The sequence below is a fragment of the Leptospira yanagawae serovar Saopaulo str. Sao Paulo = ATCC 700523 genome, assembly GCF_000332475.2.
GTDB classification, from domain to species: domain Bacteria; phylum Spirochaetota; class Leptospiria; order Leptospirales; family Leptospiraceae; genus Leptospira_A; species Leptospira_A yanagawae.
Genome location: NZ_AOGX02000024.1, coordinates 285,442 through 343,112 on the forward strand (window position 1 = coordinate 285,442; position 57,671 = coordinate 343,112).

Consider the following 57,671-nt stretch of genomic DNA (forward strand, 5'->3'; position numbering starts at 1 on the left):
CTACTTGAGCCCCAACACCTTCGAGTTTTTTCTTAATATCAGCAGCTTCGTCTTTAGAAACCCCTTCTTTCACTGATTTTCCACCAGCTTCTACAAGAGTTTTCGCATCTGCCAATCCAAGACCAGTGATTTCGCGAACGAGTTTAATAACGTCGATCTTTTTGTCACCGTGTGCTTTCAAGATAACATTGAAAGTTGCTGGTTCTTCAGCAGCAGCAGCGCCACCACCTGCACCCGCAACAGCCGCTACCGCAACCGGTGCAGCAGCAGAAATCCCGAATTTCTCCTCCATCTTTTTCACTAGGTCAGCAGCCTGAACTAATGTAAGACTTCCAATTTGTTCTAATAGCGCGTCAACAGACATCTATATTCTCCTTATCCTACTAATCACTATGATTACTATTTGCCGTTTTTCTCGGCTACAGCATTGATGGCGCGTGCCAATGATGCCATGATTTGATTGATTCCAGAAGCAATTTGCGTTGCAGGAGCATTGATCCCACGAGCCACTTGCGCAAGAAGTTCTTGTTTGGACGGAAGTCCAGCAATCGCTTCTACTCCAGACTTACCCAAAACCTCACCGTCCATATAGCCAGTTTTGATTTCGAGTTCCTTCTTATCTTTTGCAAAGTCCTTACATACTTTTGCTACTGCTGGAAGTGCATCCAGAGAGAAAATCGCTGCAAGTGGTCCTTTGTAAACATCTCCAAAGTCAATGGAGTTGTTTTTATGTTCAGAAGACTCTTTTAATGCACGGAGGAAAAGGTTGTTTTTGATTACCTTCATCTCCGATCCTTCCTTGCGAAGTTTCGCACGAAGGTTGGACATATCTTCAACAGTTAAACCGCTGTAAGATGCTAAAATAAAGTTAGGTCGTTTTTCCAAACGACTCTTTAGTTCAGATACTGCTTCAATTTTAGATGGATTTGCCATGTTTCTTACTCGTTATATGTTCGCGTTTACTAGTTCTTTTACATCGACTTTGACGCCGATTCCCATAGTCGCTGCTACTGAGAAAGACTTGAGGTAATCACCTTTCGCATCGGAAGGTTTGTCTTTCATAAGAGCCGCAACAACAGCATTGATGTTGTCAGAAAGTTTGTCGTCAGAGAAGGAACATTTCCCTACTCCTAAATGAACCACTCCCCCTTTGTCAGGGCGGTATTCAATTCGACCAGCTTTCAATTCTTTCACTGCTTTTGATACATCAGTAGTCACTGTTCCCGCTTTTGGTTTTGGCATAAGGCCTTTACGACCAAGAACTGGTCCAAGTTTACCCACTTCCTTCATCATATCAGGTGTCGCCACACAAGCATCAAAATCAGTCCAACCACCAGATACTTTCTCGATTAAGTCCATATCACCGACGAAATCAGCACCAGCCTCTCTCGCTTCGTTTTGTTTGTCTCCTTTGCAGAAAACCAAAACTTTGATGGTTTTTCCTGTTCCGTGTGGAAGAGAAATTGTCCCTCTTACGTTTTGAAGAGATTTATAATTGATTTTTGTCGAGATCTCTAAAGTTCCGTCGAACTTTGAGTAACTGGTCGCTTTCGCTAAACCGACTGCCTCACCAAGGGTATAAACCTTTGTGCGATCGACTTTTTCTTTGAGTTGGATGTACTTTTTGCCGCGTTTCATGACTTCGGTTCCCGTTTCTTTATGATTACTCGACGTTAACACCCATGGAACGGCATGTTCCAGCAATGATCTTCACTGCTGCATCCATATCGTTTGCATTGAGGTCTTCCATCTTCGTTTTTGCAATTTCTTCTAGTTGTGCGCGTTTGATTGTACCCACTTTCACAGTATGTGGAGTGGCAGACCCACCTTGGAGTCCAAGTGCCTTCATGACAAGAAGTGCAGCAGGAGGAGATTTTGTGACGAATGTAAAACTTCTATCAGAATAAACAGTGATCACCACCGGGAGTTTGAGTCCCATTTGGTTTTTAGATCTCTCGTTGAACTGTTTACAAAATTCCATAATATTGAGTCCGGCCTGACCAAGTGCAGGTCCTACCGGAGGAGCCGGGTTTGCTTTCCCTGCTTCTACTTGGAGTTTAATTTGTTTTACTACTTTCTTTGCAGCCATCTCGTTTCAAGTTCCTTACTAAAAGTCAATCTATCAGTTCTATTGTTCCGATTTTACTTGGAGGTAATCCAACTCCACTGGAGTGGATCTTCCGAAAATTTCGACTCGGACACGAAGCCTTCCCTTATCAGGAAAGATTTCATCTACGAGGCCTGTGAAATTAGCAAACGGACCATCTATAATTTTTAATGTCTCACCCACTTTGAAAAGGAAACGTGGTCTCGAAACTTCTTCCGATTCAACATTTCCAACATCACTGAAGAGATTTTTAATCTCATCAAGAGAAAGTGGTTCCGGACCTTTTCCTTTTCCACCTACAAACGTAGACACGGAAGGTAAGTTCTGGATTTTAAACCGAAGGTCATCGGTCATATTCATCTCAACAAGAACATAACCCGGCATGAGTTTTTTCTTTGTGACCTTTTTTTTGCCGTTTTTCATTTCGGCAACTTCCATTGAAGGAATTTTCACTGAAAAGATTTGGTCTTCCAGTTTTTGTTGTTGGACCATCTTCTCAATGTTTGTCTTCACCTTATTCTCGTGACCGGAATAAGTCTGAAGCACATACCATTTTTTATCTAAAGAATCGCCCACTTCCCTACCTATGTTCCTAATGCCCAGAACCACTTTAACAGTTTCAAGAATACAAAATCCGAAGCTGATAAAAATAGGGAAAAGATAAATACTGTAACTAGGACTACAACGGTAGAACTCACCACTTCTTGGCGCGTTGGCCAATGTACTTTTTCAAGTTCTGCTTTACATTCCTGAATGAAACTCGTAGCTTTCATTGATCCTTGTCCTGTTCTCTAATTCTATATTCCGTAGTTTGGCAGGGCTGGAGAGAATCGAACTCCCACCAAGGACTTTGGAGATCCTAGTTCTACCATTAAACTACAGCCCTAAACAAGCCCTCTACCAGGCTTGAACTGGCGACCCCTTCCTTACCATGGAAGTGCTCTACCACTGAGCTAAGAGGGCAAACGTTTCCCACCCAAGCGCGGGTTTCCAAGCGAGGCTAGGTTTTTTACACTATTTTAAATGAGGCTCATTGGTCAATGGAAAATGAGTTTATTTCCTGGAATTGATGAAAAAACAGGAAAAATGGTGAATTTCCCTTGTGATTTTAGTTGTGGATTTCCCGGTTCGATAATAGAACCATGTGGGAAACACCCACCGCATAAGGAATGATTCGTGGCGAAACCGTTTATAGAATTAGAAGCACAAATTCCCGATTTAGTAAAGGCAAAATCTAAAATTGTCGTCCGCTCTTCTCGGATGAATCGCCAACTCGAACAGTATGTGCTGGGACTCATCACGAACATTTTACTCGAAGTGGGCCAGTCCCAATTTGTGGAGATGCTGTATACGATCTCCAAAGAACTTACGATCAACGGAATCAAAGCCAACCAAAAACGAGTTTTCTTTGAAGACGAAGGTCTTGATATCACAGACGAAACTGACTATTTCAAAGGGATCAAAGAGTATTCCAAAAAGTTTTCGGAAAAAATGGCAGATGAATATGGAAAACGATGCCTTGCCCGTGGAGTGTATGTGCAAATCAAATTCCATTACGGTTTGGATGGCCTCCTTGTGGAAGTGACAAACAACACCCCCGTGATCAAAACCGAAGAAGTTCGGATGCGAGAAAAAATGAAAAAGTCCATGGGTTATAATGACATCGCTGAATTTTATATGGACAATATGGACAATACGGAGGGTGCAGGACTTGGAATTGCCCTCATCATGATCCTACTCAAAAACGAAGGAGTAGATCCCAATTTATTTCGAATCATCACCCACGAAGATAGAACTGTTGCAAGAGTTGAAATCCCATTTAACGACAATTATGTGTCGTTTCGTAGTGCGGAACTTGCAGAGATTTAATTCGTTTTTCACCCTCCCCTAATGATTTAGTTTTGTATCGACCTAGGTTCCACTGTTTTTGAAACTGGTGGACATGGAACTAAAAGGTGCAAACATTCTTGTCACTGGCTCTGCTGGTGGACTCGGAAAGGCAATGGCTTACCGATTGGGTAAGTCAGGTGCCAATATCATTCTCTCAGACATCCAAAAAGATTTATTGGACGAAACCGTCTCCCTCTTTCAAAAAGAAGGGATCAAAACCAAAGGCATTGTTGCCAATGTGGCCAAAGAAGAAGACTGTATCCGACTTATGGACGAAGCAGCCGCTTTCCAAGGAAGCCTAGATGTTGCCATTTTGAACGCTGGGATTTTACGTGATGGGCTCCTTGTCCGAGTCGACAAAGAAACTGGCAAAGTGAAAGGAAAGATGGGCATCGACCAGTGGCAATCTGTCATCGATGTCAACTTAACGGGAGTCTTCTTAACAGGTAGAGAAGCTGCTGCCAAAATGGTGGAACAAAAAAAGGGTGTCATCATCCCCATTGCATCCATTGCCATGCACGGGAATTCAGGACAAACCAATTATAGTGCCGCAAAAGCGGGTGTTGCCGCGATGACTGTCACTTGGTCCAAAGAACTTGCCAAGTATGGAATCCGCGTGGCGGGAATTGCTCCAGGGTTTATCGGAACCGAGATGGTTTTAAAAGACATGAACCCAGAAGCACTCGCAAAATGGAAATCCATCATCCCAGTGGGAAGACTTGGAGAACCAGATGAAATTGCTTCCACTGCAGAATTCATCATCATGAATGATTTAGTCACGGGAGTGGTATTAGAAATTTCAGGTGGAGTACGAATCTAACTTCGATTAAATCTTTTTTGCCTCTTTTTATAGCAGAGGAGGCAAAAAATTTTTTGATATATTGCTCAGTCAATTGATCATTTTTTTGATCCCAAGTAAATTTTTCGTATGTAATTTGAGGATGCTTTCGTCATAAGGATATAACGGAAATCCTTACCGATGAAAATAAAAACAGAACTTTCGAAACAACAATTGGAACAAGCGATTAAAGGTATTCAAGGCATTGCCCACCCAATTCGTTTGCTCATCCTTTACACTTTGGCCAAAGAAGAAAAAACCGTTGGCGAACTTGTTGAACTATTAGGAACCAGCCAATCAGCTGCCTCACAACACTTAAGCAAAATGAAAAACAATGGTATCTTGGAATCGAGAAAATCTTCGAACCAAGTGTTCTATCGTTTGAAAGATGCCAAGTTTAAGGACCTCATCCAAACCATTGTAAAAGTGTATAAAAAGTAAGCATTATTTCGCTTCGAGTTCTAAGAGGCGAACATATTCCTGAATAGCATCCTGGAGGTTTGTAAAACCAAAGGGATAACCTACTTTGGTTAATTTGTCCATGTCTGCGCAGGTATAGTATTGGTATTTGCCTTTAAGAGAATCTGGCATATCCACATACTCAATGTTTACTTGTGTTTTCATGGCTTGGAAGAGTGCGGAAGCCAAATCATTCCACGTTTCCGCCATTCCCCTGCCCACATTGTACAATCCGTACTTCCGTTCACTGAGTAAATAAATGCTAATCTTACTTGCATCTTTTACATAGAGGAAATCACGTTTTTGTTCCCCATCTTTGTATTCTGGTTTGTATGATTTAAAAAGTTTGAGTTTTCCTGTATCTCGGATTTGTTCATATCCTTTGAGAACTAAACTTCTCATCTCTCCCTTATGAGCTTCTCCATATCCGAACACATTAAAGTATTTTAGGCCAACGAGTTTGTCTGCAATCTTTGTTTTTTTGGCATACAAATCAAAAAGATGTTTGGAATACCCGTACATATTGAGTGGTTTTAAATTTTCGATGGGAGCTTTGTCGTCATAACCAAATTCCCCTTCTCCATAGGTAGCTGCACTTGATGCATATAAAAAAGGAATGTTCCTTCCGACGGCAAATTCTGCCAGTTTTCTCGTATAATGGAAGTTATTTTCCATTAAATAAGAGGCATCTTTTTCTGTGGTAGCAGAACAAGCACCTAGGTGGTAGATCTCTGAAATTTCTGAAAGGATGGGATGACCCGAATCCAAAAAAGATGCAAACTGGTTTTTTTCATAATAGTCTGAAAAAAAATTCCTCTGGAGGTTTTTCCATTTTTCGGATGTTCCCAAATGGTCTACGACTAAGATGTCCGTATTTCCATTATGATTTAGATCTTCAATGATTTGTGAGCCGATAAGACCCGCACCGCCAGTGACTAAGGTGAGTTTTTTTGCCATTTCTCTGATGATACTTTTTTTTTAAGAGATTCTATCTATCAACTTTTCTCTTCGATTTTGGAAAAGATTTATCTATGCAAGGGAACTTCATTCCTTTCAGACAAAACCAAAAAGGTGATCGCATTTCCGTGCATACGAAAAAACGAAAAAGAATCCCCCAAAAACCGTTCATAAAGAATCTATCCATTTTCCAAATCGTTCGTCCACCAACTTCACAGTTTCAGGAAGTGGATTTAAAACTTCAGGGATCCATGGTTTCATACGGCAGTCAAAAACGATGGGAACTTGGTAGGAGATATGATTCCGAATGGTCTCTGTCCTAGCATACACATCAGAAGCAGGTTCCATTCTGGTGAACATCGTCCAAATGAAATCAGAATCTGTTTTTACAGCATCTTCCGAATCATCTACTAAAAATACGTAAGAAAAATTTCCTAAGTCTTCAGAAAGTAAAACTTCCGCCAAACGATCATTTGGTTGAAATTCCGACCCTTTCACAACAAGAACACCAGGTAAAAATACTTTCGGATTTTCGAATCGTTTGTCATTCAACCTGCCATTGAATTCTTTGGGAAGGTTTGCATTGGTTATGGGTTTATTTGGATCCGTGATCCCCATCCACAAAAGTTTACTCCCCTTGTTCACGGTGCCGCTAGTATAGTCGAGTGTGTCTTGGCTGATATTGCTAAAAATAAAAAAATCAGTGCGCGGATCTGATCTTTCTGTGATCACGCGAAATGTTTCTGAAAAGTTTTTTAAGTTCACTTGTTCGTTCGTCACAAGCAAACACTTTGTCAGGGAAAGTTGCCCTTCTCCTAAAATCCGAAGGGCTCCCATAAACGCTTCGCGGAAGTAACGTTCCTTAACAATGGCAGCAGCAAGAGAATGGACACCTGATTCTTCATAAGCCCAAACCCCAAGCACTTGTGGCATCACCAGAGGAAACATAGGGGATAATAAATCTTGTAAGAACTCGGCAATGTAATGGTCTTCTTGTGGTGGCCTTCCCACAACAGTTGCCGCCCATATGGCATCCTTTCTGTGTAGGATGTGTGAAAGTTCTAAATAAGGATACTCATGTTGTAAGGAATAATAACCGTAATGGTCACCAAATGGTCCTTCTGGCCTACGTAATTTGGGTGGGATGGAACCAATCAATGCAAAATCCGCATCAGCCACAATGGGATACGGTGAGACCATTTTGTCATTTTTTATCCTGAGTTTTTCACCCATGAGAAACGAAGCAAATACAAGTTCTGGAATTTCTTCCGGTAAGGGTGCAACCGCAGCAATGGTCAAGGCAGGTGGCCCTCCAATGTACACATGGGCAGGCAGGGATCGATTCTCTTTTTCTGCTTCGTAATAGTGGAATCCACCTCCCCTATGGATTTGGATGTGCATCCCCACTGTTTTTTCACCAAACAGTTGCACACGATACATCCCTAAATTCCCTGTCCCAGACTTAGGATGCTCTGTATACACAAGAGGTAGGGTAACAAAGGGACCGCCATCTTTTGGCCAAGAGACAAGCTTTGGAAGCTCACCGACACTTCCAAGGCTCCCTTGGAGGATGGGTGCTCTCCTCACTTGTTTCAGTCCTACCTGGAAAGGCAAAAGGCCAAGTGAACGTTCTTTCCAAAGTTTGGAAAATTTAGGGGGAAAAATTTCTTTTGCAAGTTTGGCAAGCCTTGCGATGGTTTGGACCGGTTTTTCGCCGAATGCCAAATGGATTCGTTTTTCCGAACCATATAGGTTTGTTGCCACAGGGAATTTTGTCCCTTTGACATTGGTAAAAAGCAGTGCGGGTCCTTTTTTAGCGACAACTCGCCTTTGGATTTCTGCTAATTCTAAATTGGGATCAACCAAGTCGGAAATAACACGAAGCTCTCCCTCCTTTTGCAAAAGTTGGACAAAATCGTTCGTAGATCGTAGTGATGGCATAAAAAGGAATAGACGGCTCCTCGTTTTCTTAGACGCTTAAGGGCATAAATTCTATGTCCCAAGAACCAAATACTTCACAACCCATCATTACCGATATCAAAAGAATCGCTGTCTGCGGTGGCTCTCTCGGCAGAGAACGTAGGTCCTATGTACGTGGGCAGGTCGTTGATGTAGGGATCACGGATCTCATGAAGGCTGATGGACTTTGGGATCTCATGACAGGTTTATTCAAAGGGGATGAAACGAAAATCACTCCTTTTCTCGATTTTTCTCTGGCACCTGTCAGAAAACCAGTTTTGAAATTAGAGGTTTCAGACAATTCAGGGAAACTCATTTACACATCAGGAAAAATAAAAGCAGATGAGGACGGCTTTTTTTCCTGTGAGATCCGAGACAAACTCCCCGTTGGCTTTCATGATTTCCAAGTGATCTTAGAAGGCCTTGATAGTTTCCGCCAATATTCGAAAGACCTCGCCCATTTGAATGCAACGGAAGATTCTATCCTTGGAAAAACCACGATTGTTGGAAAAGGGAAACTCCGAATTTTACCAGAAGAATACCAAGGCATTGTTGTCACATCGGACATTGACCAAACCTATTTAGCCACAGACATCCATTCTGGAAAAGGAAAGTTCTCTGCTCTATTTGAAACACCTAACCAAAAACAAGCGCTTCCTGGAATGCCGGAATTGTACAGAGAACTAAGGATTGCGACAAACAATTCTCCATTAGCGTTTATATCCGCGAGTCCTCATTTTTTTAGAAGGACAATGCTTGCAACCATTGCCAAAGACAATATCCAAATTGAATCCTTACATTTAAAATACTTGGAAGGTACGATTAAGGGAGTTTTTGATAAAGTCATTGATACCATTTTCAATCCAATTGAGTTTCTGCAAAATGGGTTTAAACCTGCTTGGTCTCGCACAAAAAAATTCCTTGGTGCCTCCTACCAAAGTTTATTTGACCAAATGTCTTACAAACTTTCGATCCTTTTGTACGATCGTATTTACTTACCAACACAAACAAAAGAAATCCTTCTTGGTGATAACACAGAATCTGATTATATGATTTTTACACTTTACCAATTGATTTGTATGGGGAAAATTTCAGGTGACGAGTTAGAAGAATACCTCTACAAATTGAATTTTTTAGGAAGGGATGCGATCACAAGAGATGCAGCAAAAAAAATCCGATTGTATGCAGAAGAAATACAAAGGATCCATGGGCCAAAAAATCCAGTTGCCTTAACCATCATCAATCGAACAAGCCACGGTCCAAGTGAAAGCGATATGATCCAAAAAGTAAAAGAAGCTTTGCCTGAAGGAATGTATGAAGCAGAATTCGGCAAGAAACAAGCGTTTTACGGAACGGAAGGTGCAATGGGCATGGCCCTACTTTTGGAATCTTTTGGATTTCTAGATACCAACCAAATTTTATCAGTCATTGCAGGAATGATTGGGAAGGTATGGGAAGGAAAACTAGTAGATGAAACCTTTTTACTTGGTAAAATCGACGAGTTAACGTTACCAAAAGAAGTGGAAACAACAAGACAAAAGATCAAAGAAAGTTTGTCTTCGGCCTTTACAAGTTAAAGAAAACTCTTAATCAATAAACCTTTCTATTTCAAGAAAGACAAACCAATGCAACGGATAGGATTAAACTTTCTTTTTCTGTTTCGAAGGTGAAGGAATACCCTGTTTTCCTTTGGACAACCCACCTTCCATAAACTCAATCACATAGAGTGGTCTACCCTTCGATTCTTCAAAGATCCTCGCCACATACTCACCTAAAATTCCGATTGATATGAGGATCGAACCTCCGATGAGACAAATTAAAGTTACAATGGTGGCCCAACCAGGATTGTAGACAATTGGCATTTGCAAAATGAAATGTTGAAAGGCACGGTAAAGTGCATAAAGCCCTACACAAAAACCAATTAAGGCAACCAAAATCCCAAGTCCTAAACTGAATCGAAGTGGTAAGGGAGAAAAAGAAACGGCAGCGTTCATCGCTAATTTTAACATTTTTTGCAGCGGATATTTTGTTTCTCCCGCAACACGAGGGTCACGATTGTAATACACAGGGATTTGAGGGAAACCAATCCAAGCATTCATTCCTCTGAGGAAACGATGGTTTTCTCGTAATCGATTCAATGCATCCAAACACCTTCTTGATATCAAACGAAAATCACCTGAATCTAAAGGCAGATCTTTATGAACCAATACCTTCATTAAGCGATAAAAAGCCCAGGCTGTGATTTTTTTAAAAAAAGATTCACCTGACCTCGCAAGCCTTTGGCCATACACGACATCATAACCTTCTTCGTAGCGAGTTAACATCTCCAAAATCACTTCAGGAGGGTCTTGTAAATCTGCATCCATAATCACAACAGCATCCCCAAGTGCATGATCCATGCCTGCAGTAACAGCGATTTGGTGTCCAAAATTACGCGCAAGTGATATGACACGTACATTTTTATCTTCCTTTGCCCAATCCATAAGTCCAAGAATTGTGCGATCATTACTCCCATCATTGACCAAAAGGATTTCGGTATTGACCTTCAATTTCGGCACAACTTCTCTTAGACGTTCTTTCAAATGATCTAAAACTTCTTCCTCATTATAACAAGGAATGATCAGGGATAGGAGGTTTGGTTTTTTTCTAGGGACAAGGTAATAGTGCATAGATTAACGGGTCAGTTCCATACTTCGTATTCAAGAGAGAAAGACAATTGAAATCCAAAAAACAGTGAAAAAATTAGGCATTCAAATTCTAAAAGAAACTTCAAGGTTTCGGTTGGATCAATTTGATGATACTATCTTCAAAATGGATTTCCTGATTGGCCATTTCCAGTTTAGGGAACCGAGAAGGAGCAGTTTCAAATAATAAGAGAGTTGCTTCTTTTGATTCTTTTTCCACACAATGGTAGGATTTTGGCACTAAGAATAACCAAGGTTCTAACAAACAAACTTTTTTACCAATTCTGTTGAGCCTTGATGCAATTCCTAAAACCAAATTTCCTTGGGAAAAGTCTCTTTCATTCATCTCCCAATGCAAAATAAAACGATCATTTTGATCCATGAACAATGCCGAAATTTCTTTGACATGGAGGTTATGTTCTTTAGGGGGAACTTTCCCAAAGGATAACACTAAAAAAACAGTTGAGATCGTACTAAATGCAACCAAACCAAAATTCCATTTTGTAGGAATCTCCTTCCATGGGAAAAAGCGGAAACAAAGAAAGATTTGGAGTGCGATCACTGCGAAAAAATGCCAGAACAAATGAGGAACGATTGGTCCTTTCATTCGAAATAAGGTTAAAAGAGTAATCATTGTATAAATTGATGTGAAATTTCTTAATTTTACTGTAAAGGAATCCATTGGAAATCGTTTCCAATAAGGAAGTAACACAATGATTAAATATAAGAAAACCGCATAAGGAATTGAAACAATTTGCCCAAAGATAATATTCAAAAAATTGATCACTTCGAATGGTTTTTTATTCCCACCACCCTTTACTAAGTAGAGGAGAACATTCGAAATATTCCCAGGGAAATTAACAAAAAAATCTACAAGGACCGGCAACCAAACGATCAATAATACGAGAGAAGATAATCCTAAATGAAAACCCAATTGTTTCTTCTCATTCATTTCTCCATTCCTTTGCCATCGGTAGAAATGATAAACAATGAATAAAAAACCAATGCCAAATGGAACGGCACCCATGATATTCAGTTGGAAAAGGATTGAGCCTAACAAAAAGAAAATCGGTAAAAACATCCATTGTTTCTCAACCACTTTGATGATCGAGATGACATACAATAAAAAAGGACATACCATGACATAGGGAGTCCAGGTCTCAAAGAAAAATTGAAAACCTAAACTTTTGGTGACAAATAAAAAGAAAACAAAGAGTAAAATCCCTGAAAGATACGATTTGTATTGTTTTGCAATGAGGAAAAGGGAAACTCCAACGCAAGTGGCATTGAGTAAAAACGTCACGAATGCATATCGAGCGTATTCCGATTCAAAAAATAAAAAGACTGATTCCGCAAATGCCAAAAGGTAAAAATACATTGGTCCAGGATGATTAAACTGAAACCGTGAATAGGCTCCATAACCTAATTTGCCTCGCAGTATTTCCATAATTTGGAAATCATTGGCTGCCAAATCTGTTAAAAAGTAAAATTCCCCAAAAAAATTTGGTACGTTTAAACCATAAAAAACACATACCGATACGACAAAAAAGAATGAGACCTGTAATTCAGGTCTGTTCATAATCTTGAGAACACTTTGTTTCGTTAGAAAAATCAATTTTTTAGTCCCTTAATGGAGAAATAAACCGCGATGGATCGCGGAATTTTCGCTTTTTTTGTATGAGATTCCTCACCACTACCATTTATAAAAAAAAGGATCCATGTTAAAAAGAATAGCAAAAAACAGGATTGGAGAAGAACGTAGTTTTCAAAAATGTCAGCACCTTCTCGATTCTCAACTCTTACCCTAAGACAGGTTATATTCTTAGGCATCCAATTTCTCACTTTATCATTGATCCTTTTCATAACGCTGTCTTACATTTATACTGGCAATTTCCAAGTACCGACAAAACTAGTCCGCTATGCAAGTGTATTGTATTTATTTTTTGTTCTCTTTCAAAATAGGGAAATACCTCGTTTTCGATTTATTGCTATTTTTCTAGTTTACCTTTCGTTTACAAATCCAGTTCCATCATCCGACTTAATCCCAGCACGATTTATGCCCTTGTGGATGGACCAAACTAAGAATTTTGAATTCAAAGATTTATTGAATCAAATGATTCATAAAGAATATAGTCCTGAAGAATTTACTTCCTTAACCAGAGATTTTACCGATTTACCCCATAACATAGGAGGAAAAATTTTAGTTTTACCTTATTATTTGGTACCAGGCTCAAAGGAGTATTTACCTTCTTATCCTTGGACAGCTGGGAGTATCAATTTTTTGTTTGGAAAACTTTTTTCCATTCCTACTTCCTTATTGCCATTCGATCCAATTCACAAAGAATCTTCTATCTTATTCCTTTTACCAAAACTATACCAACTGGAAAAATTTACAGCAGCAGTTCTATCAACCTTATCTTCCTTTTTTTTGTTCTTAATGTTACAAAAAAAACCATTTTCGAAAACAAATTATGAATCCTTTCTTTATGTTCTTCTTTACTCATTTTGTACTTCCCATTTCTCCAATTCGTCGCAGGCACTCTGGCAACACACAGTAATAGAATTTTTCCTTTCTATATTATTGTATCTACTCTTCCATCAATCTCAAAATACCTTTAAATATATTTTAGTCGGAGTGATATCTGCGGCCTTAATCTACTCACGTCCAAGTTCCATTTTCTTATTATCCTTTCCAGCAATTTACATTTTGCAAAATTTCAGAGAATGGAAATGGAAACTTGTTTTTACCGGAACATTTTTTTGGCTTTCTCTTCTACTATTCGGATTGATTAATTATTATTATTATCATGATGTGATGGGAGGTTATAATCTTCATAAAAAGGCATATGCCTTGGCAGGTTATACTGATTTATTTTCCTATCCAATGATGAAAGGATTCTTAGGCCTAACTTTGAGTCCGGGATTTGGCTATTATATATTTTCACCTTTTTTAATATTCCCATTCCTTTTCTACCGGAAAATCGAAAATAAAACTCTATTGTTTCTATTGATCCTACCAGAACTTTTGATTTTACTTTTTTATTCAAAGTATGTCTTCTGGGAAGGCGGCCATTCTTATGGAAGTAGATTTCTGACAGATATCAATCTATATTCCATCCTAACTTTCTCCCTGTTACCATTAGATGTTTATAAAAAAAGATTAATAAAATATATCTTAATAATACTAATCATTCTTTCAATTGGAATCCAATACTATGGAACCAACCAAAAAGAATTCGTATCTATTTGGAACAGTGACCTGCTCCCCAAAAACTGCACCGATATTTAAGTTAGTTTTCTCCGATATTAAGGAGAGAGCATTATGGCAAGAAAGAAGATAGAAGAAAGCGAGATTTTTCGGATATTAAAGGAAGCAGAAACAGGTATTCCAATCAAGGAACTTTCACGAAAATACGGAATCACTGAACAAACATTTTATCGCTGGCGTAACAAGTATGGAGGAATGGAGCTTAGCGAAATCAAGAAGATGAAGGCACTCGAGCAGGAAAATTCAAATCTCAAAAGATTGGTAGCTGACATGGCTCTCGAAATCCAAGCAATTAAGAATGTTTTGGGAAAAAAGTTTTGAGCAGATCAACGAAGGAGAGAGCAGTTGATCTGCTAGTTGAAGAGGGACTTTCTCTAAACAGAAGCCTAGATGTTGTTCTTCTTCCTAAATCAAGTTATTATTATCAGCCGAAAGCTATTGATGAAGAGACAATGAACGAAATTCGAAGACTTGCTTTTCGATGGAAACGGGAAGGCTATCGACGAATTTACCGAAGGTTAAGAAGGTCGGGTAGGACAATCAATCATAAGAAAGTATATCGACTATATTGCTTAGAAGGGCTTAAAATAAGGACAAAACCGAAGCGAAAGAAAAGAAATGCATCATCACAGCAACTACCATTGCCTAAGAATTCAAACGAAGTTTGGTCAATGGACTTTGTTTTCGAACGGACGATTGATGGAAGAAAGCAAAGAATTTTAACAGGTATTGATCATTTAACAAGAGAGAATACCATACTTCAGGCAGAGTTTACTTTTTCGTCAGAAAAGTTGATCAGATATTTAAACACCCTCGAAAGACTTCCAAGAGCATTTGTTTTGGATAATGGAACAGAATTTACATCCAAAGACTTCCAGAAATGGGCAGAAGATAAGGGGATAGAAATTCACTTTATTGAAAAAGGAAAACCAACACAAAATGCATTTATAGAAAGTTTCAATGGTAAACTTAGAGATGAGTGTTTGAATCTACACTACTTTAAAAATCAAAGAGAGTTAACCGATGCTTTGCGAATTTTCCAAAAGGAATACAACGACGAGCGTCTTCACTCTTCATTGAATTACTTGACTCCTTCAGAGTTTAAGCGATCTTATGGTTGAAATGTTTAGAGAAAACTAACTTATCCATTGGTACTGAAAATGGGGGCAGGTCAACAGTTGCAGATATACATCCAATTTCGAAAAAGCATTCGATTTCAAAAATCTTCCTTTTTTGCCAAATTTAAATGCACCAAATTGCCATTGATTCAGGAATAAAAATGAATAAGAGTGAATCCACTATGCAAAGGATTGTATGCCTAGATTAGTTTATTTGCATGACAAAAAAGAATCCAAATTCATAATACAACCGAAATCTTGATTCAAAACTTATTTCAACACCGCCTAACACATGCAATAAATCTTATTTTAAAATTTTGCTAAAAGCCATTCAATGTAATTTAAAGAAAATTCAATTTTTAGCTCCAAAAGAATCCAGTTCTGAAAAAATTAGAATTGTAAAATTTACAACACAATGCCCGTATTGATGTTATTTGTCTGAAGGCGAGTTTAAAAATGAGATTCGCTGATTAAGCAAATACGGAATTAAGTGATAACATTTAAATTTAAAAATACCATAATCCTAATATTGAATCGAGAATATGAATTCTTGAATTTAAATTAAAAAAAATAGTTACCTTAAAATCCATAAAAGCAGATAGTAGAAAAAATCAAATGAGATATTGATTCTCGTTTTTCTAAACAAATAACGAATTCCAATCCAAAATGAAACATTCGAACGAATCTTATCTTTTACAATACAAACTGTTTAGCAAAATGAAACTTTCTCCATTTTTCATGAAAGTATTGCAATTCTTTTCAATTTTCATCATCGGATACTATTTTCGTTCCTTTACCTTCGAAGTATCTGTCCTCGATTGGGATGAAATCACCTATTTTATAATGGGTAAAGGGATCCTTCTAGGCCAAATTCCCTATGTAGATTTATGGGATATCAAACCAATTGGAATCTATTTGGTACATGCGATTTCACTTATGGTATTACCATATGATCCAGTCACATTAAGGTGGACATCCTTTCTTCATTTGATTGCATTAACGATGGTCGTTGTTTCGTTTCAAAAAGATCAAAATTGGTTTTGGAAACTGTTAAGTGGATTACTCGTTTTATATTTCTTTTCGAGATTAACATCGGGACTTTCTGCCAATTCTGAAATTTATTTTTTGTTTTATGAATGGTTCGGTATTTACCTATTATTAAAGAAAAATTCAATTAAGTTAGCCTTTTTTTTCCTAGGAATCGCATTTCTAATCAAATACATCATTGTCTTTGACGTTATCTTTTTGGGTCTTTATGCTATTTATAAAAAAAAGAAAGACAACTCCTATTTCCAACTCTTTTACCAGCTTTCTTTTTTTCTGATTCCAATTGGAGTTAGTTTTATAATCTATTTTCTATTAGGACACCATCAGGAATATTTCAATGCATTATTTACGGTTTCCTCAAAACACCAAACAAATATTACAGTTGAATTTCCTTATAAAGATTTATTAAAATTATTCTGGCCCGCCATATTCCTTGGTTTTACCTCCATTTTAATAGATTTAAAACTCCCAAAAGAAAAAATAATTTTCCTTATCTTAACAATAACTGCTCTCATCGGAGCAAGTTATACAGGATATTTTTTCCAACATTATTTCCTTGCTTTAGTTCCACCATTGGCCATATTCGTGATTCCAAAAAGAAATAGCTTTATTTTGATTCCAATTACAATCATTTTCCTATTATTCTATTCTTGGTCTAATATATCGAATCGCTTAAAGAAGGATTTACTCTACATTCCGGACCACAGCAAAATCATCGCATCACAAATTGATGATTTAGGTGGAGGAAAGTTATTCGTTGCAAGTGGAGTTCATGCAACTTATATATACTTAAACCAATTAAGTCCAACCGCTTATGTTCAACCGGTGAATTACATCGATCCATTATTTGCTAAAAACTTTAGTGTAGATATTAGTCGGGTATTAAAAGAAATTGAAGGGATACAATTCATCCAATGGTGTAATCCAATTCCATTAGAAAATGCTCATGAAAATGCAGGCCTCAATCAGGAATTCGTAATACCTTTGCAATTAATGGTCAAAAACAAATACCAAAAAAATCAAACAAAACTAGAAGAATGTTCTTTATACCAAAAGGTTTCTTTGAAATAATAAATCTCTAAATTGACCTAACCATTTCTCTATTTAGCAGTCCATACCATTAGTCTAAAACCGGCAATCGTTTCATCCGACTTTACTTTGTAGAATTTTGATTGAATTTCAAATTTTGTATCAATCCATTCCTTATAAAATTCATCTGATGCGTTCAAATCCCTGGGTGGTTTAAAATCATAAAAGAAAACTTGGATTTGTTTTACACCGGATTGAATCAATTTCGACTCGAGAACGTTAAATTCATTCAAATTTTTTGTAATATAATGTGGTTTTTTTAAAAAAGAATCAGATACCAAAAGTAAATCAAATGTACTCAAATGAATTACTGGTGCATTTGCATATTCATCTAACTTAGATTGGAAAATTTCATGATACTTTTTTACATAATCTATGGTTTTAAAGTTTCGCCTAACATGAAATATACCAAGAAGCAATTGCAAAAACAATAATCCAATCAGTAAATAGGACCATCCATTTTGCCTCGATGTTTCCAATAGAGAAATCAGAAAAATACAAAACAAAATATATGAAAATTCAGTGAATCTCATCCCTAGATATAGACCACCAGAGGAATAGGGACTAAAAAGAACAATGATCATGAAAGAAACCGTTGAAGAGTAAAATAAAAATTTTTGAATTCGATTCAATTCAAATTTGAATAGGGAAAGTGTGAGTAGGATTACAATAGGGAAACAATAAAAAACAAACCCAACTCTATTTTCGTCACCAAAAAAATATTGCCAAATTAAATGAAGTCGATGCCCGAAATCGATTCTAAAAAAATCATTATACGAGACTCTACTTCTTATCCCTAAAAATTCCTGGAATTGGGTATAATTATAAAATCCAAATAAAATTAATGAAAAACTAAAGCCAGTGAGGATAAAAAAATGATTTATGATCAATTCTTTTAATTTTGAACGATATTGTATCAATAAAATAGAATACGGGATTCCAATATAAAACAAAGATTCTGATCTTAAAAATATAGCAAAACCACCTAGAAAACCTGAAAGGAAAAGCACAACGTTTGAAGATCTATTTTTCTTTTCGATTGTAAATATTGAAAGATAAATTGAAAGTAAAAACAATTGTGCCATCATGCTTTCTGAAAACTCAATGGCGCTCGAAATTCCATATCCAACTAACATCAGTACGGAAGATAATAACAAGTAGGGTAATTTTTTAATTTCAAATATTTTATATATAAAATAAACTGCAAAAAAACAAAGGGAAATATAGAGAACCAATATGCACGAATTAAAGTATCGATAGGAAAGTGGAACAAGAGAAAATATTTGAGCAAAAAAACTAGGATATTGAAAATAACACTTAACATCACCGCTCGCATCTTTTACAAAAAAAGCCCAAGGATATCGAAAAGGGAAAAAACGATAATTCTCATCGTTTACATTTTTTTCATTGTAACACTCATGAGCCCCTAATCCATTTCGTTTATATTCAATAACTTGGTATAATTTGATTTGTGAATCTGATTGGATGAGTGGACTGATTCCAGAATCCCATTGGAATCGTTTGAAAAACAATATCCCTAGGAGAGATAACAAAAGCACAATTAATACTTTAGGTTGTAAAAGAAATTGATCTAAAACTACTTTTAGTCTTTGGCTTAGATTCACTTTCCCTCTTCCAACAAATAGCCGTTAAAATGAGCGATTTTATGATTTGAAATCACTTTATATCCTTTGGGAGTGAGATTAAAATTAATATCAAACTTTTCTTTCCAAACATTCGCTGGAAATTCATTACTAACCAATTGGTTCCCTTCCCATTCTAAAAAAAGGATCCTCCACTTCTGATTTTTTGCAATGGTTTCAACCTTTTCCCAATCTGTATTTGAATAGATGGCAATTTGAGGATACTGGGTATAACTTTTTCCAATCAGATAGGAAAGTGAAAGGCCACGATGTACAATCAAATCTGGTTTTAACATATCAAAATCATCCATAACTTTATGGTACAATTTTGCAGAAGATGACCATTGTTTGATCGCTCTTAAATCTGATTTATAACAAAAATATATCAAAAATAAAATAACAAACCCAAAGTATAATTTCATCTTATGATTGGTGACGGTTAAAAAAACTCCAATCATCGCGATGTAAACTCCACTTTCAAAATATCTCATACCAAATATATCTACCCCTGCTCGATATGGGGATATAAAAGGCAAAATCAATAAAAACAAAATTCCCGATAACAAATACAACAGTCTGGTTTTGTTCCGTTCAAAAAAAATACAGAAAATGACTAAAAAGAGAATCGGATACCCTTTAAATATACCAATTTTAAACTCGTTTCCCCATAAATCGGCAATCAATCCACCGAATAAATCCCGATTTAAATCTGCAGAACCCATATCGTTCATCGTATTTAAACCACGCATTCCCAAAATATGACCATAAATATCGTAATTATAAAAACTAAAAATGGCCTGAAAAAAAAGGGTATAAAGGATTATAGGAAACATCCTGTGAACAAATTGCATTCGATTTGTAATTAGTAAAAAATATACAAAAAAGTATATGATCATGGCAATTGTTGATTCTGGGCGTAGTTGGAAATTGAATACGATCGCTATTGATAAAATACAATCATACAATTTCGAAAATCGATTTTTTTCAATATGGAACAAATAAATAACGAAAAGTAGGAAAAAATTTGTAAGTGTTAATTCCGAATAATCCAATGAAGATAAAAAGATCGGAGTGAAACATTGCACAATGATCACCGCGAATAGCACCATTGTATCCTTCATTTTATGGATATTGAAAATGCGATCGAGTAGAACGAAATTTAAAAGAAAAAATAAAATCGGAATATAGGTAATCACATGGACTGAGGTAAAAAATACGATTGCCTTTTGAATCCAAGTAAACAACACCGGGTATTGGAAAACACAATTCCCTTTTTCTAGTTGGAAAGCCCATGGATATCCTAAAGGAATAAAAGAAGTTGTAAACCCTAGTTTTCCAGCGGGGAAATAACATTCTGATGCAGATCCACCCTCTAAAGAATGAATGACCTGATAGTATTTAATTTCTGGATCACTTGAGATAAAAATTGAACTTTGATTCCACTTATATCGATAGATAAATGGAATTAGTACGATTAAAAAATAAACAACAACTCGTTTGGAAAATTTCATTCCAATCTAATCTCTTTTAATGATATGAGACGTAACTGCTTGGAGCGCAAATATAAGTAATGTTAAGCTTAAAGTGGAGGAAACAATAAACTCTCTTTCCAAATTGATAAATTGATAAGAAGACTTTTGCCATTGCAAAAAAATCCATAAAACCGAGAATAATATAACTACAAATCCCGAAATCAAAAGAAAAAATAATTTATCTTCCTCTAGAGACAAAATGGTAGAATATACCTTACTTATTTTTGATTGTTTCGTAGCAATGAGTAGTCCAGTTCCCCACAAACTCAAACCCAATATCGAAAAAAAAGAGAATATGATCATGGAATGAATTCCATACAAATTCATTCCAAACAAACTGATAACCTTTCCAAAACTTAAACCCAATAATAATTGAATCCAAAAAAATATAAGTAAAACCGACCCTGTCCTTTCAAATAAATGCGGGCCGTAAAATAAAATCCGAAGGAGATGCCTCATCCCATCGCGCCACGTTTTAAGATGTGGAATTCTACCAGCTTTATCAGGGTATAAGGAAACTGGAACATGAAATAAAATAGAATCATTTACAAGTGCTTTTATCAACAATTCAGAAGCAAATTCCATTCCCTTACTTTTAATGTTCCAATTTAAATAACTTTCTTTCAAAAAACATCGAAAACCAGAGTTAGAATCCCTAATTTTGTTCTTCTTAGCATATAATAAATTAATAATCCAATTGATTACTGGCGTTCCAAGATATCGATGTAAAAAAGGCATAGCTCCTTTGTGAATTGTTCCATCCATACGAGAACCAATCACCATATCACAGTTCCGCTTTACCAATTCATTGATTAATAGAGGAGATTCTAAAAAATCATACGTATCGTCAGCATCAGCAAAAACTATGATATCACCTTTCGCACTGCGAATTCCAAAATCAAGTGCTGCCCCATAACCTTTTTCCTTTGCATCTACTACTCTCACACCGAATTTTTTTGCAACGGCCTTTGACAAATCCGTGCTTCCATTATCGGATACTACTATTTCAACTTCAAAATTCTTCTTTAATTCAGATTTTACTTTTACTAACTTTTCCAAAACGAATGGTAAAGTCTTCTCTTCATTCAAACAAGGAATGACAAAACTAACATATCTTTTTTTCATAAAAAATCCTTTGAGTAAATACCGAATGGATCGGTTGATGCCAACAATATCTGTATTGCTGATTTATATTTTTCTTTATTTTTATCATCAAGTCGTTCTATATAACTTAAAAGATTTGCGTAACATAATTCCTTTCTTGAGATGTGCTGAAAACATTGGTTTAAATAAATTGATTCATAATAACTATATTTAGCTAAATTTAAATTAAGATAAAAATATCTATTGCCTAGTAGTAAAATCTCAAAATCATTTAACTGCTTTAAATCATTGCCTAAATGATTTGCATTTAAATATTGATTTACTCTATTAAACTCCGTAAAAGTGGTTAATTTAATGTCCTTATGGTATTTAAAAATCATTTGTTCAGTTTTACTAAATCTCAATGATAAAACGAGATATATAAACAAAAACATAAAAGTAATTACTCGGATTAAGGTACCAAACATTAAATTCAATTTTTCAATTGTTGTATTTATTTTGCGTCCATTCAATTCTACTATGACTAAACCCAAAATAAACACATTACCGATTTCAAGACTACTAAAATCTAAAACCTCATGGATCAACCAAATAACTAAAACAGCGAAGGGAATTGAATTCTTTGATCTCAGAGTAGACTTATAAGTTAACGATTTTTTAAATAAATAGATTAGTGATATGACAAAAAGACCAAAACCGATTAAACCTATAGAACTTATTATTTGAAAATATAAATTGTGGGCTAAAGGATACGTGTTAAAATGATTTATATAGTCTTTCACTAAATAGAAATCCAGTGGCAAAATTTGCAGGTCATCGACAAAAGGAAGAAGCCTCTCAGAATTAAATCCAAAACCAAGTATAGGTTGATTAAAAACTGTGTTTAGAAAGTGCAATTTCCAAATCGAATATCTGATTCCAACAGTTTCTATATTAAAAAAGGATTTTTCAGAAAAGGCCAAAACAACAAAAGAAACTACTATAAGAGAAATAAAAAGGAATGACATCCTCAGATTTATCTGAAGTTTATTTTTGAACCATAAAAAAAACAAAACTAATAAAATTGACGATGCAATAGAAATCCTTGAATAAGATGTTAGAAGAAAAAAAATAGCAACTAGCAAAACAAAAAAATAAAATAAAACCAGTTTTTTTTCATTTGAAACATTGGAAAAGGAGATTGAAGTTAATCCTAAAATTAAATATGTATTAGAGCCTATCAGGCTAACTGGAATCAAAAATATATCCTCGTGAAAGGAGCTGATCTTAAACTCCTTATCCACCAACATTTTTATGATTAATATGGTCGAATTGATTAAAAAAATCAATAATGCGTGATTTATTAATGTTTGCCTGAACTCTTTACCCTCACCTCTTATCAAAAGGATTATAAAGAAAACCTCTAAAAGTAGGAATATCCTCACCAAAGCAAAGTCATCAGCCCAATCCCTTACGATCCAAAATAAAGCGAAACAAATAAAAATCGAAATTAAATTTGTAATTTTTAGAGTTTCGAAATTCGAGTAACGAATCATTAACCATATGGCGAATCCAATTGGTACAATAGGATACATCGTAAAATTATTACTAACAAAACAAGGTATAATGGCTAACAAGGAACCGAGAAGGTAAAAATCTTTACCACTATTTCGGTAATGTTGGTAGAAAATCACTCCATTCCAAAAAACCATAGTTAATTTGATTACTAGTTTTTCCGGAAGGAGTTGTATAGGATCGTATTCCGCAATTTTAAAAAAGGTGAAATTACAAAGTAAGACGGTTAAAATTAAATGCAATATAGACTCATAATTGAGTTTTTTCTTACCTTTTCTGAGATATACAAATAGATATATAATTACAAATAGTAAAGCAAACCCAATTGCATCATTCCGAAAAAATTTCTGATTTGTTTCACCTAAGAATAAAAGGAAGAAAAAATAAACATAGAAAAAATCAAAAAAGTATATTAGTCTTTGTTTCATTTTACAGCCAATTGGCAGTTTTCGGGATATACTTTTCTGGCATTCCTTTATGGAAGAACTCTCTTTTAGAAACAACTAAGTTAAAGTATATAATATGACGCAATGCAGCAATTCCATCTTTCCAAGTGATTTTTTTACCTTCAAGGTAGTTTCTGGGATAGTAAGAAATTGGAAACTCCTGCACCCTAATTTTTAATCTCGCAAGTTTTGCTGTAATTTCCGGCTCAAAACCAAATCTTTTTGATTCAAGATTAATATTCTGAATGATCTCTGATTTAAATACTTTATAACAGGTTTCCATGTCAGTAAGATATAAACCGCTGAAAAAATTCGATAATATCGTTAAAATTCTATTGATTAAATAATGAAAGGTCCGATGAACCTGACGACCATCTTTCTTAAATCTTGATCCAAAGACAACATCCGCCTTTCCCTTTATAATCGGATCAACGAGCATGGGGATTTCTTCCATATCATATTCGAAGTCCGCATCTTGGACAATGATAATGTTGCCAGTAGCTTCCAAAATTCCTCGATGAAGCGCAGCCCCTTTCCCTTGATTTTTCTCTTGAATTAGTATTTTATGTTCAGAGCGAAATTGGAAATTTTGTAAAATGGAAAGTGAATTATCTCTAGATGCATCGTCAATAAAAACGAGTTCTTTTTGAGTTGGAAGCTGTAGAGAATCTATTCGATTCAAAAACTCTTCTAAATGAGAAGATTCATTGTAAATTGGGATGATGAGAGAAGTTTTATTCTGTTTTCCAGAGCTAAGCGTGTTACGTTTTGCGACCATGATTACCTCTAAAAATTATAACTTTAGCGGAAAGTCAAGCTGTAAAATAAACGACCGCTACAGAAGCAATCTAATTTTTATATTGATACTTCATTTATGATTCATTCTAAAGACAAAATCTAAAAGGCGGGATGATCAAAAATAAAATTTCCTAGAATCTATTTAGATTTGAAATGATTTACTTTACCTTTTTGAATTTTATCTGTTACCTTCATATCCCTTGAATTGCTTAAAATTTGAAGTTTTTGGAGTATACCCAAGCTATTACAAAATTGAAAAACCTATTTAAACTCATTTATCAATGAATCTAAAGCGGATATACTGGATGATACCAAAAAAACTTTATGGTAACTTCATTTCTATTTAATAATTATCTTAATTCGTTTAGAACTAATTCAATTCGATCTTTCCAGTGAAAATTTTCTTTTAAAAACGATTCTCTAAATTTCTTTTTACTCATAACGCTATAAGTAGGTCGTATAGCCGGTGTAGGGAATAGTTCAGAAGGTATAGGCAAAACTTTACATTTAGGGTTAACTTTTGAAATAATTGCATAAGCAAAATCATACCAACTTGCAACACCTTCATTTGAAAAATGATAAATACCCGATCTATTGGATGATAATGCCTCTATACAAACACCTGCTAAATCTCCCGCCCAAGTAGGTGATCCTATTTGATCATCCACGACTGAAATTGAATTTCTTTCTTTCGATAACCGAATCATTGTATTTAAAAAATTGTTTCCAAATTTTGAATAAACCCATGAAGTTCGAATGATAATTGAATTAGAATCTCGATTCAATACTAACTCTTCACCCTCAGATTTTGATTTACCATACACAGATAAAGGATTTTTTGAATCAGTTTCAAAGTATGGAGATGATTTCAAACCGTCAAAAACAAAGTCCGTAGAAATATGAATCAATTTAATTTCATATCGACTTGAATACTCTGCTATAATCGCTGGTGCTTCTGAATTAATCGAGTATGCCTTTTCTTTATTTGACTCAGCTAAATCCACAGCGGTATATGCAGCAGCGTTTATGATACCAAAAGTATTTTTAGGTAACTTGTTCTTAAAAAAATGATCAAGATCATGTTTTGATCCTAAATCCAACAAATCTTTTCCAATAAATTCAAATGTATAACCGGTGGTGCTTTTTGCTATTTCCCTGATTTCCTGCGAAAGCTGCCCTGTTGAACCAAAAACTAAAATATTTTTCATAAAAATACAAAACCCATTTTAATATATAACATCTTCAGTGATACGCCTTAGATACTGACCATATCCATTTTTTATTAATGGTTCTGCCAATTTGAGTAAGTCCGCCTTTGTAATGTAACCTTTGCGGAAGGCAATTTCTTCGGGGCATGCAATTTTCAACCCTTGTCTTCGTTCTACTGTTTCAACAAAAGAAGATGCTTCTAGTAGAGATTCATGCGTTCCTGTATCTAACCAAGCATATCCCCTACCCATCAACTGCACATCAAGTGTTCCCTTCTTTAAATAGATTTTGTTTAGATCTGTGATTTCTAGTTCACCCCTGGGAGACGGTTTCACCTGTTTGGCATACTCTACTACATTTTGGTCATAAAAATACAGACCTGTCACTGCATAGTTGCTTTTGGGGGTCTGAGGCTTTTCCTCGATAGAAATCGCTCTTCTATTAGTATCGAATTCTACCACTCCATATCGTTCTGGGTCGTGAACATGGTAAGCAAATACTGTTGCTCCTTCTTTTTTGGATACTGCTTGTTTTAGTTGTTCTTCCATTCCATGTCCAAAAAAAATATTATCTCCCAAGATCAATGAACAAGGCTCTCCCCCATTCAAAAACGTTTCTCCTATTAGGAATGCTTGTGCCAACCCATCAGGAGAAGGTTGCACCGCATAGTGCAATTGTATTCCCCATTGACTCCCATCTCCCAACATCTCCTGGAATAACGGAGTGGATTCAGGTGTGGATATGATCAATATCTCACGAATCCCGGATAACATTAGAGTACTCAAGGGATAATATATCATCGGTTTGTCGTATATGGGAAGAAGTTGCTTGCAGACAACTTTAGTTACTGGATAAAGCCGGGTTCCAGAACCTCCAGCTAATATGATTCCTTTCATCTTTAATTAATGATCCTATCGCTTGTTATATTGGGTTTCATAATATGACTTGTAGTCACCAGACAAAATCTCTCCCCACCATGATTGATTCTCCAAATACCAATTTACCGTTTCTTCTATTGCTTCGTCAAAACTATACTTTGGTTTCCAGCCTATTTCGCTTTCTATCTTCGAAGGGTCTATTGCATAACGGTAGTCATGACCTGGTCTGTCTTTCACAAATTCAATCAGATTGCGGTGCGGGAATCCTTTCGGATTCTTTGGTCCATCAAATCACAAATTCTATGCACTATGTCCAAGTTGGTTTTTTCATTTCTGGTTCCAATGGTGTAAGTTTCACCTGGCTTCCCTTTTTGGAGCGCCAAATCAATTGCTGAGCAATGATCTTTCACAAATAACCAATCCCGAATATTATCACCCTTTCCATAAACAGGCAGTGGCTTGCCCTGCAAACAATTTAGAATCATCAAAGGAATCAACTTCTCCGGGAAATGATACGGGCCATAATTATTCGAACAATTTGTGGTAACCGTAGGAAGTCCATACGTATGGAAATATGACCTTACCAAATGATCTGAACCAGCTTTCGAAGCGGAATAAGGCGAATTGGGAGCATAGGGCGTGGTTTCTGTAAAAAATCCATCGCTTCCCAATGTTCCATATACCTCGTCCGTCGATACATGAAGAAATCGATCCAACTTCCCTTCTTGGAACCTAGACCTTGCTAACTCTAACAAAAAGAAGGTTCCCATTACATTGGTTCGTACAAATTCCTCTGGACCCGTAATTGATCGATCCACATGAGATTCCGCCGCAAAGTGAACAATTTCTGAATATTCCAAATCTTTGCATGCTGAATTTAAGCCTTCTTTATCGGAAATGTCTACTTTGACAAAACGATAACGTGGATCATTCGCATACTTCTCTAAGTTTTTGAGATTACCTGCATAGGTCAATTTGTCTATAACTGTGACTTGGATGTCACTGTATCTTTCCATTACATAGTGTACAAAATTCGAGCCTATGAATCCTGCTCCACCTGTGACTAACAATTTTCTAGATTTCATTTTATATAATTTCCTAATTAGATTACAATACTTCTAAATCTAATACTATGTGCTGTTATACTTACATCAAAAAGGAGATTCCAAATCCTTTAGCAATGGTAAAACCAAATCCTTATCAGATACTATCGCATCTTTCACGTCTATACCCCAGTCTATTCCTAAGGATGGATCATTGAAGAGAATCCCGCCTTCGTGAGCCTTGGAATACTCATTCGTTACTTTATATAAAAAGTCTGTATCATCTTCGAGAGTCAAAAATCCATGGGCAAAACCTGGTGGTACCCAAAAAATATTTTTGTTCTGATCTGTTAGCACTACTTTTAGATGATGACCAAAGGTAGAAGACGATTTCCGAATGTCCACAATCACATCCAATACAGAACCTCGTATCACACGTACTAGTTTACCCTGATCCATCGGTGGTGATTGGAAATGAAGTCCTCGAAGAACATTCTTACTGGATCGGGAGTGGTTGTCTTGGAAAAATTGTGACGGTATTCCGTGATGCCCAAATGATGAGGATTTATATGATTCGAGGAAAAATCCTCGAGTGTCTTGGAAACAATCGGGAGTTATCAAGATTGGACCTACGATGGGAAATGTTTCCACTTTCATGGATGCTAGCTTTTTCCCTCCCTAAGCTAACGCAAGGAAAATCAAAAAATCATTCTCCTATATTGGTATTTGGGTTACTTAAATGCTGGTTTACAAACATTCAAATTTTACTAAGTTTCAACAGACTATACTAATAATTCACAAATTCTCAATTTTTTTGGGAAATCGTATTCGAATTTTCCGAAATGAAATTAAATATACCGGTAAAATCAAACGAATGCTACGCTCTGTTCACTTAGCTGAATTCATATATCAATTACTAAGATTTTTACTGCTTAATTTATTAATTCAGGTTTGATCCGAGAAGGCAAAAATATAACCTAGTTCTATGAGGTTGGTTTCTTCGATTGTATTGTATAAAAATCCAAAAGAAGTGATGCAAAAAGCAATCGATTCTTTTTTAGAAGGCAAAGACGATCGTAGGGTCATTTTAGTAGATCACTCTCCTACTAATGAATTAGCCAGCTTAGCAGGAAAACAGGTCACTTATTTTCATAATCCAGACAATCCAGGATTTGGGGCAGGTCATAATTTTGCATTCGCCAATTCGCCAGAATCGGATTACTTCATCATTCAAAATCCTGATGTGTTCCTAGATCCAGGTTCGATGGAACTTTTGCTCGAAAAACTAAATCAAGATCAAAATATCGGCATTATAACTGGAAAGATACTCAACTCAGATCGAACTCTCCAAAAGCTCCTTAAAAAAGATCCCAACATTCTAGCACTTTTAGCTCGAAGATTCACCTCACTAAGCAATCTATCCATCTTTAAAAAGGCATTAAATAATTTTGAATTTGATGATATGTTTTACGAAAAGGAAAATACTGTTCCAGTAATAAGTGGATGCTTTATGGTTATACCAAGCACTGTTTACAGAGAGATAAAGGGCTTTGACGAAAGATTCTTTTTGTATTTTGAAGATTTTGATCTTTGTCGGAAAATTAGAGAAGTCGGTAAAAAAGTGTATTACTTCCCTAATGCCTCAATCGTTCATCTTTGGAAAAGGGGTGCCCACTCTTCCTTTAAACATTTATTTTATTTTACTAGGAGTATGTTTCAGTATTTTCGGAAATGGGGAGGATGGTTCTAAACTAAAATTATCTAACTGACCAATTAAGATAAAAATTAGCTTTAGATCGATTCAAGTTAGGATTATAAGCTGGGTCTAGGTATCGATCCGTAGACCAAGTAGAAATCATATAATTCACCTCACTTTGAAATCTCTTTTTCTTTTCTAATGTATCTTCTTGTCCTCTCGAAAGTGACTCATGATGATACATCACCGCATGAGGTGTCCATACGACTCTTAATCCCAATTGTTTGACTTTTAAACAAAGATCGATATCATTGAAAGCTACTGCCAACTTTTCTTCATTCAAACCTCCTACTTTTTGATAAAGAATCGATGGAATCATAAGGCAAGCTCCTGTCACAGCTGAAAAACTTTGCCTTATAATAGCCCTATTAAAATAGCCTGAAGCATTACCGGGCATCAAATGATTAATTTGCCCAGCCACACCTCCAGTGCCAATTAGCACACCTGCATGCTGCACCAAATTATCAGAATATAATAATTTAGCTCCAACAATGCCTACGTTGTTTTGAATCTGAACAGATACCATTTCGGTTAACCAATCAGGCTGAAATATTTCAGTATCGTTATTTAACAAAAGTAAAATGTCACCTTTCGCATTCCTTGCACCAATATTATTTAATTCAGAAAAATTAAAAGGTCTATCATGTCTCACGATTTTAATTCTAGAGTCATAAGTTTTTAATGAATCAAAATAATTCAAAGATTCGAATTCTTGTGAACCATTATCGATCAAAATAATTTCGTACTTAGAATATTTGGTAAACTTTATTAAACTTTCGATACAAATTTTAACAAGTTTGTATCGATCTCTAGTAGGAATAATAATTGAAACTAGCGGCTCCTTTTTTGGCAAAAAATAGACTGGTTGAAATAATTTTTCCTTTTCAAAAAATCTTAAACTAGCATCGATATTTAACCTATTAAAATGATCCATTAATAGCTTTTCAGTAGCTAATTTTGCATAACTTTTCTCATCTTGATTTAAAGAAGCACTACCTTTTATCATTCGCCAATGGTATAAAATTTCTGGAATATGAATGATCTGTGACGAATCTATCTTTTCAATGATTCGCAGCAGAAAGTCGTAATCTTGAGCACCTTCGTATCCTTCTCTAAAACCACCAACCAAATCAGCATATCCTTTCTTGATAACTACAAAATGACATAAATAGTTATAACCTAAGAAGAGATCATAATTCCAATCTGGTTTAAAATGAGGTGATACTCTAATACCAAATCGATTTAATTTATCTTCATCTGAATAGAAAAGAACAGCTTTCGGGTACTTATTTATGGCTTCGACAACTCTAAATAATGCATTGCGTTCTAAAACATCATCATGATCCAAAAAAGAAATATACTCTCCCGTAGAATATTTTATCCCGTCGTTACTAGCCTTTGAGATATGTCCATTTTCTAATCTGAAATAAACTTTAATTCTAGAATCAAGTGCACTTAATTCTTTTAAAAATTGAATTAAAATCGAACTATTAGAACAATCATCAATAACACAAAGTTCCCAATGAGGATAATTTTGCGTTAACACAGAATCAATCGCTTTTCTTAAAAATTGTAAATTAGAGTTATAAGTAGGTAATATAATTGAAATTTTAGGGAAGGAAGTAAAATGATTTGTACTGCTAATTAAATTTCGTCTATTCAAAAACAGAATAACACGCTTAAAAATTAGCCATAATTGATAGTTATCAAAAAAACAATTCCCACTCCCCAATATAGAAGGGAAATTTTTCATAATCACTTTCTTTAAAATTTGTTTTAAACGTATCATAAACTAAACGGTAAAATAATAATTACTTAAAAAAACTCCAACCCTTATGTTCTAAAATTCGTAATTTATCTTCTATATAATTTGAATGGGGATAAATTTTATAATTTTTTTGACATATTTTTAAATCATGCGATTTCAAATAACAATCAACCCATTCCCTTTTTCCATTTGCATGATATTCCAAAACACTCAACTCTCCTTTTCTGAAAAACTCAATGTAAAAACTAAAAAATAAAATAAGAGTTGAGAAAAGTAACTTTGACCTATGTAAATTTATTATTAAATAGTAAAAGCATAATATAAGGGAATAAATTCCTAAGACCATATAAGGTAAATACCTAGAAGATTGTCCCATTCTTTCCCCGACACAAACCCTTCCAACAGCTGTATTCAGCTGAAATAGAAGTGAAAATGAGGATAACAAAAAGAGAACTAAAAATATAGGTTTTTGAACTCGATGATTCAATCTCGATGTTATAAAATTTGCAATAAAATAAAATAATACTAATACTTGCAGAATAAAAAGGACCAAACCTAAGAATGCATTCTCTTTAAAACCTAACAAATATGCATTAGAATAAGAAACAAAAGATAAATATTCATTTGGATAAGGATGTGGGAACTGAAAACAGTCTGTTGCAGAATGAAATTTGTAACTTAAGAAAAATGAAAAAAGAATTAGTATAGAAATGAAAAAACCAATTAATATTTTTTGTGTTTTTCTTAATGGAGTTCTAAAAAATTCTGAATAAAATATGAAGACAAATGGTGTTATTATCCCAATAAAAAAAGCAAACCCTGTGTATACGGCAAAAAAATTAAGTAATAAAAAAAGGCCTAATTTAAACCAATCATTCCAATTTAGTATACATATGTAGGCCATAAGCAGTATTAACAATATTGGAAATGCACCGTGAGATGGATTTGGTGTAATAATCATCGTTTCATAAAACCCGATACTCAAAAAAAGAATCGATATGGTTAATGAATCCAAAGGATTTGATCCAAGTAAACGTCGTTTAATATATATGGCAATTATACTTGCAAAAACATAAATAAATCCTATTAAATAAGATGAGACCCTAGTATCCAAATCAGATAGTTCCAAAAAAAATCTATCTATAACAAAAGCAATACCCTGTCTATGTGGAGCATGTATATAAAGAAAAGAATCAAAATATGATTCATTTATCCAAATAGTATGAAAATAATCCCATTGATCCCAAAAAGGAATATTTACAGAATATAAACTAATTAAGTGAAAAAACCTAATAATTAAGAGAAGAAATGAAATTAAAAAAATGAACTGAAAAACATTTCTATAGCTTGTTGTAAAATGATTTTTGAATTTAATCATATCTTTTTTATAGCAAAACCATAACAGCAAACTGAGAATATTATTTTTGATAGACCGAAAGCATTTGTCATATCAATATCCTGATTGTGACTAGGAATCCAGGTTACAAATACTAAAAAATGTAAAAAAAGAAAAATCCATTTCCACTCATTCATTTTATCTAACCCAATGGAAGCCAGAATGAATAATAAAAATAAATTAACATAGGATCCCTGATGAATGATGGTTGCATTCGGCTCAAACATCAATAGAATCCACAGAAGTAATGATCCAATAAGGATTAAAAAAAGTTTCTTTTGAGAAGCGATTAGTATCTCATTTCCACCATTATCTTTAATAAAGACTAGGATAAAACCTATTAATATAAAATCTAGAGATGCAAATGTATAGAAAAACTGATCACTTCTAATCAATGGAATGAAATCTTTTACAGAACTAAAATCTTTAAAGTAACTACCATCAATTAAAGGATTTTTAAAAACAGTAACTAAATTACTAATTTTATTGGAGATAATGGACTCTACAGGTACAGTCGTATACGCTTCTTGGAGCGCACCCAAGAGACTTTGTCCAGTTTTTACTCTTGGATGATTTGGATAGAGGATAGGATCATCTAAATTCCTTTGTCCAGCCATTCTCATTTTGAATAGATGGTCTCCAGGAGGATCGTAATATTTTTGATAAATTGTCCATGGTAAAATTGGAACCAAAGTGAAGATTAGAAATAAAAAATACTTAATTAACTCCTTTCTTTCTTTTATTGAAAACAGAAGAGAAAAATAAAAAACAATTAACATTCCTAAAATAGAAAATAATACCCCTCCATGCATTAAGAAACCTATCGAAAGAGAAATGAATGCCAAAATCATCATGTTGTGATTCTTTAGATTCGATTTGTTAAATAATATAGAATAGGAAAGAGCAAAAGGAATGAACGTAATAATTTTAGGCCATAAAAAGACTGTATTTAATAGAAAAATTCCTGAAAAAACAATTGTTGTTATAACAAACATTGTAGATTTTCTTTTGAGACCAAGGGAACTTAGAAAAAAAAGTAAAGCATTAACCCAGGTTGATTGAATCAACACTCCAATGTAATTATAAAATTCATTAAGTTTGTATATTCCCACTTTAAAAGGCAATAGAAATAAAATTACAGAAGACAGTATAGGAGGTCTATCACTACTTTGCCAGAATCCACCTCTTTGAAAACATTCTTTGATTGAATCATTAGAATAATAAGTGCATTCGGCAAAATTTAATGGTAAATAATTATCAGTCGGTAAGCCAGGCAAAAATCTATCGTTAATATTAATAGGTATAAAATCGGTAATTGAAGTATATAAGAAATATACGGAAAAAAGCAAAAGGAAATCCCTCTTAAGAAATTTAAAAATCTTAGAATGGAAATTTAGATTAACAAAAATAATAACTAAGGAGAAAATGAGAGTAAGGTAACTGAAAATATAGCCATATTGATCATTCAAGAAAAAAACAAAAAACAAACAGTAACAGATAACAAAAGAAAAAAGTATTGAGGTAACAAAAATATCTTTCTTTTGTAAAGTTAACTTATCTCGCAGTAAAATGAAAAATGCAAATCCAGGAATAAAGAATATAAAAAAATAAAATATAGCAGTAATCATTCTGGTTTCGTGATAGATTTTTCGGCCAAAACATCATCTAGAATCAATATTCTTTCAAACCAAATTTTTATCAAAGTTGCAAGGTATCTCCTACCCATTGCCCGTAATTTTAAATTGGATTGCCCCCATTTCCTACCGTACCAATTTATCGGAACGGAACCAATTTTATATCTACGGATCAGAGCAGAAAGAGATAGTTCAATTGTAATATTAAAATGACATGCATACAATGGTTGAATACTTTCAATAACATGAGCACGATATGCTTTAAATGCATTTGTAAGATCGTTGTGCTTGGTTACGAAGATAAGTTGAATTAATTTATTTACAATTCGATTTATAATTAATTTATAAGTAGGATAATCTTTTACTATAGATTTTTTAGTGAACCTCGAACCGTATACACAATCATATCCCTCTTCGATTTTTCGGTAGTATTTCACAATATCCAATGGGTCATCGGAAAGATCTGCCATCACAATTACGACTACATCGCCAGAAAAATATTCGAGTCCAGTTCTAATTGCACGACCAAAACCGCCTGGTGGAGTACGATTTATCAATTTAATCGCTGGATTTTCTTTTGCTAAATTAGCAACAATATCTGGAGTTCTGTCCTTACTATTATCATTTACAATAACAATTTCATATGGAATTTTTTCTTTTTCAAGCGCTTGGACAATTTCTGTTAGAGTAAGTTGGATATTCTCTTCCTCATTGTAGGCTGGAATAACCACAGAAAGTTTCATTTCATTCATAAAATTATACCCGAGTAAGAAGTGCAGAATGTATCTGCGAAAGAATATCTTCTAGGTTATATTTATAATTCCAATCAGGGTAGTGATTTTTGAATTTTCGAACATCACTAATATACCAAATATGATCGCCAATACGATTGTCATTATTATAAGAAAAGTTCATTTTTTTACCTGTGATTTCTTCACAGATTTTTATGGCTTCGAGCATAGAACAGTTAGAGTGCCTTGATCCACCTGCATTGTATACCTCGCCAGAACGTGGATTTCTGTAAAAATGATAGAACATATTTACCAAATCATAACTATGGATGTTGTCACGTACCTGTTTGCCTTTGTATCCAAAAATAGTATAATGACTTCCCGTAATGGCACATTTCATTAGATAAGCTAAAAAACCATGTAATGCAGTACCGGAATGTCCGGGACCAGTGAGGCATCCACCTCGAAAGATTCCCGTTTTCAAATTGAAATAGAGGCCATATTCTTGTACTAAAACATCAGCAGCAACTTTGGAAGCCCCAAACAATGAATGTTTGGTCCTGTCGATACGAAGATTTTCGTCAATTCCAAATTGGAAATATGGATGGCTTTCATTAATCTCCCATCGATTTTCCAGCTCAACCAAAGGAAGTTCATTTGGAGAGTCTCCGTATACTTTGTTTGTTGATGTAAAAATAAAGACAGCTCTCGGGCAGTATTTTCGAAAGTTTTCTAAAAGTACTAATGTTCCATTTGCATTGACGGAGAAATCTTTGAAAGGATCTTTTGCAGCCCAATCATGGGAAGGTTGTGCAGCCGTGTGAATGATAACTTTAATGTCTTCGTTATATCCATCGAATATCTTTTGGATTTCTACCTCATTTCGAATATCAACAGAGTGGTGTTTATAGTTAGGTAGAGTTTTGAGGAGTTGGTTTTTTTGCCATTCGGTTGAAGCTTCTTCTCCAAAAAATTCTTTTCGCATATCATTATCAATACCAACAACTTGGAATCCTTTTTCATGAAAGAATCGAACGGATTCTGCTCCTATGAGTCCAGCAGATCCTGTAATAAGTGCTATATCCATTTAATTACCCTATAATATATGAACCAAAGTAGATTGGTTTTCAATGATCCATTTGTAGATTTCAGCGATCGTTTCCTTTGGTTTGTATTGTGGAGACCAATCGAAAATTTTCTTTGCCTTGGACGTATCGGTGAGATATATCCTAATATCCATTGCTCGATCTTCCGGAATAGATTCAATTGAAACTTGATTACCGGTCAATTTTTGGCAAATTTCTGTAAGTTCACAAAGGCTTAGGCTTACCTCTCTACCTCCACCAACATTAAATACCTGCGCATTGGATTTTTCCCAATTTTCTGTTTGTAGAACAAGTAAATCAAAAAGATCTTTAAAATGAAGAAAATCTCGAACCTGCTTACCTTTTCCTCCATAACCAAAATACTTTAATGGGCGTTTAAAGATATGAGAAGCAAGCCAATAGACAAAAATACCTTGGTCAACTTTTCCCATTTGCCATGGTCCAGTCAATACTCCACATCTATTAATGACAGATCTAAATTTATATAAGTCTGCATATTCCTGAATGATGAGTTCTGAGGCAAGCTTCGTAGTTCCATAGAGAGAACGAATCTTATCTAATGGAAAATATTCACTGATTCCTTTTGAACTTGCTGACGCATAAATTTGATCATCTAACCATTCAAAACGAGTTGATGATTCTTCGAACTTTAGTGCATTTATGTATTCGATGGGATAGATTCGACTTGTGGAAAAAAATACAAAATCAGAGTTATCTCTCCTTGCTAATTCCAAACAATTAATTGTGCCCACTAGATTGGTTTGGATCAAATATTCAGGTGATTCATTCACTCCCGCTAATACGGAAGGTTCAGCGGAACATTCTAAAATTAAATCAATCTTCGGAAGGGAAAGTAGATCTTCTTTTATTCGGATGTCACCATGAATAAATTCGATAGAATTTGACTTGAGTCTAGGTAAATTTAGTTCACCTCCCCTTCTTTTCAGATTGTCCAATGCAAAAATCCTATCGTGAGGATACTTCTTTCTCCACTCTATAGCAAGGTTAGAACCAAGGAATCCAGCTCCCCCAGTTATGAGCAATGTTTTCATTTATGTTTTGAATACTCCATATAAATCGGTTTAGAAATAAAATTCAAATTACAAAGTTAATTGGATCAATTGATCAAAAATTTGATTTTGAGAAGAATTGTAATGAAATATCTGACAGGATGGATAATTTTCCAATCTCTCAGGAAAAGAGCCTACATTAGGTGCAAATATAAAAAGATTCTTATTTATCGCCATCGAAAGAGTAAAAGAAAACGTTTCTGGAATTCTTACAGGAAACCACACAAGGTCTAATCTAAACTCATCAATGAAGTTTTCCAGGCTTTTGTCGTCACTATATCGCCCTGTTTCTTGAAAATTGTCATAGTTGGAAATAATTGGATCTGATTCTCCTATTAGAACAATTTTTGAATTGGGAGAATATTTTAAAAACTGTTCGACAAGACTCCTCCCTTTGTGAAAAGTCAAATGACCAAAAATTCCAATTGTTTTATTTTTTATAACACGCTTACGATATATAATTTTAGGATGATTAAATTCATTGAAGATATCTAATTTTATTTCAGGATAAACTTTTTTAAAATTTTGTTCAACTGATCTTGAAGGGGCAAAAATTTTGATGTTATCAGTAAGTAATAAACTGTCATACTTTGTTCTAAAATCCTGAATACGAAAAGGAAGTCCATTTAATTTAGAATTTATGCATTGATTACACCCTTCTAAATCAGGAAGTCCACAAAAGACATCATTTGGTGACAGAAAATAAAAAGGACAAATTGCAAAATAATCATGTATATAGATTTCGGAAATTTTATATGTTCGATGGACACGAATAAGATCCTGATTCTCTAAACCAGAAAAATGATTAATAATGATTTTGAATTGACGGCTAAACTTTTGAATTAGCGCTACAAAAAAAACCATAAAAAATGTATCAATAATAAAATGTGAACTAAACGACAAAAAAGAAATGGATAGTAATCTATTATTACCATTTTTAGGACCGATTTGGAAGACTGAATAATCAGATGAAGGATATTTCAGATTGATAAATTTTTCAGATCCTCCACCCATCCCGTGATGAAAAATAACTACAGTTTTATCCAGGGAACTAGAAATGGATCTAAGAAAATCATTTAATTTAATTAAGTTCTTTATTGATATCGGAAGATTTCTAATAAAACCATATATACCAAATAACGTTCGAAATAACAAATACCTCCGGAGCTTATTCTTTATAAAAAAATAATAAGTCATTCTTTCACTTTTTAACTCAATTTAAAGTTAATTTAAATTTTAAATTATTCCTTAAGTAATGTAGTATTGAAAGAATGATATACTTAAAATTAAGAAAAAAGTTATCTGAAAAAATAAAATTTATATAGGAAATTTTCTTAAAAAGTTTTAAATTCATATTTAGCAAAACAATGAGGGCCTTCTTCTGTGTTAATATTTTCAAATCTTTTGATGCAGTCGAACTTAAAATTCGTTCAATCCAAGTTAGCAAATTTTTAAAGTCTTCTTCCGATGTAATTTTACCCAATTCAACTCCTATTAGAAAATGACTATTCCAATCAATATCTTCTATTGAAATTCCGATTCTTAATAATTGGCGTGATTGAACGCCCTTAACTGCATCAATCTGTTTCTGTTTTTGAAGAGTTGAAGAGTTATTTTGATGAATACGATAATAGCATAAAACCTTTGGGATATTCCCCATTCGTGCAAACGGTAATAACCTTTCCCAGGCATCATAATCCTCAGCTGGAGCAAAATTTGAGTCAAAGCATATACCATTTTCCTTAAACAATCGATGTTCCATAATGATGCTAGATGTTGCCAAAGGATCTGAAAAAATAAATTCATCTCGAATTTGTTGGTCTGTTTTCAAATATTTAATTGTATTATTTTCAAAACCGAAGGTTTGAATCCACGAACCACATAAATTTATTTCGGAGTTATGTTTTAAAAAATTTAATTGAATTTCAAGTCTATGGTGGTGAGCGAAATCATCAGAATCTAACCATGCAATATACTTTGCATTCGTTAAGGATAAACCTAAATTTCTAACACCTGCTAATCCTAAATTTCTAGCATTTTTGACTATCTTAAATCTCGGTTCCTTGTATGATTTGATAATATTATATGTATCATCATCAGAACCATCATCAATGATAATTGCTTCCCAACCTTTAAAGGTTTGGTTGACTACACTATCTAAACAAACCTTGATAAAATTTTCTACATTATATGCTGGGATAATAAAATTAACTAAATTATCACTCATCTTTTTTTTAATCTAATCCAATCATTTAAAAGAATATTATTAGAAATCGGATCTTCAAACCATGGAGATGGCGCAATAACAAGTGGATTTAAACTAAAATTAGTAAATGCAGCCCACCAACTAAAAGATGAATTGGAAATGATAAGATTTTTAGCATATCTCATTAAGTTCAATTCTTCATAGTCTTGAAAATTATAATCACGAACATTGGTCACGCCAACACCTTCTAGATTCAAAATAGATTCGCTTTCAAAAATACTACTATCTGAGAAAAAAACTACATTTTTAATAGATTTTTGACTTCTAATAAGTTGTACGCCGGCTTGAAAGTATTGATCAGAACAAATACCATGTACTCCCAATACTTTTTCGTTTGTAACGTAATCTCCTCTTCGAATATGAATACAAATTGTTTCTTCACTTAAAACTAATTCCAACAAATTTTTCGGAAAATCTATTTCTGTTTTTAACTTTAACTGTCTTGAAATTCTATCCTTATAAGGTAAAAAATAAGAAGATACTTGCCAATATCCATTAATCAAAGCGTTAGATTGATAATCGAATTCTTGTGGTTTGAATAATTTCTCTTCATTTACAGGAATGATTCCTTTTCGAAGGCCAATTTTTTTAAGAGCCCTATAAAAGAAAGCTCGTTCACGTTTCAGCAAACTTGAATCTAAATAATTGATTTTAAAGTCAAATTTATCAAGCAGAAACTTTCTAGGAGTTTCATCAACAACTTTAAATTCATCCTCTTTCCGATCAAACCAATCTATATCCAGATAAAGATCTGAATTTACTACATTTGCATATATTTGACCGAAAAAATACTGAAATAATTGATTTCCTAAACCACCATAAATCTTACTAACAACCATCTATTAAACTTGCTCTTTAGTAAAATGGAAACAACCACAGGAATAATCATCATTTTTAAAAATCTCAATAGGGCAATTTTCTATGTACCCTCCTTGATCATTTTCTCTTATGATTGCCCAACTTCTCAGCTTCAAATGCGGAAACATATCAAGAATCATCTGAAATGAATAAACTCTATGTGCATTAAACTTCAAAGAAGGTTTTCCAATCGGAACAACGATGAGTAAATCACCGCCAACACTTAATATTCTACTTAATTCCAATGATGCTTTAATATCGCCCTTTCCATCCAATTCATCACCGTATCGTCCTAAACCGATATGCTCTATAACGTGCATGCAAGAAATCGATTTAACGCTATTGGACTCTATTGATATCGATTTAAGATCTACTGAATCTGATTCAAAATTTGATAAGTCAATTTTTGCCGGACGATAATCAAAGAATTTGACTTTCTTGAAAGATGAAATAATCGTAGAAAAATACAAGTATGAAGAAAAGTCATAGTGTATTTCAGGATTAATCTCTTTTATTTTTCGAGAGGCCCAAGCCGTATGATAAATATAATGTCTATCAATTGGACTTGACCTGCCCCCATTTTCAGTACCAATGGATAAGTTAGTTTTCTCTAAACATTTCAACCATAAGATCGCTTAAACTCTGAAGGAGTCAAGTAATTCAATGAAGAGTGAAGACGCTCGTCGTTGTATTCCTTTTGGAAAATTCGCAAAGCATCGGTTAACTCTCTTTGATTTTTAAAGTAGTGTAGATTCAAACACTCATCTCTAAGTTTACCATTGAAACTTTCTATAAATGCATTTTGTGTTGGTTTTCCTTTTTCAATAAAGTGAATTTCTATCCCCTTATCTTCTGCCCATTTCTGGAAGTCTTTGGATGTAAATTCTGTTCCATTATCCAAAACAAATGCTCTTGGAAGTCTTTCGAGGGTGTTTAAATATCTGATCAACTTTTCTGACGAAAAAGTAAACTCTGCCTGAAGTATGGTATTCTCTCTTGTTAAATGATCAATACCTGTTAAAATTCTTTGCTTTCTTCCATCAATCGTCCGTTCGAAAACAAAGTCCATTGACCAAACTTCGTTTGAATTCTTAGGCAATGGTAGTTGCTGTGATGATGCATTTCTTTTCTTTCGCTTCGGTTTTGTCCTTATTTTAAGCCCTTCTAAGCAATATAGTCGATATACTTTCTTATGATTGATTGTCCTACCCGACCTTCTTAACCTTCGGTAAATTCGTCGATAGCCTTCCCGTTTCCATCGAAAAGCAAGTCTTCGAATTTCGTTCATTGTCTCTTCATCAATAGCTTTCGGCTGATAATAATAACTTGATTTAGGAAGAAGAACAACATCTAGGCTTCTGTTTAGAGAAAGTCCCTCTTCAACTAGCAGATCAACTGCTCTCTCCTTCGTTGATCTGCTCAAAACTTTTTTCCCAAAACATTCTTAATTGCTTGGATTTCGAGAGCCATGTCAGCTACCAATCTTTTGAGATTTGAATTTTCCTGCTCGAGTGCCTTCATCTTCTTGATTTCGCTAAGCTCCATTCCTCCATACTTGTTACGCCAGCGATAAAATGTTTGTTCAGTGATTCCGTATTTTCGTGAAAGTTCCTTGATTGGAATACCTGTTTCTGCTTCCTTTAATATCCGAAAAATCTCGCTTTCTTCTATCTTCTTTCTTGCCATAATGCTCTCTCCTTAATATCGGAGAAAACTAACTTAAATATCGGTGCAGTTTTTGGGGAGCAGGTCAGACTTGTAAACGATCTATCATTTAGACATGGGTATAAATCATTCCATTTTAAAGAGAATCTATCATCCTTTTTCAAAAAATAACTTAAGCCAATTAAATAATAATACAAATTTAATATCTTTCTAACTTGATTCTTTAGATAATTCATATTTTGCTAATTTTACCGTGATAATTTTGTAAAAAATTTTGATTTAACTGATTTTTACAAAAAACTAAAATATCAGAAAATTGATCCGTTTTGATTACATCAACTACAACTTCTTCAAACATGTATTCAAATAATTTTCGTACATTCAATTCATCAAAGACATGAAAGTGCAAAAAGGGATATGTAACCGGATATTTTTCATGAAAAGTTTTTTGCCACCCATGCTTCTCAATCGCTGATTGAATGTAATCTTGCGTATGAGTGTCGTCATCAAATCCTGTATCATTTTCAAAATCTTCTATAAAATGCTCTAATGTGTGAGGAATCCGAAAACAATCATATGTATACTTATAATGGGGTATAGCATGAAATTGATAACCATCTTTTTTTGTGATAAAATGAAAATTTAGGAGTAAATTGATTATATTAGGTGAATGCTCCAATACGTTTGAAGAAATTGAATGATCAAACTTCGAATGCAACCATTTAGATTTAGTAGCAAAATGCATATCTAAAAGAATTGTTTTACGATTCCTTGGATACCTGGCTCCTTTTTTTAGATAGATTTTTTCTTGCGTAATATATAGTCTTAATACTCGCAAAAAATCTTTTATTGTCCTGGCATTTTTTAAAGTTAAAACTTCACCAAATCCACCATCGAGAACATTGATATCCGTAACATTAAGATCACTGTAATCAATTAACTGATCAACTAGCCCTCCTATTCGAGCGACATTACCAGTTAATCTTTCTTTCGTTAAGGATTCTATATTTGACTTTAAGAGTAATGACATTAGTGACTCCGAAGTTCCAAAAGGAATTTTTCCATCCGATGAAAAGTTGTATGTTTTTTGTAGGCTTCCTTAAATGCATTTGTGCGAATGTGAGTTAGGTCCGGGTAATTCTTAAGTATAAACATAAAGTTTTTAAAATACTCTGACGCATCTTTCGAATGGAAGAGGGATTCGGGTGAAAATCGTTTCGAAAGTATACATGGATTATCAATTAATTGAAGGATACCACAGGCTGCTAGGATATATGTCCGTTCATTCAATTCACATGGAAATTGAATTTGTTCTGGTATACTTAGATTCAAGCCAACTTTCGCCATGCTGTAAATAACCCTATCTTGTTCTGGATTGATTCTAAAGTTCTTGGTAAAAGGCCACCAAGGCCCTGCAATTACTCCATTGTACTGACTCACAATTTTTGAAAAATATTTAGAAACCCTTTTTACTTTGTCAGGATTATTGGATGCCAAAAATACAAAATCAAATTCCTTTTTATTGTTTTCGACTGGATAATGATACAAAGGATTGCATGCAAATTCAATATTAAAAATTCTATAATTGAATGTCTTAAATAAATCGTACTCCTTTCTGAATTCGATATATTCACTTGTTCTAAAAGAGTAGAAAAAATCTACTTTCCCATTAGAATAATCTTCTAGCCGGGAATATAGCGGACTATTTCCATACTCTTCCAAGGATGCAGTTAAACCCACCTTAAATTGATTTTTTTCTTTGTATTTTAATATAGAAGTCCAATCGAATTGACTCAAATAGGATTCATGATCACTCGAGAGGAATAAAGTGGGCTTAAAAAATTTAAATTTTATATCTAAATCATCTGAACCTTGAAATTTCTCCACCGGAACACCCATAAAATTTAGTGTCTGGTATAAATTATTAAAATATGAATAACCTGCAGGAGAATGCTGATCCTCTGGGACATGTATTAAAATCCTTTCAGAATATCCTTTGTATATATCATCATAGGTACTTAAAGTTTCCTCCCTAATTTCTTTTAATTCACTTTTATAGAAATGTTCATCCCCATGAACTTTATCATTGTCAAATCGCAAAACTAAATTTGAAATAGAAAAGGAATTTTTTTTATTTTGTATTGATATTTTCTTAATAAATTTATCATTCAAAAAATTTTTCTCATAGTATTCTCGATTTTTTACTAATGAGATTAGTTTTTTTATGACTTTCTTGAAGAAATCTCTAACTCTATTGTTAGATGAAAGATTTTTGTAGTAGTCGATGGTGTGTTTAGAATCTGCAAAATTTTTAAATATGGCATCACCAATTTTAATTCTTTCATGAACAGCTAAGTGAAACCATTTCTCTTTAAACTTTAAAAAATCCGCTTTCTGTTTGGAAAAATTTGTAGTTCTTAACTGTGTATTTGCATGAGAGTAATGTTCAATATAAGAATTATCAGCAGGTAATATTTGGTAACCTTTTTCAATTATTTTTAAGGATAAATCACCATCTGCATGATAAAAATGAAAACTATCCTCGTCGATATAATCTACATCTTCAAGCGCCTGTCTCAAAAATAATCCATGGTTAATGAATACTTTTTCAAATGTTCGACCAACCCAGTAATTCTCACTTTCCACAAAAGGATATTCCCGCCAAAAAAATGCAATTCCACCTATTTTGTTACCTTTCTCAAGCAAATCGTTAAATTGAATTAAACCATTTTTCAAGGAACCTGGAACAAAAAGACAATCATCGCTTACCATACATACAAATTTTCCTTGGGAAATTTTGAATCCAAGATTCATGAAATAACCCCAAGATCTTCTATCAATTTCCTTACCCTTCCAAAATCCCCTATTATGTTGAATTATGGAAATGATATCTTTTTGTTCTATTAACCATTTTATCGTACCATCAGTTGATCCACCATCAATTACGATGATCTCACAAGGTTGATTTAGTAATTCTAATTCTTTCCGAACTGATTGTATGGTTAATTTTAAAAAAAATAGTCGGTTATAGGTTCCAAGAACAATTGAAACTACTTTGTTTTTTTGAGAATTCATATGATTTGCAAGTTATGTATTTTAGAAGGGATTTGAAACTTTTCATTGATTTTTCAATGTTTTAAAATCTACCTAATTCTAAAAATTGATTTTACAAGGCCATTTGGATTTAATAAAAAGAAGAAAACGCATTCCTATAATATGTACTCACTAGATTATGATTATCACCGTTATCAGAAATAGCAAGTTTTTTATCAATTTACTGAAAGAGGCGAATCGTACTCCGAAAGAACTTTTGACCAATTAGATTGTTTAGTGATTAACAAATATAATCTGTAAAACCATAGAATAAATCATTTTTTAAGTATTATAGATCCAGTGCATAATCAGGAAATATTTTTTTTTCTAAAGACTGAATACTTTATTAAAATTTTTTTTCTAATCAACAATTTAATTGTAAATAAACGATTGAATATTGCCCCAAATATTCTTTTTAATTTATTACTTTTGCTCAAATAATTAAATTTTAAAAACAAATCATTATATTGTTCGGATAAAAGATAATAATTTGATAACAAACATTTTGCTAATTCATTGAACATTTCTTTTTTAAAATCAGATAGAAATTGATTATTTTCTTTTAAATAATTAAAATAAAGAATATGTATCGCAATACTTGCGCTAGGGATCTCATAGTAAAGAACGATATCCAACTCTCCATCTTTCAATTTCACTTCATGGAAATGATAAAAAACTAAATCAAACTCTTTTCCAGAGGATAGTTCTATCAAACGAATAGAATTCTCCGAACTATATGTCAGCACGTATTGCTGGAGATTCCAAGGAGCTACACCTCCACCCAGATGATTGAGGACATGCACCTTTTCAAATCGCGTTTCCCAATCATCAAGATACTTTTGATCTCCAAATTTTCCATCTTCAAATCGAGCGTAACACCAATCGATACATTTGTCAGCCCACCAATGTAAAGCAGTCAAACCATACGTATCATTCCGAAACAAAATAAATTGGACACAGAATCTACCAGAGGTTCTTGTCACATCATATCGTTCGGAATATCTATGTTCTGTTATAAGAATAGAAGAATCTTTAACTTCATCAAGAAGAACCTGTGGATTCGCAAAGAAATACAAATCTGCGTCCACATAAGTACAATGGCCAATTTCAAAATTTTCTAGACAATATTTGATTACCCAAGGCGTACAAGTCCAACAGTACTCGCCAGCGGACCGAGAAGTTTTTATCGATAACAACGTTTCGTTTTCAAATTCTTTTAAAGAAATAACCCTTACCCTAGAAAGCGAAAGTTTAGATAAACTTTCAAAAGCAGAATCATCAAAAGCAAAGATAAAAATGAAGGAATTTGTATCCTTTTCCAACAAAGAATGCACCATTGTATATCCACGGAGCAAGTAGTTGGAATCAAATAGAGTGCAGTAATAGTTCATTGAAATTGATTGATGACTTTGCAAACTAGCTGAATCTCCTCTACAGAGTGAGAAAAAGAAATTGGTAAACTCACTTCTTCGCTATGAATCTTTTCGCTGATTGGATAGGATTCCAATTTGATTTTGCCTTGGCTTTCCAACTCTTTTATCGCTTTCTGTTTGGATGGAGGAATAGGATAATGAATTTCAGTTTTGATTCCGTTATCTAGAAGAAATTTTCTAAATTCATCCCTTCTCTCAACTAAAATAGGAAAAATATGGTAAGTTGAATGACCTCTGTGAGATAGAGGTAATTTGACAAAAGGATTTTTTACGTTATCGAAGTAAATCTGAGCCAAGTTTTTTTTGTGTTCAATCATTTCGTCCAGATATTTGAGCTTTAAACTTAAAAAACCAGCTTGGATTTCGTCCAACCTCGAATTGTATCCAATGGTTTCATTTTGGTATTTAATTTTAGAACCATAGTTTCTGAGAAAACGAATCTTCTCAGCAATTCCATCATCATCTGTTATAATAGCTCCCCCATCGCCTAATGCACCTAAGTTTTTCGTAGGATAAAAACTAAATGCATTACAAATACCAAAAGTACCAACTTTTTTTCCTCTTTGGACTGTTCCATGAGCTTGGGCACAATCTTCGATAATGTAAAGTCCATAGTCATTGGCAATCGTTCCGATTGCCGCCATATCACAAGGAGCCCCATAGAGATGGACAGGTAATATTGCTTTCGTTTTGGACGTGATTTTCTTTTGAATTTCTTTAGGATCAATTTGAAAGGTACTTGCGTCCGGCTCCACGAGGACTGGAACCAGATTGTTTTGCAGGATACTTAAGATAGTAGCTATATAAGTATTGGACGGAACCAACACCTCAGATTCTTTCGGTAGGTCTAATACCTTCATACTCAGGAAAAGTGCATCAAGTCCAGATGCCACACCAATGCAGTGTTTGGCTCCGAGGTAGTTTGAGAATTCTTTCTCGAATACTTCTACTCGATTCCCAAGTATATACCATCCACTATCAATCGTTTCTTGAGCAATTTTAACTAAGTCTTTAGAAAATCGATGATTGACTGCTTTTAAATTTTCGTATTCGATCAAAAAGACGAATCTCCATTTTTTATACGTATTAAAAAATCATCATAATTGCGAATGTAATCTGACTCGTCATAGAGATCTGACGCTAAAACCATAAGAACACAGCCACTAGAAAAATCTTCCATGGTATGCCACAACATTTTTCCTAAGAATACTCCTACGTTGTCCTTATTCATCAAAATTTTTTGCTTTTGATGACCATCATCCAATCCAAGAGTAAAACTACCATTGATGCAAAAGATCACCTGCTGACAATTCTTATGAGCATGTAATCCACGAACACTAATAGAATTCTCTAGATTATTGATATAGTAAACCCTTTTGATCTCAAACGGAATGTCTTTAGAACCTTCCGCAATGATCAGATTCCCATCTCGATCGTCGTGAATTTTTTTAAGTGTAATGTAGCCAGAGTTTAAAACGCGAATTTTTTCCATTATTTAGTCATAAGAAGATTGTATTTCTTAATCAATCTCAACTTCCATTCTTCTTAAAATATAAGAAATAGTTTTGGGCATGGTCTTTTCCAACTTGCCAACGTTCAAAGGATTTTTCTTCTATCGCCAACCGGTATCCACGCTTTAGAAAGTGCTCTATAAAATCAGTCTTTTTAAAAAACCAGGCAGGATAACTAGAATCCGAAATGGTTTTTGGTGTATGTTGTACTGTCAAATGATCAGATAAGTTCTCTTCCCAGAAAGGTGTTCGGTCGAAAACAACATTTTTTATCTGTAAATCGATTATACTTTGGATCATTTTCTTCGGATCTGGTAAATACTGAATCACTCCACTCAAAAGAATCAAATCGCAATTTTGAATACTGAGAACAGATTCGATGGTCTCATAAAATCTCAGTTGGTGGTTCTGGAAATGCTTTATTCCTACTGAAACAAAATCTTGTTGCTCTACAATATTCCATTGAAGATTTTCAATGGAATTAAGAAAGGTTAAATTTTGAAAATAGCTACTGCCTAATGAACCACCAAAATCTATGAGGCTCAACTTTGATTGATTCTGTAACGCAGTGTTTAACAAGACGGCAAGCAGTGGCCAGGAATACTCCACCCTGTCAAAAAGATACGAATCTCTTTCGTAAATAGCTTCTCCATTTTTCACTTTGAGAAGTGCATTTTTCACTTTTTCCAAAATCTCAGGAGAATCATAACCCTCCGCATCTTTTAGGGCATCTTCCCAAGATGAATAATTCCCACGGAACCATTCGTGGTGTTTAGGCGGAAAAATTCGGTTTTTAACTTTTTTCACCAATCGTCTGATCATGATTGCATTCCTTTCAAAATATTTAAAAACCGTTTTACTTTCCATTTCAAAAGATTTCGAAAGGAATGCTTAGTTTTTCCAGAATATGTAAGGAATTTTTTTATCTCCTGCAAAACCGTTTCATTTTGAGCAATTTCAATTTTTTCTAGAAAGATTTCTTCCTCTATCACCTCAAGGCTCAAATGTTCTTCTTTTCCAGAATGAGTGCCACTTCCATCCAGTCCAATGTTTTGCAGAAGTGGTTTTCCAGGATGTAAACAAAACATGTCTTTTAAAAAAGCACTAGCGTACCAACGAATTGCCCATGAATTATTTTTACCTAAAATCTGTTCTTTTAACATTTCGGTAAATGGGTAAGCCCCCTTTCGATCAAATTCATAAACCAAATTTCTCGTTTGAATTTGATGCAATAATTTTTGACCATCTCTTTCGAATATATTCCAAGCTCGCCTCCAAGTACCCCAACCCCAACAATCGGCACCCCTTAGAAAAAAAGTTTGAGGTTGCACTCCTGTTAATGGATAGTTCCAAGCGTGAACGCAAGCAACCTTAGGCTCGTAACAATAAAGTTCCAATGCTTGGTTCATATAGTTTAAAAAGTATTTACTGACTACCATATCATCTTCAAGAACGATTACACGGTCAAAAAGTTCCAACATTTCCGTTACCCCATGGATGATCGATTCTGCTAGTCCCATGTTATGCTCTCTCTCGATAATAGTTACTTTTTGAAACCCTTTGACTTTTTGCAGAAAATTACGAACATCCCGTACCCCATCGGAATCAACTTCCGATTTGGGTCCATCTGAGTAAATTCTGATTTCAGAATTCTTTGCTTCTCCATTTTTTAATAAAGACTCGATTGTTCTTTTCGTATGGTAAGGTCGATTGTAAACGAAAAGTAGAATTGGGGAATATTTCATGGTTCTTATTATTGCAATTTAGTTTCGAGATAAAGAAGGATATTCATGTATAAAATTCCGATATTTACCTGATGTTTCAGGAAGCCAAACGTGTTGATTTTAGTTATCAATCAATTATCGCTAAAATAAATATCTACTTCGATCTTATATGTAATTCTACTGATTCTATCATAGAAATCTTTCACTATATAATGCCACACAATCATCAGTATACTTCTCTTTTAAAGGGCAAACAAAGTACACATAGAAAATCAAACGAAATACACTACATTCTTATTTTGATTATAATTATCTAACTAGCCAATCATTCCATCTAATATATTTTACTACCTAAATCGGAGCATTTCGATCCAGATAAAAACAAGTTCGGGGAGTTTTGCACAGAAAATTATATCCAATGTCGCTTAAAAATAAATGAATTGGATTTTTCGAAATTGTTTCCAAATCAAAATCTAAAATTTCAATCAAAATTACTTTAGGTCGAAATGTATTCCAATCACCTGATTTTAAAACAGAAATTTCGTTCCACTCAACGTCGATGTTCATAAAATCGATTTCATTGCCATTTGAAAAATCTCGCAAAACGCTCGCTAGAGGTCTCACTTTTATTTTTACTGAGTTTTTTGCCACATAAATGGTCGTTGCCTCTAAGAATTTAACTCTTTCGGAATCAAAAGTATTTAAAGCACCTTCTTCAAATTGATAGTAAGTGAGTTCTGAATCCGTTAAACCGATACCCAAATTCAAATTTTTGTCTCTTTTTCTATGAATTTCAAAGTTACGTAAAGCGTTTGGAGAAGGCTCTATGTTAATACCTGACCAGCCCAATTCATAAAAATATTGGGTATTCGAAAACCGAATTGGGTCGTATGCCCCAATGTCTACATAAAATCCTTTCTGTTTATTCCCGAATAGGTCTCTTAGGATCATATCTTCACCTTCTTGAGAATAGGATCTATAAAAGGAATCTGGTTTCATTTTACGAAATATCCTATTTAAAAAAATTAACCTATATACCCTTTTTAAAATGAACATCTTAATTTTTAACTTCGAGCTCAAAAGGTAGACTAACAAGTCCCATGTTATGATGAGGATCTATTTCGGAAGACGTAATGCTTAACGCTGGTAAGTTAATATTGTTATCAATAACATCATACCATTTTTTTAAATCTTTATCACCAATTGCGAAATACATTAAATATTGACCAACTCGTAAGGAATTCTTGGGGATTTTGAAGGAAAATGGGAATGATTTCCCTATAGCGGGAGAATCTTTTTTAATAACCGTTTTATAGTTGGTAATTACATTCATTGTATGAGGCTCAATTAATATAAAATAAAAAGCTAAACCATCGCAGAGTTCCCTTATATTCAAAACTATATCTAAGTACACATCCTCTTTTGAATCAAAACTCCAAGAATTTTTATTTTTAGTTCTAGGACTAACGCTGGTAAATAAAGCATTACCTTTGCTATTCGTACGATTTAAACGGTCACTAATGGCAATATTTTCCAAATTAGCTTCTTGAAATAGTCCAGTGTATTTTTGAATGCACAAATCTATATCACTATCTTCGATGACCATTCCATTTTTGAGAAGGATTCCTCTTTTGCAGATTGCTTGGAGGGCCTGCATGTTGTGACTTACAAATAATACTGTTCTCCCTTCACTCGAAACATTTTTAATTTTACCTAAACATTTCTTTTGAAATTCCGCATCACCGACAGCCAATACTTCATCGACAATTAAAATTTCAGGTTCCAGATGAGCCGCGACAGCAAAACCCAAGCGAACCATCATACCTGAGGAGTATCTTTTTACGGGAGTATCAATATACTTCTCCACTCCACTAAAATTTACTATTTCATCAAATTTACTTTTAATTTCAGCTGATGTCATTCCAAGAATGGCACCATTTAAAAATACATTCTCTCTACCTGTGAGATCTGGATGAAAGCCAGTTCCAACCTCTAACAGAGCAGCAACGCGACCCTTTATTTTGACCTGTCCCTCGGTTGGTGAAGTAATCTGGGAAAGTATTTTCAAAAGCGTAGACTTCCCCGCACCGTTTCTTCCGATAATCCCAACGACATCCCCTCGCTTAACTTCAAAACTAATATTTTTTAAGGACCATACATAATCGCTCTCACTTGCAAGCACTCGGTCATTTTCCTGGCCAAGTTTTAAGTATGGATCTTCCTTCCCTCGAAGAAGGCTCCACCATCGGTTCAAATCATGTGCCAAAGTTCCAGTACCAATTTGACCTAAACGGTACTGCTTGGATACATTTTCTATGCGTAAAACTATTTCAGACATAATTATAAATTCCTAGCATTTGTTACGGCTTCACACATTGTCGATAAATGACTTTTCTACTCGATTGAAAATCAAAGCGGCTATCAAAAGGAGAATCACTGTAAAACACGAACAACCTAGCAAATAATACCAATTGAAAGTACCCACTCCCAGAAGTATGAAACGAAATCCCTCGATCAAACTTGTGATCGGATTCAACAAAAATATAATTTTAAAGTTCGGAAAATTCTTCTCCACTATGGAAAGTGGATATACGATTGGTGAACAGTACATCAAAAGTTGAATACCGAAGTTTACCAGGAATTTCAAATCTCGATACTTGGTCGTCAACGAAGATATGATGATGCCAAAACCTAATCCAATGGCACCCATTAATAGAATCAAATACGGTATTAAAATTAACAAAGAATTTAAATTTATTTTTGTTCCGTTAAAAAAATAAAATACCATCACACAAATCAAAAGGAAAAACTGTATAAAAAATTTTACCAGATTCGACATTGCGATCGAAATGGGTACCAATAAACGAGGAAAATACACCTTTCCAAATATCGAGGCATTCCCGACAAATGTATCAGAGGTTTTTAAGAGTGTATCTGAAAAATAATTCCAGATGGTGATCCCACTTAGATAGAATAAGAAATTCGGAATACCATCGGTCTCGATTCCCGCCACCTTGCCAAATATAACGGCAAAAGTAAAAGACGTTAAAATTGGCTGAACAAAAAACCAAACAGGACCAAGTATCGTCTGCTTATATATCGAAATAATATCCCGCCTAACAAAAAGAAAAAGTAAATCCCTATAACGAAAAATTTCGCTAAAACTAAAGGAATTCCATTTTCTTTTTGGGGAAATGATAAGACTCCATTCTTCAATACCTTTATTTTTATTAAATGCCATAAATTTATATTAAAAGAACTCACCTTTTATTTTTTTATACTCGCAACCAGCATAATATTAAAGGCACCTTTTTTATTCAAATCATTACGATCTTTCAAAGTTTTCATTTTTTTTGGAGCATCATAATTTACAAATATCGTATCCAGATTTTTACCTAATAATCTTACTATATCCTTTGTACTTTGAACTCTGTCTGGAATTACGGAAATTGCGCGATCGTTTTTTCCAAAGACCGCCTCTGTAACTTCCTGAGAATAAGGCCAATGTTCAAATCCTACTGCAAAAACTCCTCCGTCTTTTAAAACGCGAAGTGCTTCAGATATTACCAATTTAGGAGTTTTGCTATATGTAAAACACCAAGCATATACAATGACATCGAAACTAGAAGCTTCATAAGGCATTCTATGCATATCCCCTAAATCAATTAACGGTGAATATGAAATTAAATCCAGCCCAACAACATTCAAATAACCAAAACCTTTAAAGATCATCAAATCGTTTTCAGTCCTCGGACCAACCACTAAAATTCGCGCATGTTTTTCGAGAAATTCAACTGAAAGTATAGCATGTATAAGATGTTCCATTCGACGCATTGTAAAATCAACTTTTATATGATCAAATGCTAATAGATTATGGGAAACAGTATTGGTTATTGCATTCTCTGATTCAATTGTTCTAAGCTTTTTCCTAATTTTTACAAAGTATACAAATCGAACAAAACCAAACCAATATCGCAAATTAGGATGCAACATAAATGGATGTAAAAATCTTCTTAATCTAATTATCATATTTATCCTTCAAATTATACATTACTTAAAACTAAAACTTTCTCACAAGTATTCTAAATTAAAGCAAATGAGATATTAATTTATAGTAATCGCTTAATAAAAACTCAAAAGCCAATAGCAAAAATAATATTACAGGTTGTAACAAAAGATATTATATTTAAATTCATATTTAATCCATCAACAATTTCATTTCTTAAACACCAAATTCGAAAATAATGACAAATTAATTTTTGTTCTTAGCACTTTCAAATCAATCAGAACAAACTTTCCTTTATAATTACAATTTCTTACAAAGATTTACTTGCATAAATTAGACTTGATTTCCAGAACTAATACTAATGTTTGCCACAAAAGTACAATAACGACCAATTGTGACATCTCCGAGAATGATTGTTCGATCTTGGACCGATGTATAATCACCGATCTCAATTCGATGACTAGGACCTATCTCCACATTTCTTCCAATATAGACACCTTCACCTAAATATAACTCTGTATCCTTTGGTATAATTATATTGGATCCAACTCCAATACCACTGCTTTCTGAAAAAATAAAAGTACCATCGCAACTTAAATTATAACGATTCGAAATTTGCGCAATACGCTCATCAAAAAGTCTATTAAGGAAGGCTTTGATGCGAACAATTAGGTAACTTTTAAACTTACGAAACATTTTACTTGTATTTTTTGTAAATTTTTGGATTTTTATGGATAAATTCTTCTACTTTTGAATCCGCAAATTTAGTAAACTTTCTTTCTGGATAATTGCCGCCAAATAGATGATCGCTAAAAGTTAATTGAAGTAAAAGCCTAGAACCATCTACCACGTGTTTACCTTTGTGTAATCCAATCGTATCTTCAATAATCAATGTTCCTCGTTTTCCATTGAATTCTTTTATCAGATCCTTTGAAAACGAATCCGCAATTTCCTCATCAGAAATTCGAGCATAACCTCGTTTTAAAAGATTTTTTGGAATTCTCCCAGGTTTGTGAGAGCCCTCCACGAAGCAATGGGGACCATTGTTCGTATTTACATCAGTGATGTAAAAAAAATACTTTATCCATCGAACATGATCCATGTCAAAATGCCACATTGTCGCAGCTTCATCGTTTGGATTTTTATCAAAATCTGTTTGCCACCACATGCCAGTAACATTAGAAACGGGTGCACAATTTAAATATTCCTGTGCAATTGCAATTAATGAATTATCAACCATTAAAGATTGAACAACTGGATCATTAATCAGTTTTTCTTCATCAAAATCATAGTGAATTCCAATTAAATTATTAAAATCTATAATAGTTTTCTTTGCTACCATACCTTTTCCAGAATATAAAGGCCGAGCGCTACTTTCAGTGGTCGTTCCGAATTTGTACAGATAATCACAAATCTCTTCTGACAAAACATTTTCAAACACTACATAACCTTTTTCGTTTAGCTGTTTAATTACGTTTTCCAATTCCATTTTTGATTTCAACGGAACAATACCATCAAATCCATTTAACTTAACTTTAGAACTAAACATAGTAACAATTTTATGAATTACCTGATTAGACCGACCACCAGTTTGACAAAAAAGACTAATCATACTATGGAATGATTCTAGAGGAGTTCTCATTTCACGATTAACAACAATAAAGCCTCTTATAACGTTTAAAATGTCATTTATATAGAATCGGTCAGTCTTAATCAAACGAAGAACTATACCAATAGTAAATTTTATAAATTTCATACAATCTTCCCCATTATTTTATGTATTCAAAAATCTTTTTTCTTAATTTACTTGATAGATCTGATTTCCAATTTCTACCAAATTTAACTTCACATAAAGAATTCAATATTTGCTTAATTTCTTCTAATTCTTGTTCTGTTGACAAACGCGATCGGCCTTCTTCCAATATTTCTTCAGTAGGTCGACCGCTAATTACTCGCTTAAACATTTGTTTTGAGTACTTCGAAACTCTTGGTTGAGGTTTAAGATAATTATCTAACTTCAATCTCCTCAATACTCTTCTAAAATTTCTCCAAAAGAAACTTTCTATTAAAATCAATCTTCCATCGACGATATCTCTAATATCAAATACGGTGTCGTAGATTTCAAAACTTAACCATCGAAAGGTTTTAATAATACGATCAAAAGACCAACCATCATTAGTTATCAAATTTTCGATTTGTGAGAAGTAGTCAGCCTTACTTTCAGGCACGATTCCTAAATCCCCTCTTGGATAAAATGAATAATCCTTAAGGTAAGATATGAACGGAATTCCCCATACTGCCATATCCCTACCAGCAGACGACCATGAAATTAGTCCAAAATCAATATTCTCCAATAAATCATAAAAAGAAAGGTTATCACTAGGAAGATTAACCTTAACATTTTCTGGCAGATTACTGAAAATTTTTTTAAGTTCGGAATAATGTTTTGATAAAACCTGATCTCTTTGGTTTGGAAGCTCACGTGGATGTACTCGAATAATCAAAAAACAATCATTCTTTTTTTTAAAAAACTCAACTGTCTCTTTTATCCATTCGATTTGATTTTCGAATATTGCCGATTCTTCTAATGGTAACTCATCAACTAATTGAGCGGATTTCAATTCATCATAACTACTTGTTGCAAGTAAGGTAATTTTTAAACCTTCTGGAATATGAAAGAAGTCTTGTATTTCCTTTGCGCTCTTCCCAGAAGGCGTCCCACCGTATAAGAAAGTGCTTTGACCTTTTAAAACAAAATGAAGAAAAGTTTCGACATTCTTTAATGATTCTTTAGTAGCTGGTAAATATTTGAATTTTGTTTTCCAAAGGTCATCCCTTTCATAAAAATGTGTAAAGGAATTCCTTTTTGCAATATGAATTGTTTCAAGACGATTCGCCCAATTTGATCCAGCAAAAATTGAATACGTTGGTATTTTCTTCACTTCCGCATGCAATCGAACAACTAAATTTACGGAATAACCTGAGCTATAAAAGAATACGAAATCAGGCTTGTAATCTTCAATGAGTCGTTTGCCGGCAAAATATGACCGAAGGCAAGTAATCAAATGTAATCGAACGGCTTCCCATGAATCTTCATCGATAACAAAATCAATTTTTTTATGTTGAAGGAAATGGTTATATAACGAATACCTTCCAAAATTAAGCCCATCCAATTGAAAATCCAACACATTTGAAGCCGTCAACGACTGCATAATCTTTTCAATTGATTCAAAATCTTCCTTTTTAAGTACTTCAGCAATCGTCGTTTTTGGAAAACTGAAGATTCTTTCTATTTTTTTATTATTTTCAACACACTGTATGCAGATCTCTTTTTTTTTCGACTCTTCTAATGATTCGTCGGCTCCGGTAGATTCCATCGGAATGCACCAAGAATTTAATGCTTCTCCACACCCAACATACAATATTTCAGCACCCTGCGCTCGCAATGAATGTAATACTTGAGCTTCTGGAAATGCATGAGGCCACAGAAAAGAATGTGGCGCAAAGGCGAGTATTTTCATAGTTTAAATTTTTAAAAATCCTTTCCCATTCAGATAAGATTTATATTAAAACAAATCTTCTATTTTATATGAACTCATCTTGCAATACACCAAACTCAATTAAATCCAAATAATTTCCATTTTTATAAATAGCTTTCCTGCGAACTCCCTCTTGAGACATTTTCAAGGCTTTCGCTAAATTAATCATTCCTTGATTATTAGAAAACGTTCCACAATAAATTCTATTTAAATTCAACACATTAAAACCGTGTTGAAGGATTAAGTTTCCAGCTTGAAATGCTAGCCCTTTTCCCCAGTAAGATTTTTCTCCCATAAAAATAGCAAATTCAGCTGTTCGGTTAATCCAATTGATATTTTGAAGGGAAATATTTCCAATATGAGTGTGGTTCTGATTTTCGATTATGGCAAAAACTAGTTGTTGGTTTGACTTATAAGAGTTTTCAATGTATTCAATTAGTGATTTCTGACTAACAGGAAAAACGCCATGTGAGTTTCCGAAACACACTTCAG

54 protein-coding genes, 2 tRNA genes and 1 pseudogene (2 of these 57 only partly in view) are annotated in these 57,671 nt (G+C 34.1%); 9 read left to right on the top strand and 48 right to left on the bottom strand.

The genetic code is table 11. From position 1 onward, the window contains the following. The 8 genes from rplL to LEP1GSC202_RS13085 all read right to left on the bottom strand — a co-directional run. Positions 1 to 364, bottom strand: the 5' portion of a protein-coding gene (rplL, locus tag LEP1GSC202_RS13050) for a 50S ribosomal protein L7/L12 (RefSeq protein ID WP_012388946.1). The gene continues 20 nt to the left of window position 1, outside the view; 364 of the gene's 384 nt are visible here — the first part of the coding sequence; it begins with the start codon at positions 362 to 364; the stop codon falls past the left edge of the window. Positions 365 to 399: 35 nt separating this feature from the next. Further along, complete coding sequence (gene rplJ / locus LEP1GSC202_RS13055) at positions 400 to 933, bottom strand: 50S ribosomal protein L10 (RefSeq protein ID WP_015678331.1); 534 nt, start codon at positions 931 to 933, stop codon at positions 400 to 402. A 12-nt stretch (positions 934 to 945) separates the two neighbouring features. Then, positions 946 to 1,638: a 50S ribosomal protein L1 gene (rplA, locus tag LEP1GSC202_RS13060; protein WP_015678195.1), complete on the bottom strand. Its 693-nt coding sequence runs from the start codon at positions 1,636 to 1,638 to the stop codon at positions 946 to 948. A 25-nt stretch (positions 1,639 to 1,663) separates the two neighbouring features. Next, positions 1,664 to 2,089 carry a 50S ribosomal protein L11 gene (rplK, locus tag LEP1GSC202_RS13065; RefSeq protein WP_012388949.1) on the bottom strand — a complete coding sequence of 142 codons (426 nt, stop codon included), beginning with the start codon at positions 2,087 to 2,089 and terminating at the stop codon, positions 1,664 to 1,666. 39 nt (positions 2,090 to 2,128) lie between these two features. Further along, positions 2,129 to 2,683, bottom strand: coding sequence for a transcription termination/antitermination protein NusG (nusG, locus tag LEP1GSC202_RS13070; protein WP_012388950.1), 555 nt, complete (start codon positions 2,681 to 2,683; stop codon positions 2,129 to 2,131). Between the two features lie 8 nt (positions 2,684 to 2,691). Then, positions 2,692 to 2,880 carry a preprotein translocase subunit SecE gene (gene secE, locus LEP1GSC202_RS13075; RefSeq protein WP_002973751.1) on the bottom strand — a complete coding sequence of 63 codons (189 nt, stop codon included), beginning with the start codon at positions 2,878 to 2,880 and terminating at the stop codon, positions 2,692 to 2,694. A 39-nt stretch (positions 2,881 to 2,919) separates the two neighbouring features. Then, a tRNA-Trp gene (locus LEP1GSC202_RS13080) sits at positions 2,920 to 2,993 on the bottom strand. A gap of 5 nt (positions 2,994 to 2,998) precedes the next feature. Next, a tRNA-Thr gene (locus LEP1GSC202_RS13085) sits at positions 2,999 to 3,070 on the bottom strand. Between the two features lie 213 nt (positions 3,071 to 3,283). Between LEP1GSC202_RS13085 and LEP1GSC202_RS13090 the strand changes: the two genes are divergently transcribed. The 3 genes from LEP1GSC202_RS13090 to LEP1GSC202_RS13100 all read left to right on the top strand — a co-directional run bounded on the left by LEP1GSC202_RS13090 (position 3,284) and on the right by LEP1GSC202_RS13100 (position 5,276). Next, entirely contained in the window at positions 3,284 to 3,976 is a 693-nt protein-coding gene (locus tag LEP1GSC202_RS13090; RefSeq protein WP_015678376.1) for a hypothetical protein, read from the top strand. Positions 3,977 to 4,049: 73 nt separating this feature from the next. Further along, positions 4,050 to 4,817: an SDR family NAD(P)-dependent oxidoreductase gene (locus LEP1GSC202_RS13095; protein ID WP_015678133.1), complete on the top strand. Its 768-nt coding sequence runs from the start codon at positions 4,050 to 4,052 to the stop codon at positions 4,815 to 4,817. Between the two features lie 159 nt (positions 4,818 to 4,976). Beyond that, positions 4,977 to 5,276, top strand: a complete 300-nt coding sequence (locus tag LEP1GSC202_RS13100; RefSeq protein WP_015677962.1) for an ArsR/SmtB family transcription factor — start codon at positions 4,977 to 4,979, stop codon at positions 5,274 to 5,276. 3 nt (positions 5,277 to 5,279) lie between these two features. Here the strand turns inward: LEP1GSC202_RS13100 and rfaD are convergent, their stop codons facing one another. Beyond that, positions 5,280 to 6,251: an ADP-glyceromanno-heptose 6-epimerase gene (gene rfaD, locus LEP1GSC202_RS13105; RefSeq protein ID WP_015678111.1), complete on the bottom strand. Its 972-nt coding sequence runs from the start codon at positions 6,249 to 6,251 to the stop codon at positions 5,280 to 5,282. Between the two features lie 168 nt (positions 6,252 to 6,419). Continuing rightward, complete coding sequence (locus LEP1GSC202_RS13110; RefSeq protein WP_015678224.1) at positions 6,420 to 8,192, bottom strand: UbiD family decarboxylase; 1,773 nt, start codon at positions 8,190 to 8,192, stop codon at positions 6,420 to 6,422. Positions 8,193 to 8,245: 53 nt separating this feature from the next. Between LEP1GSC202_RS13110 and LEP1GSC202_RS13115 the strand changes: the two genes are divergently transcribed. Next, the gene (locus tag LEP1GSC202_RS13115; RefSeq protein WP_015678398.1) at positions 8,246 to 9,787 is read left to right on the top strand and encodes a phosphatase domain-containing protein; all 1,542 of its coding nucleotides are present in this window, start codon (positions 8,246 to 8,248) and stop codon (positions 9,785 to 9,787) included. Positions 9,788 to 9,850: 63 nt separating this feature from the next. On the opposite strand, the gene LEP1GSC202_RS13120 is transcribed toward LEP1GSC202_RS13115, so the two are convergent. Both LEP1GSC202_RS13120 and LEP1GSC202_RS13125 read right to left on the bottom strand, forming a co-directional pair. Then, a complete protein-coding gene (locus LEP1GSC202_RS13120; RefSeq protein ID WP_015678063.1) occupies positions 9,851 to 10,879 on the bottom strand; it encodes a glycosyltransferase family 2 protein in 1,029 nt (342 codons plus the stop codon). A 100-nt stretch (positions 10,880 to 10,979) separates the two neighbouring features. Then, a complete protein-coding gene (locus tag LEP1GSC202_RS13125; RefSeq protein ID WP_015678385.1) occupies positions 10,980 to 12,473 on the bottom strand; it encodes a hypothetical protein in 1,494 nt (497 codons plus the stop codon). 489 nt (positions 12,474 to 12,962) lie between these two features. Between LEP1GSC202_RS13125 and LEP1GSC202_RS13135 the strand changes: the two genes are divergently transcribed. From LEP1GSC202_RS13135 to LEP1GSC202_RS13150, 4 genes are all read left to right on the top strand, one after another. Continuing rightward, on the top strand, positions 12,963 to 14,183 hold the full coding sequence (locus LEP1GSC202_RS13135; protein ID WP_208597407.1) for a hypothetical protein: 1,221 nt from the start codon (positions 12,963 to 12,965) through the stop codon (positions 14,181 to 14,183). Positions 14,184 to 14,216: 33 nt separating this feature from the next. Next, positions 14,217 to 14,483, top strand: coding sequence for a transposase (locus LEP1GSC202_RS13140; RefSeq protein WP_015675631.1), 267 nt, complete (start codon positions 14,217 to 14,219; stop codon positions 14,481 to 14,483). Beyond that, a complete protein-coding gene (locus LEP1GSC202_RS13145; RefSeq protein ID WP_015675630.1) occupies positions 14,480 to 15,283 on the top strand; it encodes an IS3 family transposase in 804 nt (267 codons plus the stop codon). The genes LEP1GSC202_RS13140 and LEP1GSC202_RS13145 overlap by 4 nt, the downstream gene beginning before the upstream one ends. A 663-nt stretch (positions 15,284 to 15,946) precedes the next feature. Beyond that, positions 15,947 to 17,398, top strand: coding sequence for a hypothetical protein (locus LEP1GSC202_RS13150; protein ID WP_015678342.1), 1,452 nt, complete (start codon positions 15,947 to 15,949; stop codon positions 17,396 to 17,398). 29 nt (positions 17,399 to 17,427) lie between these two features. Here LEP1GSC202_RS13150 and LEP1GSC202_RS13155 read toward each other — a convergent pair whose 3' ends face one another. The 9 genes and pseudogenes from LEP1GSC202_RS13155 to rfbC form a co-directional block, all read right to left on the bottom strand. Beyond that, positions 17,428 to 19,041 carry an LA_3751/LA_3752 family putative glycosyltransferase gene (locus LEP1GSC202_RS13155; RefSeq protein WP_015678259.1) on the bottom strand — a complete coding sequence of 538 codons (1,614 nt, stop codon included), beginning with the start codon at positions 19,039 to 19,041 and terminating at the stop codon, positions 17,428 to 17,430. Further along, entirely contained in the window at positions 19,038 to 20,570 is a 1,533-nt protein-coding gene (locus tag LEP1GSC202_RS13160) for an LA_3751/LA_3752 family putative glycosyltransferase (protein WP_015678298.1), read from the bottom strand. Before LEP1GSC202_RS13160 ends, LEP1GSC202_RS13155 begins: the two co-directional genes overlap by 4 nt. Positions 20,571 to 20,576: 6 nt before the next feature. Then, entirely contained in the window at positions 20,577 to 21,716 is a 1,140-nt protein-coding gene (locus LEP1GSC202_RS13165) for a glycosyltransferase family 2 protein (RefSeq protein ID WP_015678227.1), read from the bottom strand. After that, positions 21,713 to 23,677, bottom strand: a complete 1,965-nt coding sequence (locus LEP1GSC202_RS13170; RefSeq protein ID WP_015678088.1) for an O-antigen ligase family protein — start codon at positions 23,675 to 23,677, stop codon at positions 21,713 to 21,715. Before LEP1GSC202_RS13170 ends, LEP1GSC202_RS13165 begins: the two co-directional genes overlap by 4 nt. A 1-nt stretch (position 23,678) precedes the next feature. After that, positions 23,679 to 24,473, bottom strand: a complete 795-nt coding sequence (locus LEP1GSC202_RS13175; RefSeq protein WP_015678203.1) for a glycosyltransferase family 2 protein — start codon at positions 24,471 to 24,473, stop codon at positions 23,679 to 23,681. A 370-nt stretch (positions 24,474 to 24,843) separates the two neighbouring features. Continuing rightward, positions 24,844 to 25,701 carry a dTDP-4-dehydrorhamnose reductase gene (rfbD, locus tag LEP1GSC202_RS13180; protein ID WP_015677961.1) on the bottom strand — a complete coding sequence of 286 codons (858 nt, stop codon included), beginning with the start codon at positions 25,699 to 25,701 and terminating at the stop codon, positions 24,844 to 24,846. A gap of 18 nt (positions 25,702 to 25,719) precedes the next feature. Further along, entirely contained in the window at positions 25,720 to 26,598 is an 879-nt protein-coding gene (rfbA, locus tag LEP1GSC202_RS13185) for a glucose-1-phosphate thymidylyltransferase RfbA (RefSeq protein WP_015678130.1), read from the bottom strand. Positions 26,599 to 26,613: 15 nt separating this feature from the next. Then, positions 26,614 to 27,665: pseudogene (gene rfbB, locus LEP1GSC202_RS13190) on the bottom strand (dTDP-glucose 4,6-dehydratase). Positions 27,666 to 27,731: 66 nt separating this feature from the next. Further along, on the bottom strand, positions 27,732 to 28,280 hold the full coding sequence (gene rfbC, locus LEP1GSC202_RS13195) for a dTDP-4-dehydrorhamnose 3,5-epimerase (RefSeq protein WP_015678181.1): 549 nt from the start codon (positions 28,278 to 28,280) through the stop codon (positions 27,732 to 27,734). A 328-nt stretch (positions 28,281 to 28,608) separates the two neighbouring features. On the opposite strand from rfbC, the gene LEP1GSC202_RS13200 reads away from it, so the two are divergent. Beyond that, on the top strand, positions 28,609 to 29,373 hold the full coding sequence (locus LEP1GSC202_RS13200) for a glycosyltransferase family 2 protein (protein WP_015678065.1): 765 nt from the start codon (positions 28,609 to 28,611) through the stop codon (positions 29,371 to 29,373). Between the two features lie 7 nt (positions 29,374 to 29,380). On the opposite strand, the gene LEP1GSC202_RS13205 is transcribed toward LEP1GSC202_RS13200, so the two are convergent. The 27 genes from LEP1GSC202_RS13205 to LEP1GSC202_RS13335 all read right to left on the bottom strand — a co-directional run. Next, positions 29,381 to 31,168, bottom strand: coding sequence for a glycosyltransferase family 2 protein (locus LEP1GSC202_RS13205; protein ID WP_083930021.1), 1,788 nt, complete (start codon positions 31,166 to 31,168; stop codon positions 29,381 to 29,383). A gap of 22 nt (positions 31,169 to 31,190) precedes the next feature. Continuing rightward, a complete protein-coding gene (locus tag LEP1GSC202_RS13210) occupies positions 31,191 to 32,525 on the bottom strand; it encodes a hypothetical protein (protein ID WP_015678283.1) in 1,335 nt (444 codons plus the stop codon). Beyond that, a complete protein-coding gene (locus LEP1GSC202_RS13215; protein WP_015678160.1) occupies positions 32,522 to 34,171 on the bottom strand; it encodes a hypothetical protein in 1,650 nt (549 codons plus the stop codon). Before LEP1GSC202_RS13215 ends, LEP1GSC202_RS13210 begins: the two co-directional genes overlap by 4 nt. Next, positions 34,168 to 34,929: a glycosyltransferase family 2 protein gene (locus LEP1GSC202_RS13220; protein ID WP_015678177.1), complete on the bottom strand. Its 762-nt coding sequence runs from the start codon at positions 34,927 to 34,929 to the stop codon at positions 34,168 to 34,170. The genes LEP1GSC202_RS13215 and LEP1GSC202_RS13220 overlap by 4 nt, the downstream gene beginning before the upstream one ends. Before the next feature lie 4 nt (positions 34,930 to 34,933). Next, positions 34,934 to 35,995: an NAD-dependent epimerase/dehydratase family protein gene (locus tag LEP1GSC202_RS13225; protein ID WP_015678309.1), complete on the bottom strand. Its 1,062-nt coding sequence runs from the start codon at positions 35,993 to 35,995 to the stop codon at positions 34,934 to 34,936. 9 nt (positions 35,996 to 36,004) lie between these two features. Continuing rightward, complete coding sequence (locus LEP1GSC202_RS13230; protein ID WP_015678239.1) at positions 36,005 to 37,066, bottom strand: NAD-dependent epimerase/dehydratase family protein; 1,062 nt, start codon at positions 37,064 to 37,066, stop codon at positions 36,005 to 36,007. Positions 37,067 to 37,114: 48 nt separating this feature from the next. Further along, positions 37,115 to 38,239 carry a glycosyltransferase family protein gene (locus tag LEP1GSC202_RS13235; RefSeq protein WP_156825386.1) on the bottom strand — a complete coding sequence of 375 codons (1,125 nt, stop codon included), beginning with the start codon at positions 38,237 to 38,239 and terminating at the stop codon, positions 37,115 to 37,117. 58 nt (positions 38,240 to 38,297) lie between these two features. Then, a complete protein-coding gene (locus LEP1GSC202_RS13240; RefSeq protein ID WP_015678311.1) occupies positions 38,298 to 39,311 on the bottom strand; it encodes a glycosyltransferase family 2 protein in 1,014 nt (337 codons plus the stop codon). Beyond that, positions 39,308 to 40,189 (bottom strand): alpha-1,2-fucosyltransferase, encoded by an 882-nt coding sequence (locus tag LEP1GSC202_RS13245; protein ID WP_015678296.1) that lies wholly within the window; start codon positions 40,187 to 40,189, stop codon positions 39,308 to 39,310. The genes LEP1GSC202_RS13240 and LEP1GSC202_RS13245 overlap by 4 nt, the downstream gene beginning before the upstream one ends. Before the next feature lie 3 nt (positions 40,190 to 40,192). After that, on the bottom strand, positions 40,193 to 40,831 hold the full coding sequence (locus LEP1GSC202_RS13250; RefSeq protein WP_015678407.1) for a DUF268 domain-containing protein: 639 nt from the start codon (positions 40,829 to 40,831) through the stop codon (positions 40,193 to 40,195). Continuing rightward, positions 40,828 to 41,631: an IS3 family transposase gene (locus LEP1GSC202_RS13255; RefSeq protein WP_015675630.1), complete on the bottom strand. Its 804-nt coding sequence runs from the start codon at positions 41,629 to 41,631 to the stop codon at positions 40,828 to 40,830. Before LEP1GSC202_RS13255 ends, LEP1GSC202_RS13250 begins: the two co-directional genes overlap by 4 nt. Beyond that, complete coding sequence (locus tag LEP1GSC202_RS13260) at positions 41,628 to 41,894, bottom strand: transposase (protein ID WP_015675631.1); 267 nt, start codon at positions 41,892 to 41,894, stop codon at positions 41,628 to 41,630. The genes LEP1GSC202_RS13255 and LEP1GSC202_RS13260 overlap by 4 nt, the downstream gene beginning before the upstream one ends. 211 nt (positions 41,895 to 42,105) lie before the next feature. Continuing rightward, positions 42,106 to 42,903, bottom strand: coding sequence for a hypothetical protein (locus LEP1GSC202_RS13265; RefSeq protein WP_015678141.1), 798 nt, complete (start codon positions 42,901 to 42,903; stop codon positions 42,106 to 42,108). Then, a complete protein-coding gene (locus tag LEP1GSC202_RS19485; RefSeq protein ID WP_015678025.1) occupies positions 42,903 to 44,948 on the bottom strand; it encodes a glycosyltransferase in 2,046 nt (681 codons plus the stop codon). Before LEP1GSC202_RS19485 ends, LEP1GSC202_RS13265 begins: the two co-directional genes overlap by 1 nt. A 326-nt stretch (positions 44,949 to 45,274) precedes the next feature. Then, positions 45,275 to 46,291, bottom strand: a complete 1,017-nt coding sequence (locus LEP1GSC202_RS19490; RefSeq protein WP_167321717.1) for a glycosyl transferase — start codon at positions 46,289 to 46,291, stop codon at positions 45,275 to 45,277. 62 nt (positions 46,292 to 46,353) lie between these two features. Further along, positions 46,354 to 47,457 (bottom strand): DegT/DnrJ/EryC1/StrS family aminotransferase, encoded by a 1,104-nt coding sequence (locus LEP1GSC202_RS13280; RefSeq protein WP_015678167.1) that lies wholly within the window; start codon positions 47,455 to 47,457, stop codon positions 46,354 to 46,356. Then, positions 47,454 to 47,891, bottom strand: a complete 438-nt coding sequence (locus tag LEP1GSC202_RS13285) for a sugar 3,4-ketoisomerase (protein WP_015678192.1) — start codon at positions 47,889 to 47,891, stop codon at positions 47,454 to 47,456. Before LEP1GSC202_RS13285 ends, LEP1GSC202_RS13280 begins: the two co-directional genes overlap by 4 nt. A gap of 37 nt (positions 47,892 to 47,928) precedes the next feature. Then, positions 47,929 to 48,777 (bottom strand): methyltransferase, TIGR04325 family, encoded by an 849-nt coding sequence (locus LEP1GSC202_RS13290; RefSeq protein ID WP_051125350.1) that lies wholly within the window; start codon positions 48,775 to 48,777, stop codon positions 47,929 to 47,931. Beyond that, complete coding sequence (locus tag LEP1GSC202_RS13295; protein WP_015678072.1) at positions 48,729 to 49,655, bottom strand: glycosyltransferase; 927 nt, start codon at positions 49,653 to 49,655, stop codon at positions 48,729 to 48,731. The genes LEP1GSC202_RS13290 and LEP1GSC202_RS13295 overlap by 49 nt, the downstream gene beginning before the upstream one ends. Before the next feature lie 330 nt (positions 49,656 to 49,985). After that, complete coding sequence (locus tag LEP1GSC202_RS13300; protein ID WP_015678246.1) at positions 49,986 to 50,633, bottom strand: FkbM family methyltransferase; 648 nt, start codon at positions 50,631 to 50,633, stop codon at positions 49,986 to 49,988. A gap of 58 nt (positions 50,634 to 50,691) precedes the next feature. Beyond that, a complete protein-coding gene (locus tag LEP1GSC202_RS13305) occupies positions 50,692 to 51,972 on the bottom strand; it encodes an ABC transporter ATP-binding protein (protein ID WP_015678307.1) in 1,281 nt (426 codons plus the stop codon). 30 nt (positions 51,973 to 52,002) lie between these two features. After that, a complete protein-coding gene (locus tag LEP1GSC202_RS13310) occupies positions 52,003 to 52,875 on the bottom strand; it encodes an ABC transporter permease (RefSeq protein ID WP_015678352.1) in 873 nt (290 codons plus the stop codon). 26 nt (positions 52,876 to 52,901) lie between these two features. Further along, positions 52,902 to 53,663 carry a methyltransferase domain-containing protein gene (locus LEP1GSC202_RS13315; protein WP_015678118.1) on the bottom strand — a complete coding sequence of 254 codons (762 nt, stop codon included), beginning with the start codon at positions 53,661 to 53,663 and terminating at the stop codon, positions 52,902 to 52,904. A gap of 310 nt (positions 53,664 to 53,973) precedes the next feature. Further along, positions 53,974 to 54,336 carry a hypothetical protein gene (locus LEP1GSC202_RS13320; protein ID WP_051125354.1) on the bottom strand — a complete coding sequence of 121 codons (363 nt, stop codon included), beginning with the start codon at positions 54,334 to 54,336 and terminating at the stop codon, positions 53,974 to 53,976. A 1-nt stretch (position 54,337) separates the two neighbouring features. Continuing rightward, a complete protein-coding gene (locus tag LEP1GSC202_RS13325; RefSeq protein ID WP_015678122.1) occupies positions 54,338 to 55,396 on the bottom strand; it encodes a phytanoyl-CoA dioxygenase family protein in 1,059 nt (352 codons plus the stop codon). A gap of 13 nt (positions 55,397 to 55,409) precedes the next feature. Continuing rightward, entirely contained in the window at positions 55,410 to 57,161 is a 1,752-nt protein-coding gene (locus tag LEP1GSC202_RS13330) for a capsule polysaccharide biosynthesis domain protein (RefSeq protein ID WP_015678201.1), read from the bottom strand. Between the two features lie 64 nt (positions 57,162 to 57,225). Next, positions 57,226 to 57,671, bottom strand: the 3' portion of a protein-coding gene (locus LEP1GSC202_RS13335) for a GNAT family N-acetyltransferase (protein WP_015678040.1). It continues 100 nt past the right edge of the window; only the last 446 of its 546 coding nucleotides appear in the window; its start codon lies off the right edge, out of view; the stop codon is at positions 57,226 to 57,228.

Coding starts and splice junctions, on each gene's coding strand:
- rplJ (WP_015678331.1), bottom strand. CDS start 933: ATGGCAAATCCATCTAAAATTGAAGCAGTATCTGAACTAAAGAGTCGT.
- rplA (WP_015678195.1), bottom strand. CDS start 1,638: ATGAAACGCGGCAAAAAGTACATCCAACTCAAAGAAAAAGTCGATCGC.
- rplK (WP_012388949.1), bottom strand. CDS start 2,089: ATGGCTGCAAAGAAAGTAGTAAAACAAATTAAACTCCAAGTAGAAGCA.
- secE (WP_002973751.1), bottom strand. CDS start 2,880: ATGAAAGCTACGAGTTTCATTCAGGAATGTAAAGCAGAACTTGAAAAA.
- LEP1GSC202_RS13095 (WP_015678133.1), top strand. CDS start 4,050: ATGGAACTAAAAGGTGCAAACATTCTTGTCACTGGCTCTGCTGGTGGA.
- LEP1GSC202_RS13100 (WP_015677962.1), top strand. CDS start 4,977: ATGAAAATAAAAACAGAACTTTCGAAACAACAATTGGAACAAGCGATT.
- rfaD (WP_015678111.1), bottom strand. CDS start 6,251: ATGGCAAAAAAACTCACCTTAGTCACTGGCGGTGCGGGTCTTATCGGC.
- LEP1GSC202_RS13110 (WP_015678224.1), bottom strand. CDS start 8,192: ATGCCATCACTACGATCTACGAACGATTTTGTCCAACTTTTGCAAAAG.
- LEP1GSC202_RS13115 (WP_015678398.1), top strand. CDS start 8,246: ATGTCCCAAGAACCAAATACTTCACAACCCATCATTACCGATATCAAA.
- LEP1GSC202_RS13120 (WP_015678063.1), bottom strand. CDS start 10,879: ATGCACTATTACCTTGTCCCTAGAAAAAAACCAAACCTCCTATCCCTG.
- LEP1GSC202_RS13125 (WP_015678385.1), bottom strand. CDS start 12,473: ATGAACAGACCTGAATTACAGGTCTCATTCTTTTTTGTCGTATCGGTA.
- LEP1GSC202_RS13135 (WP_208597407.1), top strand. CDS start 12,963: ATGGACCAAACTAAGAATTTTGAATTCAAAGATTTATTGAATCAAATG.
- LEP1GSC202_RS13140 (WP_015675631.1), top strand. CDS start 14,217: ATGGCAAGAAAGAAGATAGAAGAAAGCGAGATTTTTCGGATATTAAAG.
- LEP1GSC202_RS13150 (WP_015678342.1), top strand. CDS start 15,947: ATGAAACATTCGAACGAATCTTATCTTTTACAATACAAACTGTTTAGC.
- LEP1GSC202_RS13160 (WP_015678298.1), bottom strand. CDS start 20,570: ATGAAATTTTCCAAACGAGTTGTTGTTTATTTTTTAATCGTACTAATT.
- LEP1GSC202_RS13165 (WP_015678227.1), bottom strand. CDS start 21,716: ATGAAAAAAAGATATGTTAGTTTTGTCATTCCTTGTTTGAATGAAGAG.
- LEP1GSC202_RS13170 (WP_015678088.1), bottom strand. CDS start 23,677: ATGAAACAAAGACTAATATACTTTTTTGATTTTTTCTATGTTTATTTT.
- LEP1GSC202_RS13175 (WP_015678203.1), bottom strand. CDS start 24,473: ATGGTCGCAAAACGTAACACGCTTAGCTCTGGAAAACAGAATAAAACT.
- rfbD (WP_015677961.1), bottom strand. CDS start 25,701: ATGAAAAATATTTTAGTTTTTGGTTCAACAGGGCAGCTTTCGCAGGAA.
- rfbA (WP_015678130.1), bottom strand. CDS start 26,598: ATGAAAGGAATCATATTAGCTGGAGGTTCTGGAACCCGGCTTTATCCA.
- rfbC (WP_015678181.1), bottom strand. CDS start 28,280: ATGAAAGTGGAAACATTTCCCATCGTAGGTCCAATCTTGATAACTCCC.
- LEP1GSC202_RS13200 (WP_015678065.1), top strand. CDS start 28,609: ATGAGGTTGGTTTCTTCGATTGTATTGTATAAAAATCCAAAAGAAGTG.
- LEP1GSC202_RS13205 (WP_083930021.1), bottom strand. CDS start 31,168: ATGATACGTTTAAAACAAATTTTAAAGAAAGTGATTATGAAAAATTTC.
- LEP1GSC202_RS13210 (WP_015678283.1), bottom strand. CDS start 32,525: ATGATTAAATTCAAAAATCATTTTACAACAAGCTATAGAAATGTTTTT.
- LEP1GSC202_RS13215 (WP_015678160.1), bottom strand. CDS start 34,171: ATGATTACTGCTATATTTTATTTTTTTATATTCTTTATTCCTGGATTT.
- LEP1GSC202_RS13220 (WP_015678177.1), bottom strand. CDS start 34,929: ATGAATGAAATGAAACTTTCTGTGGTTATTCCAGCCTACAATGAGGAA.
- LEP1GSC202_RS13225 (WP_015678309.1), bottom strand. CDS start 35,995: ATGGATATAGCACTTATTACAGGATCTGCTGGACTCATAGGAGCAGAA.
- LEP1GSC202_RS13230 (WP_015678239.1), bottom strand. CDS start 37,066: ATGAAAACATTGCTCATAACTGGGGGAGCTGGATTCCTTGGTTCTAAC.
- LEP1GSC202_RS13240 (WP_015678311.1), bottom strand. CDS start 39,311: ATGAGTGATAATTTAGTTAATTTTATTATCCCAGCATATAATGTAGAA.
- LEP1GSC202_RS13245 (WP_015678296.1), bottom strand. CDS start 40,189: ATGGTTGTTAGTAAGATTTATGGTGGTTTAGGAAATCAATTATTTCAG.
- LEP1GSC202_RS13260 (WP_015675631.1), bottom strand. CDS start 41,894: ATGGCAAGAAAGAAGATAGAAGAAAGCGAGATTTTTCGGATATTAAAG.
- LEP1GSC202_RS13265 (WP_015678141.1), bottom strand. CDS start 42,903: ATGTCATTACTCTTAAAGTCAAATATAGAATCCTTAACGAAAGAAAGA.
- LEP1GSC202_RS19485 (WP_015678025.1), bottom strand. CDS start 44,948: ATGAATTCTCAAAAAAACAAAGTAGTTTCAATTGTTCTTGGAACCTAT.
- LEP1GSC202_RS13285 (WP_015678192.1), bottom strand. CDS start 47,891: ATGGAAAAAATTCGCGTTTTAAACTCTGGCTACATTACACTTAAAAAA.
- LEP1GSC202_RS13290 (WP_051125350.1), bottom strand. CDS start 48,777: ATGGAAAGTAAAACGGTTTTTAAATATTTTGAAAGGAATGCAATCATG.
- LEP1GSC202_RS13295 (WP_015678072.1), bottom strand. CDS start 49,655: ATGAAATATTCCCCAATTCTACTTTTCGTTTACAATCGACCTTACCAT.
- LEP1GSC202_RS13300 (WP_015678246.1), bottom strand. CDS start 50,633: ATGAAACCAGATTCCTTTTATAGATCCTATTCTCAAGAAGGTGAAGAT.
- LEP1GSC202_RS13305 (WP_015678307.1), bottom strand. CDS start 51,972: ATGTCTGAAATAGTTTTACGCATAGAAAATGTATCCAAGCAGTACCGT.
- LEP1GSC202_RS13310 (WP_015678352.1), bottom strand. CDS start 52,875: ATGGCATTTAATAAAAATAAAGGTATTGAAGAATGGAGTCTTATCATT.
- LEP1GSC202_RS13315 (WP_015678118.1), bottom strand. CDS start 53,663: ATGATAATTAGATTAAGAAGATTTTTACATCCATTTATGTTGCATCCT.
- LEP1GSC202_RS13320 (WP_051125354.1), bottom strand. CDS start 54,336: ATGTTTCGTAAGTTTAAAAGTTACCTAATTGTTCGCATCAAAGCCTTC.
- LEP1GSC202_RS13325 (WP_015678122.1), bottom strand. CDS start 55,396: ATGAAATTTATAAAATTTACTATTGGTATAGTTCTTCGTTTGATTAAG.
- LEP1GSC202_RS13330 (WP_015678201.1), bottom strand. CDS start 57,161: ATGAAAATACTCGCCTTTGCGCCACATTCTTTTCTGTGGCCTCATGCA.